The organism is Williamsoniiplasma lucivorax ATCC 49196 (genome assembly GCF_000518285.1).
Classification (GTDB): Bacteria; Bacillota_I; Bacilli_A; order Mycoplasmatales; family Mycoplasmataceae; genus Williamsoniiplasma; species Williamsoniiplasma lucivorax.
The window spans coordinates 1-48529 of sequence record NZ_KI912415.1 but is presented as its reverse complement, the minus strand read 5'-3'; the positions used below and the strand labels follow the sequence as shown (position 1 = coordinate 48529).

Annotated in this window: 39 protein-coding genes, 10 tRNA genes and 2 pseudogenes; 3 read left to right on the top strand and 48 right to left on the bottom strand. The window is 31.8% G+C overall.

Features of this window, described 5'->3' with window-relative positions:
• The 17 genes from P695_RS06320 to P695_RS05740 all read right to left on the bottom strand — a co-directional run.
• Positions 1-513, bottom strand: a 513-nt coding sequence (locus tag P695_RS06320) for a lipoprotein (protein ID WP_035026642.1), incomplete at its 3' end; no start/stop codon positions are given.
• 344 nt (positions 514-857) lie between these two features.
• Positions 858-1259: a hypothetical protein gene (locus tag P695_RS06315; RefSeq protein WP_028127116.1), complete on the bottom strand. Its 402-nt coding sequence runs from the start codon at positions 1257-1259 to the stop codon at positions 858-860.
• Positions 1260-1326: 67 nt separating this feature from the next.
• Complete coding sequence (gene tsaB / locus P695_RS0105055; protein WP_028127115.1) at positions 1327-1905, bottom strand: tRNA (adenosine(37)-N6)-threonylcarbamoyltransferase complex dimerization subunit type 1 TsaB; 579 nt, start codon at positions 1903-1905, stop codon at positions 1327-1329.
• A 1-nt stretch (position 1906) separates the two neighbouring features.
• Entirely contained in the window at positions 1907-2326 is a 420-nt protein-coding gene (gene tsaE, locus P695_RS0105050) for a tRNA (adenosine(37)-N6)-threonylcarbamoyltransferase complex ATPase subunit type 1 TsaE (RefSeq protein ID WP_028127114.1), read from the bottom strand.
• Between the two features lie 2 nt (positions 2327-2328).
• On the bottom strand, positions 2329-3180 hold the full coding sequence (locus tag P695_RS0105045; protein ID WP_146063679.1) for a Pr6Pr family membrane protein: 852 nt from the start codon (positions 3178-3180) through the stop codon (positions 2329-2331).
• A 189-nt stretch (positions 3181-3369) separates the two neighbouring features.
• On the bottom strand, positions 3370-4134 hold the full coding sequence (locus tag P695_RS05960) for a BspA family leucine-rich repeat surface protein (protein WP_051437410.1): 765 nt from the start codon (positions 4132-4134) through the stop codon (positions 3370-3372).
• 120 nt (positions 4135-4254) lie between these two features.
• A complete protein-coding gene (mgtA, locus tag P695_RS0105035) occupies positions 4255-7056 on the bottom strand; it encodes a magnesium-translocating P-type ATPase (protein ID WP_051437409.1) in 2802 nt (933 codons plus the stop codon).
• Positions 7057-7339: 283 nt separating this feature from the next.
• Positions 7340-7672 carry a hypothetical protein gene (locus P695_RS0105030; RefSeq protein ID WP_028127111.1) on the bottom strand — a complete coding sequence of 111 codons (333 nt, stop codon included), beginning with the start codon at positions 7670-7672 and terminating at the stop codon, positions 7340-7342.
• Positions 7673-7695: 23 nt separating this feature from the next.
• Positions 7696-8157, bottom strand: coding sequence for an FtsB family cell division protein (locus tag P695_RS0105025; RefSeq protein WP_028127110.1), 462 nt, complete (start codon positions 8155-8157; stop codon positions 7696-7698).
• A gap of 92 nt (positions 8158-8249) precedes the next feature.
• A complete protein-coding gene (gene gpmI / locus P695_RS0105020; protein WP_028127109.1) occupies positions 8250-9842 on the bottom strand; it encodes a 2,3-bisphosphoglycerate-independent phosphoglycerate mutase in 1593 nt (530 codons plus the stop codon).
• 9 nt (positions 9843-9851) lie between these two features.
• The gene (locus P695_RS0105015) at positions 9852-10691 is read right to left on the bottom strand and encodes an HAD-IIB family hydrolase (RefSeq protein WP_028127108.1); all 840 of its coding nucleotides are present in this window, start codon (positions 10689-10691) and stop codon (positions 9852-9854) included.
• 1 nt (position 10692) lies between these two features.
• The gene (tpiA, locus tag P695_RS0105010) at positions 10693-11439 is read right to left on the bottom strand and encodes a triose-phosphate isomerase (protein WP_028127107.1); all 747 of its coding nucleotides are present in this window, start codon (positions 11437-11439) and stop codon (positions 10693-10695) included.
• Positions 11440-11574: 135 nt separating this feature from the next.
• Complete coding sequence (locus P695_RS05750) at positions 11575-12492, bottom strand: carbohydrate kinase family protein (protein ID WP_051437408.1); 918 nt, start codon at positions 12490-12492, stop codon at positions 11575-11577.
• A gap of 86 nt (positions 12493-12578) precedes the next feature.
• Positions 12579-13652, bottom strand: coding sequence for a sugar ABC transporter substrate-binding protein (locus P695_RS0105000; RefSeq protein ID WP_028127106.1), 1074 nt, complete (start codon positions 13650-13652; stop codon positions 12579-12581).
• Positions 13653-13677: 25 nt separating this feature from the next.
• Entirely contained in the window at positions 13678-15438 is a 1761-nt protein-coding gene (locus P695_RS05955; RefSeq protein WP_051437407.1) for an ABC transporter permease, read from the bottom strand.
• Between the two features lie 15 nt (positions 15439-15453).
• Positions 15454-16962, bottom strand: a complete 1509-nt coding sequence (locus P695_RS0104990) for a sugar ABC transporter ATP-binding protein (RefSeq protein ID WP_035026640.1) — start codon at positions 16960-16962, stop codon at positions 15454-15456.
• 36 nt (positions 16963-16998) lie between these two features.
• Entirely contained in the window at positions 16999-19143 is a 2145-nt protein-coding gene (locus tag P695_RS05740) for a fructose PTS transporter subunit IIA (protein ID WP_051437406.1), read from the bottom strand.
• Positions 19144-19338: 195 nt separating this feature from the next.
• Here P695_RS05740 and P695_RS05735 point away from each other — a divergent pair, with 195 nt between their 5' ends.
• Entirely contained in the window at positions 19339-20718 is a 1380-nt protein-coding gene (locus tag P695_RS05735; protein WP_146063680.1) for an ISNCY family transposase, read from the top strand.
• Between the two features lie 228 nt (positions 20719-20946).
• Here P695_RS05735 and nagB read toward each other — a convergent pair whose 3' ends face one another.
• Positions 20947-21666, bottom strand: coding sequence for a glucosamine-6-phosphate deaminase (gene nagB, locus P695_RS0104975; RefSeq protein WP_028127104.1), 720 nt, complete (start codon positions 21664-21666; stop codon positions 20947-20949).
• A gap of 338 nt (positions 21667-22004) precedes the next feature.
• On the opposite strand from nagB, the gene P695_RS0104970 reads away from it, so the two are divergent.
• Positions 22005-23183 carry a MalY/PatB family protein gene (locus P695_RS0104970; RefSeq protein ID WP_028127103.1) on the top strand — a complete coding sequence of 393 codons (1179 nt, stop codon included), beginning with the start codon at positions 22005-22007 and terminating at the stop codon, positions 23181-23183.
• 83 nt (positions 23184-23266) lie between these two features.
• Here P695_RS0104970 and P695_RS0104965 read toward each other — a convergent pair.
• From P695_RS0104965 to P695_RS0104835, 28 genes and pseudogenes are all read right to left on the bottom strand, one after another.
• Positions 23267-23342: transfer RNA gene (locus P695_RS0104965), tRNA-Phe, on the bottom strand.
• Between the two features lie 8 nt (positions 23343-23350).
• Positions 23351-23427: transfer RNA gene (locus tag P695_RS0104960), tRNA-Asp, on the bottom strand.
• 1 nt (position 23428) lies between these two features.
• Positions 23429-23504: transfer RNA gene (locus tag P695_RS0104955), tRNA-Met, on the bottom strand.
• A 17-nt stretch (positions 23505-23521) separates the two neighbouring features.
• A tRNA-Ser gene (locus P695_RS0104950) sits at positions 23522-23614 on the bottom strand.
• A gap of 37 nt (positions 23615-23651) precedes the next feature.
• Positions 23652-23728, bottom strand: a tRNA-Ile gene (locus P695_RS0104945).
• Positions 23729-23732: 4 nt separating this feature from the next.
• Positions 23733-23809: transfer RNA gene (locus P695_RS0104940), tRNA-Met, on the bottom strand.
• A 10-nt stretch (positions 23810-23819) separates the two neighbouring features.
• A tRNA-Ala gene (locus P695_RS0104935) sits at positions 23820-23895 on the bottom strand.
• A gap of 9 nt (positions 23896-23904) precedes the next feature.
• Positions 23905-23981, bottom strand: a tRNA-Pro gene (locus tag P695_RS0104930).
• Positions 23982-24021: 40 nt separating this feature from the next.
• Positions 24022-24098 (bottom strand) — tRNA-Arg (locus P695_RS0104925).
• A gap of 86 nt (positions 24099-24184) precedes the next feature.
• Positions 24185-25333: a serine hydrolase domain-containing protein gene (locus tag P695_RS0104920; RefSeq protein ID WP_028127102.1), complete on the bottom strand. Its 1149-nt coding sequence runs from the start codon at positions 25331-25333 to the stop codon at positions 24185-24187.
• A gap of 84 nt (positions 25334-25417) precedes the next feature.
• A tRNA-Cys gene (locus P695_RS0104915) sits at positions 25418-25492 on the bottom strand.
• A 13-nt stretch (positions 25493-25505) separates the two neighbouring features.
• Entirely contained in the window at positions 25506-25931 is a 426-nt protein-coding gene (locus P695_RS0104910; RefSeq protein WP_028127101.1) for a hypothetical protein, read from the bottom strand.
• Positions 25932-26049: 118 nt separating this feature from the next.
• Positions 26050-26733, bottom strand: coding sequence for a hypothetical protein (locus tag P695_RS0104905; protein ID WP_028127100.1), 684 nt, complete (start codon positions 26731-26733; stop codon positions 26050-26052).
• Positions 26734-26864: 131 nt separating this feature from the next.
• Complete coding sequence (gene potCD / locus P695_RS0104900; protein ID WP_028127099.1) at positions 26865-29828, bottom strand: spermidine/putrescine ABC transporter permease/substrate-binding protein; 2964 nt, start codon at positions 29826-29828, stop codon at positions 26865-26867.
• Positions 29792-30793 (bottom strand): spermidine/putrescine ABC transporter permease, encoded by a 1002-nt coding sequence (potB, locus tag P695_RS0104895; protein ID WP_240005812.1) that lies wholly within the window; start codon positions 30791-30793, stop codon positions 29792-29794. Before potB ends, potCD begins: the two co-directional genes overlap by 37 nt.
• A gap of 8 nt (positions 30794-30801) precedes the next feature.
• A complete protein-coding gene (potA, locus tag P695_RS0104890) occupies positions 30802-31866 on the bottom strand; it encodes a spermidine/putrescine ABC transporter ATP-binding protein (protein WP_035026653.1) in 1065 nt (354 codons plus the stop codon).
• Positions 31867-31943: 77 nt separating this feature from the next.
• Entirely contained in the window at positions 31944-32075 is a 132-nt protein-coding gene (locus tag P695_RS06400; RefSeq protein WP_275667558.1) for a hypothetical protein, read from the bottom strand.
• A 204-nt stretch (positions 32076-32279) separates the two neighbouring features.
• The gene (locus P695_RS05950) at positions 32280-33869 is read right to left on the bottom strand and encodes a BspA family leucine-rich repeat surface protein (protein WP_051437404.1); all 1590 of its coding nucleotides are present in this window, start codon (positions 33867-33869) and stop codon (positions 32280-32282) included.
• A gap of 83 nt (positions 33870-33952) precedes the next feature.
• The gene (locus tag P695_RS05945; protein ID WP_051437403.1) at positions 33953-35689 is read right to left on the bottom strand and encodes a BspA family leucine-rich repeat surface protein; all 1737 of its coding nucleotides are present in this window, start codon (positions 35687-35689) and stop codon (positions 33953-33955) included.
• A 449-nt stretch (positions 35690-36138) separates the two neighbouring features.
• On the bottom strand, positions 36139-37323 hold the full coding sequence (locus P695_RS0104870; protein ID WP_028127095.1) for an acetate kinase: 1185 nt from the start codon (positions 37321-37323) through the stop codon (positions 36139-36141).
• Positions 37324-37357: 34 nt separating this feature from the next.
• Positions 37358-38329, bottom strand: coding sequence for a phosphate acetyltransferase (gene pta, locus P695_RS0104865; RefSeq protein ID WP_028127094.1), 972 nt, complete (start codon positions 38327-38329; stop codon positions 37358-37360).
• Position 38330: 1 nt separating this feature from the next.
• Positions 38331-39725 (bottom strand): dihydrolipoyl dehydrogenase, encoded by a 1395-nt coding sequence (gene lpdA, locus P695_RS0104860; RefSeq protein WP_425314928.1) that lies wholly within the window; start codon positions 39723-39725, stop codon positions 38331-38333.
• Between the two features lie 108 nt (positions 39726-39833).
• A pseudogene (locus P695_RS06425) lies at positions 39834-40232 on the bottom strand (biotin/lipoyl-containing protein); the annotation flags it as partial.
• A 17-nt stretch (positions 40233-40249) separates the two neighbouring features.
• On the bottom strand, positions 40250-41557 hold the full coding sequence (locus P695_RS0104855; protein WP_028127092.1) for a dihydrolipoamide acetyltransferase family protein: 1308 nt from the start codon (positions 41555-41557) through the stop codon (positions 40250-40252).
• Between the two features lie 12 nt (positions 41558-41569).
• Positions 41570-42559, bottom strand: coding sequence for an alpha-ketoacid dehydrogenase subunit beta (locus P695_RS0104850; protein WP_028127091.1), 990 nt, complete (start codon positions 42557-42559; stop codon positions 41570-41572).
• Positions 42559-43680 carry a thiamine pyrophosphate-dependent dehydrogenase E1 component subunit alpha gene (locus P695_RS0104845; protein ID WP_028127090.1) on the bottom strand — a complete coding sequence of 374 codons (1122 nt, stop codon included), beginning with the start codon at positions 43678-43680 and terminating at the stop codon, positions 42559-42561. Before P695_RS0104845 ends, P695_RS0104850 begins: the two co-directional genes overlap by 1 nt.
• 9 nt (positions 43681-43689) lie before the next feature.
• Positions 43690-44685, bottom strand: coding sequence for a lipoate--protein ligase (lplA, locus tag P695_RS0104840; RefSeq protein ID WP_035026638.1), 996 nt, complete (start codon positions 44683-44685; stop codon positions 43690-43692).
• Positions 44685-46067 (bottom strand): FAD-dependent oxidoreductase, encoded by a 1383-nt coding sequence (locus tag P695_RS0104835; protein ID WP_028127088.1) that lies wholly within the window; start codon positions 46065-46067, stop codon positions 44685-44687. Before P695_RS0104835 ends, lplA begins: the two co-directional genes overlap by 1 nt.
• A gap of 183 nt (positions 46068-46250) precedes the next feature.
• Here P695_RS0104835 and P695_RS0104830 point away from each other — a divergent pair, with 183 nt between their 5' ends.
• Positions 46251-47660: an APC family permease gene (locus P695_RS0104830; RefSeq protein WP_028127087.1), complete on the top strand. Its 1410-nt coding sequence runs from the start codon at positions 46251-46253 to the stop codon at positions 47658-47660.
• A 103-nt stretch (positions 47661-47763) separates the two neighbouring features.
• Here the strand turns inward: P695_RS0104830 and P695_RS06140 are convergent, their stop codons facing one another.
• The gene (locus tag P695_RS06140) at positions 47764-47892 is read right to left on the bottom strand and encodes a BspA family leucine-rich repeat surface protein (RefSeq protein ID WP_146063681.1); all 129 of its coding nucleotides are present in this window, start codon (positions 47890-47892) and stop codon (positions 47764-47766) included.
• A 195-nt stretch (positions 47893-48087) separates the two neighbouring features.
• Positions 48088-48529: pseudogene (locus tag P695_RS05725) on the bottom strand (hypothetical protein); the annotation flags it as partial.

Below are 48529 nucleotides of genomic sequence, written 5' to 3'. Positions count from 1 at the left end.
TTTAATTCCTTCAATTGTGTAATCGGTAGTAAGCTTAGCATCTTTTGCTAATTTAACTACTTCAGTTTGAACGGCTGTTTCAATAGCTGCTTTGTCCATTCCGACTTTAATTACAACAGCTCCAAGGTCTTTAAGATCTTTGACATTAGCTGCAACTTTAACTGAAAACTTTTTAATTTCTGTAAATTCAGTAGCGTCACCTTTTTTACCTTCGATTTTAATTTCAGTTTCACCAGCTGCTGTTGGTGTAAATTCAAGTTTTGCAGGAGTTGTTGCTGTTGCTAGAATTATTTTAATGTCACCCAACATTGGTGTTTTTTCTTTAGCAACTACTTCAGTAGCTTTAGGTTCTTTATAATCTTTAAGAAGATCTTTTGGAAGATCAAATGATTTTTTTTCTCCCACTTTTCCTTCAATGTCTGCTTTTGTTTCATTTTTGTTACATGCAACAACTGTTGCAGCAGTCGCGGCAACCATTCCAACACTACCAAGTAATGTTAATAATTTTTTCATTTTTAAAATTTCCTCCGATAGTTTTCTCTCTAACTCTATTATATAGGTTATTAAAAAGAAATCTTTCATTTTTTTTCTCCAAAAAGACAAATTTCTGTTTTTATTGTTGAAAAATATTCTTTTTTTCTTGCTGAAAAGTAGTACATAAACTAAGAAAATCTCTGTTTTTTTAAAAAAAAACAAAATTTTTTCTCATTTTTGATTTTATGAAGAAATTGCTTATAGCAATAAAACCACAAACCATGGAATAAGGTTTGTGGTTTAAATTCATTAAGTTTTGATCATTACATAGTTAGTTGATGACCATCAAAATCATTAAATTAGTTTTATTTATTATTTAAATTTTATTCTGGTTGATAATGTAATGTAAATGAAACAGTGACTGTACCTTCATAATCACCAACACCATGGACAATTGCTGTTCCAGACCACCCAGTGTGCTCTGCTCCTGGTGTCATATGGATATCTTGAGCATCAAGATGCCCATCTCGATTAGTAAAGTCAGCATTAGTATCAATAATTGCCTGAATAAGCACACCTGGTTCAACTTCTTGGCCTAAACCACCTTTACTTGGGACTGTTCCATCTAAGTTTGCTTTCGATTTTAAAGCTGTGATTTTAATTATTTTATTAAGTTGTGTTTTTTCTTTATGATGATCTTTTGTACAAGAAACAACCGTGATTGCAGTTGTTGTGATTGCCGTCATCATCCCGACACTACCGAGTAGTGTCAATAGTTTTTTCATGATTAGATTTTTTCCTCCAAAGATTAATCTTTGTAATAATTATAAAACTTTGAAAAAATTAAACTCTTTAAAGAAAAGATTTAATGTATTTTGGTTTAATGTCTACGACTTGTTTAATCAAACAAAATTGTTGATGGTCCATTAAATCAAGAACATGCTGAGCAAAAGCTAGATTAGTATAATCAATAACCGTTTGATAACCTTGGGCTAAGTACTCTTTAAAAACTACTCCTACTTCATCTTGGCTAATTAATTGGATAGCTTGTTCCATTTTAAAATGATTAAAAACAGCAGCATAATATTTGCCAGAACGCGCATTCAATAAGGAAATCTTTGTCCCGTCTCCTGCTTGAAACTTTAAAGTATCAATTGTCAACACATTAATTTGGGGATTTAAAACTTTTAAAGTTTTAACAAAACTAATCCCAATGCGCACCCCGGTATAACTCCCAGGTCCAGTTGTTAAATAAAAATCTTGCAAAGCATTTAATTGTAAGTGATTACGCTCTAAAAATAAGTTCAAACAATCAAAAAAGATATCACTAACTTTTTTAGTGTTATCTTGGAAAAATTGGTCCACAATTTTCCCATCCTTGACCAAAACAAAAATAAGCTTTCAATTTGTTGTATCAATAAATAATTTCATCTTAATTAACCTCAACTTCTCTCGTGTTTTCATCAATAATTTTAATTGATAAAGTTAAAGTCTTAAATTGAGATCAATCAACATTTAAATTATTTGACCATTCGACAATATTAATCGCTTGATCAAATTGTTCAAAGTACATTTCTAAATCAGTTGTGTGATTTAAACGGTAAGCATCCATATGATTAATTGTTAATTCACCAACTTGATATTGATTCATAATCACAAAAGTTGGGGAAGTGACTCTTTGTTGGACTCCTAAACTTAATAATAATTGTTTAGTAAAAGTGGTTTTACCAGCCCCTAAATCTCCCTTGAGCAAAAGGAAAAACGGTTGTTTTTCTGTTTGGATTAATTGTGCAATGTGCTTGGCATAAGCCTTGGTGTCTTGTAAAGACTTTCAGATGATGATTTCTGACATAATTACACCCGTTTTTGGCTTAAACAAGCACAATGTTGACAAGCACAATTTAAACATTGGCATTGATTAGTTGTCAAAACCAATTTACCCTTTTTTAGATTATGTTTGTAAAAGAGGTTATTCAATAAACTAAATGCTGCACAAAGGACACCCATTAAACTCGCTAAACCAAAAATTGTAACAAAATTACTTAAAGCTAAAGATGTCCCAAATAAAGGTTGATCAAAATTTAAAAATGGATAAGCATAGATGAAATAGCCTGGGCGAATACCATCAGCTTTTAAAATTTCAGCACGCACATAAGAAAAAATACAATATAAAATTGGATAAATAAAAATTGTTCAACTTCATCTTCAATAAACCCGATGATGCCCAATATTTAAAACATAATACACAATCATCAGTAGTGGTGTAAAGAGATGGGTTAAAACTGTCACCACCACGTCAGATGTGGTGTTGTTTTTAAAATCATACATTGATTGACCTAACATGTTCCCAACAATCGCTCCTCAAAATAAAAACATCGTCACAGTAATATAAACAGTGATGTTAGTTTGACTCACAATGTTTGTGAATTTACTTTTTTGTTCTTGGTTATGTTTAAACAAGGCAAACCCAAATCATAATAAAACTAAAACATTAGTTTGGACAGACCAAAAACTCATAATCACATTAATGTTATAAAGTCGAGGATAAGCTATTTTTCAACCATCTTTAACTGGATCAACATATCAATAATCGATAAAAAAGGCATAAATTAAACCAATCCCAAGAATTAAAGCACAAGCTGTAAAACTAAACAATTTAAACATAAATCTTCAGTCCTTAAGATGTTCAATTATTTTTATTTTCATGATTTCAAAACCTTTCTGTTTGTTAAGTTAATTGTTTTATCTCTTAATTATACAAATTTAATTAGACTAAGAGCAACCATTTTTTAAAGATAAACCAAATTGTGTAAGTTATCTTCAACCAGAAAAGTTCACAAAGCATTAAAAAACTTTCAAAATTTTCGATTTTTGAAAGTTTTAAGTTTTAACTAACTAAGTGATGGTTTTGAAGTGAGGGAGATATGTTGGTTCATTTTGCAAATCAGCACAATCAGCAAAATGATCATAAAACTCGACACTATCAACATGCCAACTCGAAAGATCTTGCGCAAAGTTATAAGCATCATGAAACATCCCTGACATATCAACAACTTGGCTGGTATCTCACATCGCGATGTCTTGATTAAAAAACATCGCTTGAGCAAACATTCGATCCATATAATTAACATTTGCTACATCTCAACTAGCCAAATCACTATCAAATTGACTAGCACCACAAAACATCTCACTCATGTTTCAAATATTGGTGGTGTCTCAATAAGATAGATCATCATTAAAATCAGTACAACCAGCAAACATTTCACTTAAATCTTTAATTTTTGGACTAATATAGTTTGGTACTTTGACAACATCACGTGGGGCTTGGTATGCTTTACCATCAATATCTCAACCAATATTGATTAAAACTTGGGTTGACGGGGGAGCTGAACCAGCGACAGCGACCACTTCCCTGGTTTGGTGTTCAAGATAAATTGTTTTGTTTTGCTGTTCTGGATTTAAAATATGATATAAATCAAAAACAGCTAAATCCGTTTTAAAAGTGATAATTTGCACACCGTTGTGATGATCAGTTTGAATTTTCACTGCTTCAACTTTTTGATTAGCAAAAATGTTATTGAAACTTTGCACAACTTGATTCACATCAGTAATTGTTAAACATTTTTTTTCACTTAAAATAAGATTTAAAATTCCTTCCATTTTTTAATTCCTTTCCTACATAAAAATCGTACTTCTTTTTGAGAATGAAAAAATTAGTAATAAAAAAATTCCATTTTTTAGCTTAAAAAAATGGAATTTGTAAATTAAATCTTGTGCTAACTATAGCCAACGCTTAAAGATTTTAATATAAAGCATTTTGACAAGTTGGGCTAAGAAGAGATAAGCGGTGACTAACCCAACCATAATCGCAATAAATGGTAATTCGGGAGATTTCATTTGTAATAATGAGTTAACTGGAGAGAAGACAACTGTGAATGTTACCCCAATCACTAAGCACATTGATAAATAAACAATTCATGGTGAACGTGATTGGATGAACGGAATTTTCTCAGTACGTAGCACTTGCATCACCACAGATTGAGTAATCACTCCGACTAAGAACCAACTAGCATTGAATTGAGCAACAATGGCACTTTGTTCAGCAGGAGTAGCTGGTTGGAGGAAAGCTGGCACTAAACCATAACCAAACCCAACAATCACAAACGTTAAAATGTCAAAAATCGAACTAACAGGTCCATTCATCAGCACAAATGGATATAAGTTATTGGCATGCCAACGTTGCGGTTTCGCCACAAAGTGTTCATCAACATTATCTAAGGCCATAGCAAATTGTGACATATCATAAATTAAATTTTGAAATAAAATTTGCACAGGCAACATTGGTAGGAACGGCAGAATAATACTTGCCACAATCATTGATAAAACATTTCCAAAATTTGATGAAGTAGTAACTTTAATATATTTTAAAATGTTGCAAAAAATAGTACGTCCTTGAATGATTCCTTTTTCTAAAACTAATAATGATTTTTCTAACAAAATAATGTCAGAAGCATCTTTGGCAATATCTGAAGCGTTATTGACTGAAATCGCCACATCACTTTGACGAAGCACAGGAGCATCATTAATCCCATCACCCATAAAACCAACAACATGATCATTTTGTTTTAAAACTTGAATTACTTTAACTTTTTGTAAAGGATTTAACTTGACAAAAATATTGGCGTGTTCAACCATTAACTTCATTTCTTGTTCACTAGCAGCATCCATTTGCTCACCGGTGACTAAACCTTTAATCTCAAGATTCACCATTTTACAAATCGCACGGGTGACTTGTTCATTATCACCAGTTAAAATTTTTAATTCCACACCATATTTTTGTAAAAGTTTAATCATTTTTTTAGTTGATGGTTTTGGTGTATCTAAAAAGGTTGCAAAACCAAAAAAGATTAAATCGCTTTCATCATGAGGAGAAAAACGGTCTTGGTTTTGTGCCACTGGTTTGTAAGCAACCCCGATGACACGTTTCCCTTGATTATTAATTTTTGAAAAGTAAGCTTCGATTTGGGCTTTAATACTTGGGGTTAATTTTTGGACTTTACCTTGGTAATAAACTTGCGTTGAAACACTTAGAATTTCTTCCATACTTCCTTTAGTGACTAAAATTCTTCCCTCAGCTTCACTATCAAAAATGACAGTTAATTTACGGCGATCAAAATCAAAAGGAATTTCATCAATCTTTTGTTGTTGATGTAAATCAAAATTTAAACGATGAGTTGAAACATAATCAATAATTGCTTTGTCCATCGGGTTTTTAATTCCAGTTTGGTAATAACTATTTAAATAAAGATATTTTAATAAGCGGGGATCTTTTTGTTTATCAACAGTTAAGAAATCGGTTAAAACAATTTTATCGTTTGTTAAAGTTCCGGTTTTATCAGTCGCTAAAATATCAATTGCCCCCAATGATTGAATCGCATCTAATTTTTTCACAACAACTTTGCCTTTCGCCATTCGTCCGGCTCCATTTGCCAGATTCGTTGTCACAATCATTGGGAGCATTTCTGGGGTTAGTCCAACAGCAATGGCCACTGCAAAAAAGATTGCTTTAAATCATGGATTTTCAGCAAAGCCACCAGCTCCATCTCAACCAGAATAACCAACTCCAGCATTAATTAGATAAACCATTGGCACCATCACTAACATTAAAATTAATAAAACTCTCGTCACTTTTTTGACACCAGTTGAAAAACTCCCTTGTGGTCTTTTTTCCATAATAGTTTTACTAATGGTTGCAAAATAAGTATCATTTCCAGTAGTAATCACAATCGCAATTCCGCTACCAGAAACCACACTGGTCCCAGTGTAACAAATGTTTTCAAACTCTAAAATATTATTTGTATCTTTGGCATTGGCAGCATGTTTTTCAACAGGTAGTGATTCCCCAGTTAAAGATGATTGGTTAATAAATAAATCTTTAGAATATAAGATTCTGACATCGGCCGGGATCATATCTCCACTTGATAAAAAAACCAAATCTCCAGGCACAAGTTCTTTAACATCCAACTCTTCACCTAATTTAATTAAATCTAATTGATTTGATGCATCAATGTGCATAAAATCTACTAAATTTTCATTATTTTTATGGCGAATAATATCAGTTGTACTTTTGACGATATTACCAATTTTTTTACTAATAAAATAACTTCTTAAAGCTTGCACAAAAGTCATTGTTCCACTGGCAAAAATCATAAACATAATGACAATTGCCCCAGTCACATCAAAAATACTACGTGATTCTTCAGTTCAAAACTGAAAAGTGGCATATGATAAAAAATAATATGTGGCAATTGTCAGCAATATTAAATTGAAAGGATTCAAATAAGCTTTAATAATCTCTAAAAATAAATTAAAGCGATGTTTTTTTAGCTCATTAGTTCCGTATTCTTCTTCTCTGTCTCGATATTCATCATTAGTCAAACCAAAATGCTTCAAATCTAGAATGTTCTTCACTTCTTCTTGATCAGCACTTGCTATTTTTTTGATTAATTTTTCATTTTCAAATGTTGGCTTTTGTTTGTCTTTGATTTTAGAAACGAGAGAAATTGTTTTTAAATTAATCATTTCTTTCCTCCTATACGATAGGATTAAATAATTTTACAAATTAGTCACAAAAAAGTGGTTGACTTATAACATTATTTAATCATTTAAAACTTTCGGACTCAGGGCCTTCACCTGATACCACATTAACTAATGTCATAAATACTCACCACTCTTTCTTACTTTTACATTATAACCAATTAATCTATTTTTTGACGAAATAAAATTTTTTTAAGAATAAATCTAAATGATTTTTTATGTGACTAAATAAAAATTGCCATCAATGATGGCAATTTTTAAATATGACTTAGACTTGTTCGTATTTTGATAATCTAACTTTTAATTGAACAATTTCTGCTTTCAATTGGGCATTTTCTGCTCTTAATTGCATGTTTTCAAGTTCCAAGCGATCTAATCGAGCTTGTATTTCTGCAAATCGATCTTTTTTTGGTTTCTTAGTTTTTGGTAAAACCGGCTTTGGTTGAATTGGTGTTAATCCGCTTTGAATCATTTTGACCGCCTTTGTGATAATGTTTATCATTGCTTCAGCATAGAATGCTTTATCTTCATTTGTATAGTTGATTATATCATCACCAATCGCAAAAAGTTGTTCTTCAATACTATTAAAAATTGCCATCATTGATGGCAATTTTTAAATGCGACTTAGACTTGTTCGTATTTTGATAATCTAACTTTTAATTGAACAATTTCTGCTTTCAATTGGGCATTTTCTGCTTTTAATTGAGCATTTTCTGCTCTTAATTCAACAATTTCTGCTTTTAATTGCATGTTTTCAAGTTCCAAGCGATCTAATCGAGCTTGTATTTCTGCAAATCGATCTTTTTTTGGTTTCTTAATTTTTGGTAAAACCGGTTTTGGTTGAATTGGTGTTAATCCGCTTTGAATCATTTTGACCGCCTTTGTGATAATGTTTATCATTGCTTCAGCATAGAATGCTTTATCTTCATTTGTATAGTTGATTATATCATCACCAATCGCAAAAAGTTGTTCTTCAATTTCTTTTAAGTTTGATTTAACAACTAATTCGTTACGATGAATAAAAATTTGTAAATCAATATAATGCTCAGATTCAAGTTTTGAATCAAAACTATTTTTAGATTTCATGTTTGCTACCCCTTATTAGATTAGGGATTTTTTTGCAATTTTTAGTGTTTATTTGAAAAACTTGTTTTGAACAAATCAAAAAGGTCAATTGCTTATTTAATAATTAATGATTTTTCAGTCATTTCTGGAGGAATACCAAGTTCCATTAAATCAAGAATAGTTGGTGCAACATTGGCAATTCCAATATCATTGCTTGCTAATTGCACATCTTTAGTAATAATGATCGGAACTAAGCTAGTTGTGTGTTTTTTATTTGCTTGACCAGTTTCATCAATCATAATTTCAGCATTCCCATGATCTGCTGTGATGACCATCACTCCATTGTGTTTGACAACAAAACTATCATAAATTCTTTTTAATTGTGCATCTAAAACTTGAACAGCCGCAATGGCAGCTTCTTCGATGCCTGTATGTCCAACCATATCAGCATTGGCAAAATTTAAAACAATAAAATCAAATTCATTTTTAGCAATTTCAATTAATAATTGGTCAGTAATTTCTCTGGCTGACATTTCTGGTTTTAAATCATAAGTTGCTACTTTTGGTGAAGCAATTAAATCTAAACTAGCTCCCGGTAAAGTAATTTCATTTGGTTTAGCTAAACCATTTTTAAAGTAATCATTACCTCCGTCAAAAAAGAAAGTCACATGCGCAATTTTTTCAGTTTCAGCAATACGTAATTGTTTATACCCTTGAGCTGATAAAAATTGTCCTAGGGTATTTGTTAAAGGGGTTGGCGGGTAAGCGATGAATGGGGAAGTCACTGAATCAGCATATTTCATCATTGATACAAAGTGAATTTTATCCCCGATAAAATTCAAATCTTGAAATGCAGCATCATTTCAAGCAGGATATTGATGATTAGTCATAATTGAAGCAATTTGAATCGCACGATCAGGTCTAAAGTTAGTAAAAATAACTGCATCATCATGAGTTATCCCACCAAAAGAATTATTTACATTAAAAGCTGGCATAATCATTTCATCATCTTTACCAAGTGCATATTGTTCTTCAATGTAAGCAGTTGGATCAGTAAATGAAGCAACACTTGTTCTTGAGACCATTGCTTGGTAAGCTTGCGCACTACGTTCAAAACGTTTATCACGATCCATGGCAAAATAACGTCCACTAATTGAGCCAAGCACACCAATATTGTTATTTTGTTTAATTAAAGTTAATAAAGTGTTCAGATAATTAATCACCACTTTTGGTTGGGTATCACGTCCATCAGTAAATAAATCAAAGACAATTTTAGTTAACCCAAAATCAACAGCAGCTTGATAAATTGCTAGCATATGATCCATATGTGAATGCACCCCACCATCAGAAAACATTCCCATTAAGTGTAATACTGAATCATGTTCTTTGACAAAATTGAAGGCTGCAACAATTTCTTGATTAGTTGCAATTTGTTTGGTTCTCACTTCTTTATTTAATTTTGCTAAAGATTCAAAATTAATTCTTCCCGCACCTAAATGGATATGGCCAACTTCAGAATTACCCATTTGACCATCAGGCAAGCCAACTCATTCCCCGGAAGCGTGCGCTTTAACTCATGGATATCTACTTTCTAATTGTTTGACAAAAGTCATGTTAGCTTGGGCTACAGCATTGCCTGGATTGTGTTCATCACTAATTCCTCATCCATCAAGAATCGCTAATAAAACTGGTTGTTTAACTTTCATATTTTCTCCTTATTTTTTTAAAACATATTGTTCAATAATATGTGCCACCGCACCTTCAACATTTGTTAAAGGAATATGTAATTTGGCAACACTTTTCACTGCTTCAACTGAGTTGGCAATTGACACACCACACCCAACAAATTTAATCATGGCGATATCATTATTGCCATCACCAACTGCCATTGTGTGTGCTTGATCAATTTTTAATTGATCAAGCAATCATTTCAAAGCATGTGCTTTGTTAATTCCAGGAGCATTCACCTCTGATGTTGTGCGCCCATCTAAAGCCACTTCAAAACCTAGATCTGCTAAAGCTTGAATAAATCCTGGGCGGGCAGCAAAAGCAATCATTTTAAAACAATCATTGTTAAAAGTTGGTGTGATCTCTTTTCATTCCGCAAAGTTACCATCAAAAAATTTCATTTCATCAAGATATTCATTTGGTTTATTAGCCACATGACTTGGTTGAGCGACATTCGTCACCACAGTTTGTAAATCATCAACATAAGCTCATAAAATTGAACCAGCAAATTCAGGTTGTTCAGCTAAAGCGAAAGCCTTGCGCACCAAATCAGCTTTAATTGGATCTTTTTTAATAATCTTTTTTTGAGCAATATTATAAATTGCTCCTCCATTATAACCAATAATGATTGCTTGATCGTCTTTAGCAAAACCATTTTCAATGATTTGGTTGGGACGGGAATGGACCGGTCGTCCAGTCACAAAAACCACTTCCACGCCTTGCTTTAAAGCGGTTTGAATTGGTTTAATGTTTTCTTCAATGACATACCCCATGCGATGATATGCAGTTCCATCCATATCAAGTGCTAATAATTTAATTTTTTGCATCTTAGTTATTATAGTTAATTAAAGCGATGTAATCTTCAGCGACTAAACTCGCTCCACCAACTAATGCTCCATCAATATCTTGTTGTTCCATTAATTCTTTAATGTTGGCTGGTTTGACTGAACCACCATATTGAATAATCATTTGTTCAGCTGTTGGTTTGTCATAAATTTTAGCTAAATTCTGACGAATTGCTTTACATACATCTTGAGCATCTTGAGCAGTGGCTGTTTTACCAGTTCCAATAGCTCAAATTGGTTCATAAGCAATAATTGTTTTCACAGCATCTTCTTTACTAATTGTTTTGTAAGCTGCTTTAATTTGAGCATTAACAAATTTAACTGTATTGCCAGCTTCTTTTGTTGCTAATGTTTCTCCACAACAAATAATTGGGGTCATGTTGTTTGCTAATAAAGCAATTGCTTTAGCATTAACACTTTGATCAGTTTCATTGAACATCTCTCTTCTTTCAGAATGTCCAATAATCACATATCCCACACCAATTTCTTGTAACATGGCGATTGAAACTTCACCTGTATATGCACCATTTTGATGAAAATGGACATTTTCAGCAGCAATTTTCACGTTTTTTGCTTTCTTAACTCCGGTTTGTAAAGCTGTGAATGGTAATCCTAATCCAGCTACAACATCAGTGTTTTTTACCTTTTTATCAACTAATTTTAAAAAGGCTTTCACCTCTGTGTTTGTTCCGTTCATTTTTCAATTTCCGAAAATTATTTTTTTTCTCATATTATCATTCCTTTTCATACTTTTAAATTATAAACCCTTTTGTTTTTGAACCAAACTAAAATAAAATAAAATTATTTTCGTGAGTCAAAATAAGGTATTTGGTTTGGTTCCAAAACAACAAACACACAAATAATACTAAATATAATTCAAGAATGTTAGTGCTCCCAAGTACTCAACATTTTTGCTTGCAAATTCATTGCCTAATTTAATAATTTTTAAAATTTCTTTGGCGCTACTTTTTGATGAAAAATTGTACTTTAATAAGTAATGTATAACTCCACTAACAAAAGCATCTCCAGCTCCTGTTGTATCAATAACATTTGCTATTTTTTTAATTGGAACATAGTAAGTTTTTGCCTTTCAATAAAATAAGGTGTCTTCCTTGCCTTGAGTAATGCAAATTAAAGCAGATGGATTAAGATTTCCAAAAAATAACAAACTATTTTCAATATTGTTTAAACCAGAAAGAAGGTAAGCTTCTTCTGTTGAAAACTTTATAAAAGTAGCATTTTTTATAAAAATTAGGCATTTCTTTTTATATTCTTCAAGTATTTTAGAATTATTAATTAAGTTATCTCGATAATTTGGATCAAAAGAATAGGGTATGTTATTTTTTAAGGCATAATCTAACAATTTAAAATATGAAATTTCCAATTTTCCATTCAAAAAAGCTGTTGCACTACCAAAATGAATAAAATCAATTTTTTTATCAATTAAATTTAAGTCCAAATCAAAATTTTGATCAGCACCTTTAGTAAAAATAAAATTGCGATCATTATTTTTATCTAAAATGACCTTTGCAATTGTTGAGTGATTGTTTACATTTTTTAAATATTTGGTGTTTAATTCATATGAAGCAAATGTTTCTAACATTTTTTGAGCATATTCATCGTTTCCAATTGCACCGAAAAATAAAATCTCATTTCCTAATGTTTTTAACGAAACAGCTACATTAAATGAAGCTCCACCTATTTCAAATTTTTCTTCACCGTTTATGTTGTAAGCATCAATCAAAATTTCACCAATGCTACAAATAGTTTTTTTATTTTTCATAAATTTCCATCCTTTTTTAATGCAATAAAATTTCATCTCAATTTGGAAATTTAGATGAAATTTAAATTATAAATTTAAGTTATTTTTTATTTTTTTGTCCCTTCACCAGGTGCAAACATTAAACTTGCAGGAACTTTTGTTGATTCAGTAAAGTTTTTAGGTGCTGGGTCTTTTGATTTAATCAATTCAATTGCTTTATCAATTGCTGCTGCAACAATATTTTTATATTCCTGTTTTACAGTGATATAAATATGGTTTCTTTCTGTTTCTTTTCATTTACCAAGATCTGAAGCAACATCTTCTGAACCATCGAATCCAGAAATAAATCCTTTTCGTAGATTTGTTCCATCCTCTTGTGCACTAAATCATGTTTTCATTGAAGGTGATAAATCAATTGCTTTTTTCATCCCTAAAGCCATTGGATCATTTCCTGCTCAAATAACATGTGCATTTTTAGCAGAGTTGTCTCCGTTTCATTCATTAGTTAAAGTATCTCCTGCTCCATCTCCTGTATTTTGGTTTTCTTTAGCAACACTTCCTTGGTGGTAACCAGTACCTGGTCGATTTACAAGTTGAATTCAATCTGCGTTGTCCAAGACAAATCCTTTAAATCTTTTTTGTTCTGCATCATTATCTTGGTTAGATCACATTGCATAAACTTTAACTTTCTTGCTTTTGTTGGTTTCACTTGGAGCTTCACCATATATTTTTTTATAAATAGCATCAAACATTTGATTACTTGCTTCTGTTTGTTCTGAAACAAATGCTGCCGCTCCTCTTTCTCCAACTGCTGAATCATATTCAGTATCAATATTAATAACCGGAATGTTCGCCTTTAGTGCTGGAGTAATGGCCTTGTTTTGTTTAACATTGGCTGGGTTGATAATAATTGCTTTATCCCCTTTAGTCATTGAAGCTTGCACATTTTCAACATCAAGTGAACCATCAACAGTTCCTTTTGAATCATAAGTATTTAATGTGTAACCTTTTTCTTTTGCATATTCTTTTCCGGCTTTCATCATATTTTGGAAATAAGCATTATTATAATTTGAGATTAACAATCCAATTGAATCTCCCCCACCTTTGTTACATGCAACTACGGCAGAAGCTGATGTTGCAATTAGACTAGCACTAGCTAGTAAACTTAATATTTTTTTCATTTTAAATCTTTCCACCAACTTTAATTTATAAAAATAATTTAAGTTGGTTATATTGTTTAATAAATCATAATTTGATTTTTTTGACTATTTTATATTCTGTATTTGTTAGAACAGCAACCATAATAATTAACCCTTTTAAGATTAATTGAATGTCACTTGAAAGACCCACTAAATTTAAAGCATTTTTAAGTACACTCATTGTGAATCAACCGAGCATTGTTAGAACTATTCCACCCTTTCCTCCGGTTAATAAAGTTCCGCCGAGAACAACACAAGCAATAGCATCCAATTCCCAAGCATTACCGGCTGAAGGTGCGGCTGTTTGAATTCTTGCATTATAAATAATTGAGCCAATCCCCACACAAAAACCAGCCAAAACATACACGGAAGCTAAAACAGTTTTGGTTTTTATTCCTGAAAGTTGAGCACTACGATAATTTCCTCCAATAGCATAAACATGGCGTCCATAAACTGTAAATTTCAAGATTATGAACGTTACGATTGCTAATGCAAACATGATCCAAACTACAGCACTTAATCCCAAGAATTCTGTTTGGATTAATTGAGTTAAAAAACTACTGTCAAATGCTTGCGAAACGTTACCTAATAAAAATTGTGTTGAACCACGTCAAATCATCATTAAAATTAATGTGATAATAAACGGCGGAAATCTCAAGATACTTACAAAGATTCCGGAGATTAATCCAGAAGCTGCACAAAATGCAACTACGGCAAGTAAGACAATGCCAATATCAAGACCGCCTAAGATCAACTTAGCCGTCATGGCTGTGGCAAACGCCATTGTAGAACCGATAGATAAATCAATTCCTCCAGTTAAAATAATAATTGTGACACCAATGGCCATACAACCAATATCTGCATTTAAATAAAAGATGTTTTTTCAATTATTAGTTGAAAAGAAGCCTGGTTCTACAATTCCGACAGCTATAGCAAAAATCATAATTATAAAAATTAACTTAATCGCATTAACTGTATCTAAACCTTTTTTTACGATTTTTGATTTGTTACTAAAAGCAAATAGAAAATCTTTTTGAATGATAGATGAATATCTTTTTGAATATTTGGTTTCATTTATTGAATTAGATTTATCTATCAAGTCATCAATTTTATTATTGTACTCTTCTCTTAATTCTTCAAATCGAAGCGGACCAATTGCTTTATTTTGCGCAAGTTGATCTAATTCTTTTTTCTTAATGACAATTTTTGAATTTTGTATTCTATTTTCTCTATATTTTAAATCTTCTTCATCCATTTCTTGTAGTTTTTGAATGCTATTTTCTAGATCTAAATTGATTTTTTGACTTTTTTTATCGATTTTATGTAATTCAAGTTCTTGTTTTGTATTGAACTTTGATATCTTAGTTTTGTTTTGCAACGTTTTTTTAGAAATTAATTTATTCCATTTGATTTCTTTGGCTTCAATTTTTTTATTTATTTTAGAAATTTTCTCATTAAAATTTGCAAATTCACCATTTTCAATTAATGCCTTTTTAATCTTAAATTCATTTTCAAAAATTTCTAAATTTTTGAATTTATATTCTAAATCAGTTAAAGCTTTTTCTTTTTCTTTTTCTAAATCAACGATTTTATTTCTTAAATCAGCTAAACAATTATCTCTATAAGTTGCCAAGAGAAAGATATAATCTTGTTTCTTTTCAATTTTATTTTGATAGAATTTTTTGATTACAAATTTTTCAGAATTCACCCGAGATTCAATCTGGCCCAAGATAATTTTTTTATTGTTTTTCTTTAATATTTGTTTCATATCTATTCCCTCTTTCTATATTGCATATTTAATTACTTCTTCAGGGGTTAGATTAACACCTTCAATTTCTTTTGAAATTTCTCCATGTTTCATAACAATGACTCTATTGCACAATCCAACCACTTCTGGTAAATCACTTGAAATAACAATTACTCCAATGCCATTTCTTTTCGCTTCATAAATTAAGTCATAGATCTCTCTTCTACTCCCGACATCCACACCTCTAGTAGGTTCATCAAAAATCATTATTTTAGGTTTGGCTGCAAATGCTTTGGCTAATAATACTTTTTGTTGATTACCCCCACTCAAACTTCTAACTAGATTTTCTAAATTACTAGTTTTAATGGACATTTTTTCTTTGTATTGATTAGTGATATTTTTTTCCTTTTTTAAATTAATAAAATTCAAAAAAGAAATTTTTTTCAAGGAAGACAGCGATATGTTTCGTTTTATAGTTTCATCTAATAATAAGCCATCATTTTTTCTATCTTCTGTCACATAATAGATACCTTTTTTAATGGCAGAACTAACACCATGTAATGCAATGTTTTCATCTTCTAGAAAAAATCTACCCGTATCTTTTGGGTAATACCCAATTAGCGATTTGAATAATTCGGTTCGCCGAGCTCCAACTAATCCAGAAAATCCAAGAATTTCATTTTTATACAAAACAAAATTAATATTTTTAACAAAATCATTAGATAAATCTTCGACTTTAAAAAGAATATCTTTTTTTATTAATTGATCTTTTTTGGGATATTTTTCTAAAATTTCTCTCCCAACCATTTTTGCAATAATTTGATCTTCGGTTAATTCATTAACTAAGTATTCACCAATGTAATTACCATCACGAATGATAGTGATAAAATCACAAACAATTGGAATTTCTTCTAGTTTATGAGAAATATAGCAAATTGCCATTTTTTCATTTTTTAGTTTTAAAATAATTTTAAAAAGGTTTTCTGCATCAACTCGACTTAATGACGATGTTGGTTCATCAAAGATAATTAACTTACTTTGTCTTAACATCGCTTTTGCAATCTCAACCATTTGTTGTTCAGCAATTGTTAGTTTTGACATTTGTTCATTAAAGCTAATATCTAATTTCAATAAATTAAATATTTTAGTTGCCGCACTTTTTTGTTTTTTATAATTAATAAGCCCAAAGTTGTTAATTTCATGTCCGGCAAAGATGTTATCAATTACCGTCATATCATTAAAACAAGTAATTTCTTGATGAATAATAGATATTCCTAAATGTTCAGCTTCTTTAATATTTCTAAAATGATCATGTTGTATGCCATTTCAAATTAAATGACCAGAAGTTGCTGGAAAAACTCCACTTAAAATATTCATTAATGTAGATTTACCTGCCCCATTTTCTCCTAAAATTCCCATCGCTTTTCCTGAAAAAGCTCTTAAATAAACACCTTTTAACGCAAGGGTGCTATCAAAACTTTTTTTAATATCGTTTAGAACTAGTAGTGGTTTCTCTAATATTTTTTGATTAAATATTTTTTCCATAGATTTGATCCTTTCATTTTCTTGCTTTGTTGGAATTTAATTTAAATAATTTTTTATCTTTTTGTTTTTTATAAACACTAGTTTATTTGTAGATTTATCATTATCTTTAATTTTTACCAAAGTTCTAAATATGATGATTTGAACACCAACTCCAATTGCAATAGCTAAGAGATATCAAAGAATTCCAATATAACTCATGCCTCAAGTTGTTACCCCACCAAATAAAGCAATAATTGGTCCACCTCAAGCACCTACTCATCCAGAAACTTGGAAGATTCCAGCAAACATCCCGGCAATTCCTGACCCAATAATATTGGCAGCAATTGCTGCTCAGGTATATTTCAATGCAAATGGAATAGCCCCTTCTGAAGCACCCATAAATCCTAAAATTATTGCATTTTTACCTAAATCTTTATCATCTTTAAATTTTTTTTTAAAAATCATGGTTGCAATCCCGGATCCAAGAGGTGCAATTGCAAATGATGCAGCCACAACCCCCATTGCCTTTCCACCATCTGTAAATAATAGTGCTGTTGCTCCAAATGATGCAATTTTATTGATGGGGCCACCCATATCAACTCCAGCAAGCATTCCTAAAAGTAAACCTAATCCAGCCATTCCGATTTTATTTTCTTCTAAAAGTTTTAAGCCTTGAGTAAATTTACTCATTACATATCCAAATGCATTACCAGCAATTAGTATTAGAAAGAAACCAAAAAATAATGAGACAAAAACCGGGATTATAATAATCGGCATGATTGGTTTAATGTGTTTATGGATTTTCCATTTTGTATTTATTCATCTGACTGTATAACCAATTACAAACCCTAAAATTATTGCCATAAAAATTCCTGAACCACTTTTTGGAAATTGATCAATTATATCATCATTAGCAAAAGGTCCTCACTTTAATCACATAGTAGGATTTGTTCCAGCTCAGGTTAAAACAAAGGCTGGAGTAATTGCACTTCTTCCGGCAATAGAGTTGGCAATATAAGCACCCAGAATTGGAGATATAACCATAAAACCAATGCCTGCAAAATTATTTAAATAATATATAATTGCAATTCCCCATCCATTAATCACAGCAGTATAAGTTCCCTGACCATCTGGAGTTAACCAATGATTAGGTTCTACACCTTGTGGTAAACTTATTCCGATTTTAGTGAATGTCATTGTGGTTTGTTCTCAATTACCATTAAAATCTAATCAAACACCATAACTGCCTTTTGCAATTCCATTTGTTATTGCGAAGACAATTCCTGCAAAGACAAGAAATGGAATCATGAATGAAAAGCCACTCATTAGATGTTGTGTTCAAATTTTACGATTTTTAACTTTAAATCCATCACTATTTTCGGTTTCTTGAGAAGATAAAATTTGACCTTTATCTAAAGCAATTTCTATTATCTTTTTAGGATCATGGACAACTGCTTTGGTACCTATTTTATAATATTTTTTTCCAATAAAACGTTCTAAATCAATCGTAATATCAACTGCCAAAATAACCACATCAGCATTTTGGATTTCTAATTCTGTCAATGGAAATTCCGGACCTTTTTGCCCTTGAGTTTCAACACGAACATCTCAATTCATTTCTTTTCCAGCTTTTAACAAAGCTTCGCGAGCCATATATGTATGAACAACACCCGTTGCACAAGCTGTTATACCAACGATTTTTTTTATGGAAATTGAATTTGATGTTTCATTTATTTTTATATCAACTTGATCAATTACTTTATTTTCAGATGTTAATAAGTTAACAATCTCTTTCTTAGAGTTGGAACTTTTCAATTGATTTCTGAATTCTGGTTTCATAAGTTTTTGTGCAATATTTGCAAGAATATCAAGATAATTACCTTGAGTTTCTGGAATAAATAGCATAATTACTGTATTAACATTAGAATTATCAAAAGTTTCTCAAATAATGTTTTCTTTTAATCGAATAAAGAAAATGGTTGGTTGATTAATAGCAGCAACTCTAGCATGCGGAATGGCAATGCCATCCTCCAAACCAGTAGAAGAAAGAGATTCTCTTGATTTGAAAGCGTCAACTAAAACATTTTTGCTATTAGCAATATTATTGTTAAATGCTATTTCAGAAAATTTATCAAATAAATCATCAATATCTTTCACATCAACATTTAAGAAAATGTATTTTTCTTTGAAAAGTTTTTCCATTTAACATAACCCTTATATAAATAAAAATTTATGCTCATATTAAATATTTTCATTATGATGTTCTTACAAAAAAAAAAAAAAAGCAAGACTAACATTGAATTATTTGAATTTTTTGTAGATTCGGCAATGATATTGTCTCAGTAGTTCGGTAAATAGAAATGTCCCAAGCCTCATAATTATTAATGAGGTGAGTTTATGAGACAAGAGGTAAATTATATGGAAAGAAATGCTGCAGAAATTATTCAAGGAGTTGTTAACGAAAATATTACAAAGCAAAAAGCGAGTGTAACTCTAGAATGTTCAATAAGAACGATTAATCGTAAAATTCAAAGATTTAAAAACGAAGGTGTTAATGGTTTTATTCACAAAAATTGCAATAGACCATCAAATCAATCACTTTCAGAAATGCTGAAACAAAAAATTATAAAATTAAGAAAAGAAAAATATTATGATTTTAGTTACCAACATTTTTGAGAAAAACTTGAAAAAGAGGAGCAAATTAAAATTACTTACAAGACTTTAGTTCGCCTATTAGAAGAACATTTTTTAGTTTCACCTTACATCAAAAAAGCGACCAAGAAAAAACTAAAACTAAAACTTGAAGAAAGAAAAAAACAAAATCCATGTGAATTAGAAAAATTATTAATTGAAGAAATTTTAGATAATAAAACCGCTCATCCTTCACAACCAAGAAAAGAATTTTTTGGTGAATGTGTGCAAACAGATGCTTCGATTCACAATTGAATTTCTGATGAAAAATGAGCACTGCATGCATTTATTGATGAAGCAACGGGCATGGTGCTGAGTGCTTATTTTGATAAACAAGAAACACTTTATGCCTATTATATGGCCTCAAAACAAATGTTTTTAACCTATGGAACCCCTGTTGAAATCCTAACTGATAAAAGAACAGTTTTTTATTCTACTGCAAAAATCGGTGATCCTAGTCAAAGTAAAACCCAATATGGTTTTATGTGTAATCAATTAGGAATTGCTTTGACCACAACTTCGGTTGCACAAACAAAGGGCAAAATTGAAAGATTATGACAAAGCTTTCAACGTAGACTCCCACAAGAATTCAGAATCAATAATATCCAAACAATTGAACAAGCAAATGAATACATTAAAAATTTCATTGAAAAATACAATCGAATTCATGCAATTAAATTAGATGAAGCAAAGAATAAATTCATTGAGTGAAGTAGTCATAATTTAAACATAGATTTTGCTCTATCAATGCACTACACAAGACTATCTGCAAATGGAGCAACTATAAAATTTGAAAATAAACACTACGCTACTTATGATCGTGCTGGTAACAGAATTAACTTGGCTCGCAAACAAGAAATTATGGTTATTAGAACTTTTGATGGGAATTTATATGCAAATTTTTACGAAAATTTTTATGTCTTAGTTGAAGTTGATAAAAAAGCTTTTTCACAAGAAAACATAATGTCAAAAGCAAAAAATTTAGAACAAACAAAAACAAATAATAATAGGTGAAAAAATTCTAATTGAATTTATTTCAAAAAAAAGCAAAATGAAACATCTCCAAAACATAAATTTAGCATTTAATTTTTGGGACATTTCTATTTACCTATTGACAGACTAACATTGAATTATTTGAATTTTTAAATAATTAAAGACATTTTAAGCGCGATCTCACAAGATATTTAAATACGTATTAAAATGATGCAAGTTTGGCATTATTGTGAAATCTTTCAAGATATGTTTAATAATTAAAAAACTTAGTCTCGCTTCAAATAATCATTGAAACGAGACTAAGTTTTTGGTGCATTATTTTTATTTCAACATTGACCCAGCTTCTTGGTCAATAATCACAATCACATCGGGATGGGTTTGGAGAATTGTACAAGGTCAAGCTGGACTCACTTCACCATTGACTAAATGGGCAACTGCTTCAGCTTTATTAGCACCAGTCGCTAATAAGAGAATTTGCTTGGATTGCATAATTGTTTTTAATCCCATAGATACTGCTTTAGTTGGGACTAAATCAACAGAAGCAAAGAAACGCGCATTCATTTGAATAGTTGATGGAGTTAAATCAACAACACTCGTTAAAGAATCAAAACTAGTACCTGGTTCATTAAATCCAATATGGCCATTGACCCCAATGCCTAAAAGTTGTAAATCAATCCCACCAGCTTGTTGGATTAACTCATCATAGACAGCAGGATTTTTAGTATCAGTTCCACTTGGAACATGGGTATTTTCGATTTTAATATCAATATGATTGAATAGTTTGCCATTCATAAAATAACGATATGATTCCGGATGAGTGCCTAATAAACCTTGGTATTCATCCAAATTGTAGGTGATCACATCCTTAAAACTAACTTTTTGATTTTGATAATCTTTAATTAAGTGTTGATAAGTACTAATTGGGGTTGAACCTGTTGCTAATCCCAACACACATTGGGGATTTGTTTGAATTTTTTGTTCAATAATTTGGGCAGCCACCACTCCTGCTTCTTCATTGTTTTTAACTTTAATAATTTTCATAATTAACTCCTATTAGAATAATTATATAAAAATCCTTTTTAAAAATATTTCTTAATCTTACTTAAAATGAAAGATTTTCTGCTTTTCAAACAAAGGAAGGCATTTTTATTAGTAAAATAAAAGTGTTGAATAAAGACTATTTGACAATTAATTGTTTGATTAATTAATCAAACAGTTCGCTAAAAAGCAATGATTATTTTTGAGTATCCAATGATCAAGAATAAGCATTTTTAAAAAATCGGCATCCAATGATCAACCACACATTTTTGTGTTTTTAAAAAGCACCATTGTCAAATAATTACTTTAAATTAACTCAACAATTCAAAGAAAGGTTCACTATGAAAAATATATTTGATAAAAAAATTAATCGTCAAGAGAATAAAGAAATGAAATGGTCTCCTGATTATCTCGCCAAAGAATTTAAATTAGATACTTCCCAAGAAATTTTTAATTTAGGAATTGGAGATTTGGATTTTGAAACACCAAAACCGATTGTTGATGCACTTAAAAAACGTGCTAGTCAAAAAACATATAGCTATAGTTACATCCAAGACGAAGCGATTGAAGCGATTGTTTTTTGATATCAAAAAGTCCATCATCTGGCTTTAAATCCAAAACTGGTGCAAATTGTTGATGGGGTGTTGGATTCAATGATCCAAATTATTAAAACTTATACTAAACACGGAGAAAGTGTCCTAATCCAAACTCCTGTTTATAAACCTTTTCAAGAAATGGTTGAAGATACCAAGAGAAAAATTATCACCAACAAATTAATTTACCAAGATGGCGAATACCATGTTGATTTTAAGGATTTTGAACAACAAATTATCGCTAATAATGTCAAACTTTTTATTTGATGTAATCCCCATAACCCAGGTGGTAAAATTTGAAAAGATGCTGAAATCAACAAGATGCTAAAAATTTGTAAAAAACATCATGTTTTCATTCTTGCTGATGAAATTCATGGGGATTTAGCCTTTAACATCCCCCATAACTCCATTTTAAGATTTAGCAAGCAATTTCAAGATTTTGCGATTGTTAGTTCGGCTGATAAAAGTTTTAACATTGCTGGGTTAAATGGTTCATACATTATTTTTGCTAATCAAGAAGTGTTAGCAAAAATAATGACAAGATACAAACAAAATCGTTCTGTTTTAGCAACAACATTTTTTCAACCAGCTTTGATTACGGGCTTTACCAATCCAGAAGTTTATGCTTGGTATCTCGAATTAAAAACATATCTTTACGACAATTTTATCCTTGTGAAAAAAGAATTGGGTGAACTGGATTGCTTAGAGATTATGAATCTTGATGCCTCACATTTAGTTTGAATTAAAATTAACACTCATTATGACTGAACAGAATTAGAAAAAACATTTTTAAAAAATGGTGTGATTGTCGTTTTTTCAAAAGAATTTGCTGATGCTGAACCAGGATGATTTAGATTAAATTTTGGTTTACCAAGACCTGAATTGATTAAAGCGATGAAAAAAATCAAAGCAATTTTTGAATTATAATTGTCTAAGTCTTGATCAAAAAAATCATGATTTTTTCAAATAAAAAATAACACCAAGCTTGGTGTTATTTATTTTCGTCTTGATGGTGGTCGTAGACGGAATTGAACCGCCGACACGCAGAGCTTCAATCTGCTGCTCTACCGACTGAGCTACACGACCAATAATAATGGCGACTCCAACGGGACTCGAACCCGTGATCTCCTCCGTGACAGGGAGGCGCGATAACCAACTTCGCTATGGAGCCATGGTTGCGGGGGCAGGACTCGAACCTGCGACCTTCGGGTTATGAGCCCGACGAGCTGCCAACTGCTCCACCCCGCGTTTGGGTTTTAAATAAATGGCGGAAGATGAGGGATTCGAACCCCCGCTCGGGTTTCCCCGACTCTCGGTTTTCAAGACCGATCCCTTCAGCCGGACTTGGGTAATCTTCCGTATTTCCTCATGATCTACCAAATGTTGAAATCATAATGGTGGATCTTATTGGACTTGAACCAATGACCGTCCGGTTATGAGCCGGATGCTCTAACCAGCTGAGCTAAAGATCCTTAATGGTAGCGGGAGAGAGACTTGAACTCTCGACCTTTCGGGTATGAACCGAACGCTCTAACCAACTGAGCTACCCCGCCAAGAAAAAAATGGTGGACCCTATCGGGATCGAACCGACGACCCCCTGCGTGCAAGGCAGGTGCTCTCCCAGCTGAGCTAAGGGCCCATATAATAATGGTCGGGAAAACAGGATTCGAACCTGCGACCCTTCGGTCCCAAACCGAATGCTCTACCAAACTGAGCCATTTCCCGGGTAACAAGATATCGGATAGATATCTTTTGTTTTTTTTCTTGGTGCGCCCGGAGGGACTCGAACCCCCAACCTTTTGATCCGTAGTCAAACGATCTATCCAATTGATCTACGGGCGCATAAATGCTTTCACTTAGAAAGACTTTTAAATTATAACAAAACTATTTTAAAAAATTAAGTATTTTTATAATTTTCTCAAGTAGTACTAGGCAAAGTGTTTTAAATCTTCGTAAAAAGCATCAAAAAACTTAGTTTGTACCACTTCATTTTTAGCATAAGCTGTTGATAACATCAAGACCATAGCCACTTTTTTTTCAGGATCAACAAGTAATGTCGACCCTAAAAAGCCATCTCAACCCATTTCCCCAATGTTGGTGATTGGGTATAAATCATTTTTAATCCGTACTCTCATCCCAAAAGAATAAGTGTAATTACTATTAAAAGACATTAACTTAACACCAGTCAAATGCTGAATTTGGTCAGTTTGTAACATCTCGACACTCTTGGGAGATAAAATGCGTACCCCATTGCCCCCAACTCCATCAATCAAAACGTTAGCTAACTTAATATAATCACCACTTGTAGTGTATAACCCATTACCCCCTAACGCGCAATTAGGTTCAACATATCTTTGTTTAGGCATTAATAATCCAAAATGTGGAACTTTAACTAATTCGTTAGCAGTACGAACTTTAAAAACATTAGCTTCTCTTGTTTTATCAGTAATATAAAAACGTGTGTCTGGCATCTCTAATTTATCGAAAATTTCATCTTTTAAAAATTGAGCAAAAGTTTTTTTGGCAGTAACTTCAATGATGGCTCCAAAAACATCTAAATCCATGCCATAAAGCCAATCACTACCTGGTTCAAACTTCACAGGAACTTGAGCTAGATTTTTAACAAATTCACGCAATGTTCAATTGTTTTCAACCATTTGAGCAACACATTTACGAGTTTGTTCTTCAACCTCACTGCGACCCCAAATTAAACTCATCCCCCCAGTCATAGTGAGTAGATGACGAATTGTTAAAACGTTTTGTGCTTGGGGATGATTTGAATTTAAAACTTGCAAAGTTTTAAATTCAGGCAGATATTGTGCAACAGGGTCATCTAGTTGAAATAATCCTTGCTCAAGACCAATCATTGCCCCGATTGCGGTTGCTATTTTAGTTAGTGAGTAACCCATAAAAATCATGTTTGCTTGCATTGGGGTTTGTTTTTCCAGATCATTCAAACCATAAGCTTGGTGATGAATCACTTTTTTATTTTCTGTAATAGTTAAAACTGCCCCAGTAAATAATTGGTCATTAAAAAATCCATCTAAACACTTTTCACTATTTTTAAATCGACTCATAACTACCTCTTTAATCACTATATCTATTTTACTCTTAATTTAAAAAAAATAACCATGTTCTCACATGGTTATTATGTTTCTAATTGGAGGTACCAGTCGGATTTGAACCGACGATCAGGGTGTTGCAGACCCATGCCTTAGCCACTTGGCCATGGTACCAAATAAAAAATAATTATTTAACAATAATTATTTTACTTTGTTGAAGTTGATTTGCCAACAATTCATTTTGATTTTTAATCGTTTTTTTAATTATATCATCAAAACAATCATCACCATAATCTTGATTTTTAACTTTGATTTTTATCACAAGATAACCGATAAAAATCGAAAGAATTGCAATTAATAAACAAACCCCAATCACAATGATGGTTAGGATAGATAGAAATCCTACCAGTAATCAAACACCAAATAAAGAAGGGATAACTGCAATCATAGTTAGAATAAAAGCAAAAGCAATAAAAACCATAAAAACAATCATTGCGGGTTTCATCAATGCTCTGAATTTATTTTTACATCCTAAATGTTTTTGATAACGATTTCCACCAATAAATAAATGTCATTGTTGAATGCTTTTTTTACACAAAGAACAGGTTCTCATATTAACTCCTTTCAAACATATAATACATTTATATAAAAATATTAACATATTGTTAAAGTTATCAAAAAAAATAAAAGTCAAAATAAAAGTCAAAATAAACTAATTTTTAACTTGACATTTAAAATTTTAAGTGTTTTTTGATGATTTTAAAAGCTTGATTAATGTCATCTATTTTGGTTGTATCAAAATCATTTTCTTCATTTGGGAGGTACAATTCTTGCAGTTTTTTGTATTTGTTATTTAACGCTGCTTTGCTCACTTTTTCAGTCACACCCATTTCTTTTAATGCTCATAAAAAATCGTCATTAGTTGATTCACTAGTTAATTGGGTTTTAGATTGCCCACCATTTAATTGATCAACTTGGTGTTGCAAAATTTGATCTTGTCGTTCGATTCTTTTCTTCACTTCTAAATCAAGATATTCATTTTGATGATTACCGCTTTGTGCAACATTTTTAGCATAAAAATGGTAACCAAAGACAAAAAGGGAAGCTAATGCACAGATAACGAGTCCGAACGCTACCGTTGTTGGGAAAGTGCTAATATTAGTATTAGATAGCGCACCCCCTATAATCAACCCCGCACCTAAAATTAATAATAAAACAAGAATAATTCAACCAGGAATCATTTTAGCATTATACTTTTTGTGGCATCCTAAATGAGCAGTATGATTAGAGCCACGAAAACCACCAAAACCAATTGGAGAATTACCAGGAGAAGCCACAATAGCACCCCCTGACATAAAACTTTTAATTATGCGCCATGGTTTAATTTGTTTTTTACATATTCAACAATTTTGCATCTCAATTCTCCTTATTAACAATTATATTTTAAAAATTAAAAAATGTTTTGCTGTTATCTTTAAAATGGCTTAAAAAAACTTGTATTTGCATCACTATTTAGCATTTAAATATAAAAAAACTAACCAATTGGCTAGTTAATTTTTCCGGTAATTAATTCATTAAATTTATCCATTAAATAATCATCAAGAGTGCGATTGTATTTAAAGGCTTCTCCATTTTTGCTTGGAATATATAAGTCTTTATATTTTTCATATGCGCCTTCTGGTCCAATTAAGGCATCAATAGCACTTGTCCCGGGTGCTGTTGGTCCTTGACTAGCACTAATATCTTGATATTTTTCAATAATGAAATTCATAAATTGAATCGCTAAAAATTTATTTTTAGATGTTTTTGAAACAACCATATTATCTGATCAAATATTAGACCCTTCAACTTTACCTGGGCCATGTTGCTTAGCAGGACTACCAAAAATGAAGTGTGTTTTTCCATCTTCTGAAACTTGCTCAGTTTCAGCTTCAGAATCTTCACCATTATAAATTTTATTTCCAGCTAGTGCATCACCATTATAAATCATTGAAAAGTCAAAGTTTCCTGTACCAACTTTGTTAATGATTTCATCGCTATTTAAACTGACATTTGATTTATATAATAATTTTTCTAATAATTTATAGTTAGCATCAACATCTTCGACACTTTCTACATTAGCTTTTTGATTACGTACTTCTTCAGCCATCATAAATAAGTTTTTGGCATCAAAGTTTAAAACTAGACGTTTGTCAGCTTCAACTGCTTCTCAAAAAATGTGTCAAGATAATTGCTCGGGGTTAGTAATTTGTCCAGTTGCTGGATTATATTCGATACCACGATCAGCTAAGAATTTTTTATTACTTTCAGTTGGATTAACCAACATAATCACTTCACCTCAAAAATAAGGCACAGCATAATCAGTAATATTTTGTTTTTGGCCTTGCACTTCAATTGGAGATTTTTTCATAACATCAATTAAAGTCTGGCTAATTGTTTCTTTTGTTATGTGGTCTTGAGGACTAAAGTAATTTTCCAGATTGATTTGCTCTGCCCATTCTTTGTCAGACAATTTTAGAAGTCTATTTTCACTGACTAATTTTTGGACCATGTAATCTGAAGGCACCATCACATCATAATCAAAAGTATAAAGTTTATTGTATAAAGTTTCGTTTGAATCAAATTCTTGATAATTCACTTTAACATCATAGCGTTTTTCAAAATCTGTTATTAAACTACGATCAATATAATCACCTCAATTAGCAACAACTAAGTCGTAAATATTGTTCATTACATAAGCAACAGTTAAGCCAGTAAAACTGGCAATACCAAGAATTGAAACTAAACCAATTTTTCATGTTCTAGCAAAAAAACCTTTAGTATGTTTGACATCTTCATCATAATCTGGGGCCAACTTGGTTTTTTCTTTTTGAATCTTAGACATGACCCCAACTATTTTCAAATCAACTTTACTTAATTTTTTAGTTAAGAAAAGATTGTAATCATTTAAAAGCTGAGTTTTTTTAGCTTTTAAATGTTCTAGCTGTTCTGCATTAGTTTCTGCTAAAATTTGTTCGTCAATTTTAGCAGCAACCGCACTTTCAAGAAAGACTAGTTTTTTCAACACGTGCATGCGTTCAGTTAAGAGACGAATACTTTCATACTTACGCTCACTAATTTCTTTTAAATGTTCTAAAATCATACGAAGTTTATATTTATTTTTACCTTCTTCAATTTCAATTTTTCACTCTTCAAGATATTTAATTTTCTTATGATATCAAGCGATAATTTTTTTCGAAGGTTTGTCTTCATTTTTTAGATCATCTTTTAGTTTTTGAATTTTTAAAGCAATTTCTTGTGCTTTTTCCAATTGCGCTTGATCACGAGATTCAATTCATTCAATCTCTTCTTTTAAAATTTCGATTTTTTCATTTAGTTTATCAATTTGAATAGTTAATTTGGCAGCACGTTTAACATCGGTTGTTTGTGCTAATTGTTTATTCAATTTTTGTGCTTTTTTAGTGGCACTTTTTAAACGTGAATAGTAACGTTGTTCACGACTAATTTCAGATTTAAGTTTGTTACGCTTTCATTCTAAACGCGTAATTTTTTTATCATAGTTTCAACTCGAAACAATGCTAATATGCATTTTTAAAATGAAATATTTAATTCATAAATTAAGTTTTTTTGTTTTTGTTAAAACTAAATTGTTATTAATTAACATTTGTAAATGCGCTTGTTCTTTTTGTAATTTTGATAATTGTTTAGTTTTGTAAATACCTTTTTTTAATTGCTCAATTTTTTGTAATTTTTGTTCTTTAGTAATTGAAAAAGCATTTCATCCAACAATTGTTATGACAATCACACCAACTAAAATTGTTCCAAAGGCAAAAACCACTGGTTTCATTTTTTTAAGTGTATAAATAAAAGTTGAAACATTAGTTTGATCTCCACCAGTGAAATAAGAAATGATGAAATCATCAAAACTCATTGCAAAAGCAATTGCGGCAGCTGTAATAATTGCTGGTTTTAAAATTGGTAAAATAATTTTAAATAAAACTTGACTTGGTTTTGCCCCCAAATCTCTTCCGGCTTCTAATAAAGCGGGGTCGATTTTTCTTAAACGTGGCATGACAGTGATTAAGACATAAGGCACGTTAAATGACACGTGCGCCATAATCAAAGTAAAAATCCCAAATTGAATTCCTGAAATCAGGAAAACAACCATTAATGAAACAGCTGTCACAACATCAGCATTAATCAAAGGGATGTTGGCAACTCCGAATCATTTACGTTGGGTGATTTTTTTAGTTCTCCCCAATCCAATTGCTGCACTAACCCCAATTAATAAGGAAAGCACAGTTGAGATGACTGCCACAAATAATGATGTGATAATCGATTTTAAAAATGTTGAATCTTGAAAAAAATCACTATATCATTTTGCACTAAAACCGTTTCACACCATTGTAGTGTCCCCGTCATTGAATGAAAAAATAATCATAATAATCACGGGAACATAAATGAAAGCCATGACTATTGCGAAATAGCTACTCTTGAAGAATTTCTTCATTTTTTCTTCCCTCCTTTAAATTCAAAGCGATTGGAAATTACTCTTCCGATCACAATAACTAAGAAAATAAGAACAGTTAAGACTGCACTAATGGCAGCACCAAATCCAAAATTATTTCCTTTAAAGAAATATGATTCAATCACACTTGCAATCAAGTTAATTTTTCCGTCCCCTAAATAGTGGACAACAATTAGTGATGTTGCTGCTTGCACGATTACTAAAGTAAATCCAGTAATCACACCAGGAATTGAACCTCTAAAGGTGATTGATCAGAATGTTTTGTGAGAGCTCATTCCTAAATCTTTAGCTGCTTCTTCTAAATCTAAAGTTCTAGATTCTAAAGCATTGTAAATTGGGGTGATCGCAAATGGAAGAAACATATAAACCATTCCCACAATAATTGCAATTGGTGTCCCAATAGTGGTGGGTGATACCAAATAAAAGAATGATTGTAATCCCAAGACTTTTAAAAGCATCGAAATTCAAATTGGCATTGTGACTAAAACTCACATATTTCTAGTCAAAATTTTTGAGCGTGTGTTAGCCATCATTAAAGCAATCGGATAACCAACAACCACACAAATAATTGATGAGACAACTGCATAAGCAATTGAGAGCATCATCGCGACAAAAATGTTTGAAGTTGTAAAAAATTTAATAAAATTTTCTAAACTAATTTTAAACATAATTGAATTCCCTGTTGGCTGAACAATAGCATAAACAACAATCGAAATTAGTGGAAGAATGATCAAAACAATCATCACCACAAAAAATGGTAAGAGAATTGGCCAAACTTTACCTTTGGTAAAGTTGAACAATTTGGTTTCACTGAAACTTTTCTTTAATTCAGAAATGCGTAAACGTTTTTTTGAACTTTCAGTTTGTTCAAGTTGTTGATCAATTGCTTGATCTAATTCTTTAGCATCAAATTGATTAACTACTTCAAGGTCTTTATTTTTTTTCATCATAACCTCTAATTCTCAATTTGTTTTCACATTACATGAATAAATGATGGTGAGTTTCACTTAATCGCTACTTTTTCACCAATTTCTTTTTCCAATGTTGATTGGACTAATCAAGTTCTTTTTTTAGTCTCAACTAAATATTCAAAATACACACCTTTAAAAGTTGCTTGAATAATTTCGCCATTAAAATAACCAGTATTTGGTTTACGAAATTCTAAATCTTCAGGGCGAATAATAATATCAATATTTTCTTCATTAATCCCAAAGTTAGTATCTAAACATTCGAATTTTTTACCATCAATTTGCACTTCGTGATCTTTGATAAATTTACCATCATCAATTAGATTTGATGTCCCAACAAAATGTGCCACCCAAGCATTTTCCGGAACATTATAAATTTCTTGTGGTGTCCCGATTTGTTGGATTGCGCCTTCGTTCATGACAACCACACGATCGCTCATTGTTAAAGCTTCTTCTTGGTCGTGAGTAACCATAATAAAAGTAATCCCAATTTCTTGTTGCAAGCGTTTTAGTTCTTCTTGCATTTGACGTCTTAATTTGACATCTAGAGCTGCCATTGGTTCATCAAGTAAAAGGACACGCGGTTTCATAACTAAAGCTCTAGCAATCGCCACACGTTGTTTTTGCCCTCCACTTAATTCGTTAATTTTTTTAGTTTCATGACCTTCTAATCCTACTAAACGAATTTGTTTCATCACTTCACGTTCAATGATTTCAGGTTTGGTTCTTTTGTTTTTTAAACCAAAGGCAATATTATCAAACACATTTAAATGTGGAAATAATGCATATGATTGAAAAATAGTATTGATTGGTCTTTTATTGATTTGAATTGGTGTTAAATCTTTACCTTCGAAAAACACTTCACCAGAGTTTTGTTTTTCAAAACCAGCAATGATTCTTAAAGTTGTGGTTTTACCACATCCAGATGGACCTAATAAAGTGATAAATTCACTTTCATGAATATTAAAACTAATTCCTTTCAGAATTACTTGTCCATCATATTCTTTGGTCACGTTTCTCATCTCAATAATGTTATTTGTTTCTTTACTCATCATGATGTCTCCTTTATTATTTTTAAACAAATAAGATTTAAAAACTTAACCAATAGCATATTGGCTTAAGTTTTTAACTACAGGGAGAGAGATTCAGTTTCAAGAACAATTTCTTGTGCTTGCGTTTGGAAAAACGCAACAGCTAATCATTCTAAAATTAAATACTGTTCTGAGTTTGAAAGTGTTTGTGTTTTTACTAAATTTTTCATAGCGTTTATCCTCCTTTTTTATAACTTATGTTATTGTACAATAAAAATTAAATACATATAATATTAAAATGTTTTTTTCAAATATCAGCTTTTGATAAAACTAGTTTTACCGCCATTATTTCTCTACAAAAGAGATCATAAAAAAAGACAAAATATGTGGTCATATTTTGTCATTTAAATTCATAAAGTTGGCTTTGTCATTGATTATAATTGTCTAAATTTAGGCGGTTGATGGCTTGGAATGAGTTTAGATGCAAATGCAAAAAAGTTAAAGCTTACAATCCCTTCAACATTTCATCGAGAAATATCTTGATTAAATGTTTGTGCTTGATAAAACATCATTGCCATATGTTTGACATTAGCAGTATTTCATTTGGAAAGATCGGTATTAAATAATTCTGCTCTTTGAAACATGCCAGACATATTCTTGACTTTGGCAATATTTCAATCTGAAAGATCTTGATTAAATGCTTTTGTTGATGTAAACATTTGACTCATACTTTCCACATTAGCAGTATTTCATTTGGAAAGATCTTGGTTAAATGCTCGTGTATCACAAAACATGCCAGACATGTCTTGTACTTTTGATGTGTCTCACTTTGAGAGATCTTGGTTAAATGCTCATGCACTAAAAAACATGTTTTCCATTGTAATTACATTGGCAGTATTTCAAGTAGAAATATCACCATTAAATCTTGTTGCCCCTCGAAACACACCTTGCATATTAGTGATATTTCTCGTATTTCAATTGGCAAGGTTTTGATTAAAAACTATTCGTTGATCAACTTTTTCTTTTGAATCGAACAAATTTTCTAAACTTGTTATGAGAGGACTAATATAATTAGGAATTTTTTGAATTTCAATTGGCATTGCGTGTGCTATAAAATGAGAATCTCAACCAATATTTAATATTTCTGTTGTTTCATCTGGGGCACTTTGCTCTGTAGATCTAATTTTACCTGTTAATTTTTCGATATAGATTGTTTTATTTTGACAAGCTTTATTTAAAACTTGATATAACGCAATGTTTCCAGTAAATCTCGATGTACTGGATGCACTCATGACAAATTTTTTGATATCAAGTCTTTCTTCGTTGAGTAGTGGGTCTATTGTTACTTCTGAAACCGTAATTCCATCCATAACATCAATCCCTTCTTGATTGAGAGCATCACATAAAGCATTAACATTTCAATGTTCTTCGATCTCATAAAAATTTTTTTCTAGCTCATATTGAACTATTTGTAAATCAATTTTTGGTGTTAAAACACCTTTATATGTATTGATTGCGTGATTTAAAAAAGCAACTGCATAATCAATTTTTGCTTGTTGTTCTCGTTCTAAAAGATTTATTATTTGGGCTCTGGCAATTTCCAAGCCCAAATTATCTATAGCTGTTTTTGTGTGTCCGACACGATCCATTCTTAGTGTTGCTTTTCCTAATTCAATTAGTTTTAAAAGTTCGGCATTGTTGGTTAAATGTTGGTTTGGATTGTAAAATGCTTGAATCGCATTTTCCAAATTAATCCAAGCTTTATCAATCTTTGCTTGTTCGAGAAATATTGAGTTTTTGGATAGGCTTTCGGCCTCTGCAATCGCTTCTTGAAGTTGAACAAATGCTGGCCTAGTTCTAGTTCCTAATTTCACTCCTTTTGCTTTAGAGACCAAAAGCTTAAAAGTATTGTAATTAACTATTGGTTCAACTTGTGATTTGACGCTTTTCTGACAAGCAACAATAGATGACACACTCGCCCCTAATGTCGAAATTGTTCCTAATGACATTATTATTTTTTTCATAATTTTCCTTCTAGTTTTATTGATTTAATGAATTTAATTTTAATTTTGTTTTATCAGTTAGTGAAAAAAATAAAAAATAAAAATTATCTAAATTTGGGTGGTTGATGGGTTGGGATTAATTTAGATTCTGATGCAAAGTCACGAAAATCTAGAACTGCTTCAACATTTCATTTAGAAATATCTTGATTAAATGCTCTTGATTCACTGAACATTTCATTCATATTTGTGACTTTTGCTGTATCTCAAGTGGAAAGATCTTGATTAAATACTCAAGATTCAGCAAACATTCTTCTCATATCTGTTGTTTGAGATGTATCTCAACTTGAAAGTTTTTGATTAAATGCTCGTGCACGATAAAACATATAAGACATATTTTTTACATTAGTTGTTTTTCAATTAGAAATGTCAACATTAAATAAATATGAGCCATAAAACATTGAATACATATTTCCCACTTTTGACGTATCTCAATCTGAAATGTCACCATTAAACGCTCTTGTTCCGGCAAACATTGTGCTCATATTCTCTACATTGGCAGTGTTTCAAGCTGACAGGTCTTGATTAAATGCTCTTGCTTCTCAAAACATACTAGACATATTTGTTACGTTTGAAGTGTTTCAATTTGTAATATCACCATTAAATTCAAGGGCATTAGAAAACATAAAACTCATTGCTGTTACTTTGGAAGTATCTCAAGTGGAAATGTCACCATTAAATTTTGCTGCATTATGAAAGACATAATTCATATGAGTTATGTTTGAAGTATTTCAATTGGATAGATTTTGATTAAAAGTTGTAAATTCATCAATATGACTTCTTCCAAAAAGACCGTCCAAATTTGTTATTAGTGGGCTGATATAATTAGGAACATTTTGAACTCCAATCGGCATGGTGTCTGCTTTAAACTTGATATCTCAACCAATATTTAATATTTTTGTTGTTCTATCTGGGGCGCTTATTGTCGCAGACTTAATTTTATTGGTCACTTCTTCAATGTAAATAGTTTTATTTTGATTAGCTTTATTCAAAACTTGATACAGTTCAACTTCTCCACTAAAGCTTGACTTATTTAATGCAGTAAACTTAAATTTTTTTACATTAAGTTGTTCTGGATTTAATGATGCATCTATTCCCATTTCTGAAATAGTTATTCCACCAATAACATCAATGCATTGTTCGTTAATTGCTTGAATTAAATCATTAATATTTCAATATTCTTCTTTTGCATAGAATACTTGCTCAAGGTAATGTTGAAATGCTTTTAAATCTCTTTTTTGAGTTGCAACACCTTGAAATGCATTTAATGCATGTTGTAAAAAAGCAGTTGCTTGATCAATATTGGTTTGTTTTTTTAAATCTCTAAAAAACGAAACCCTCTCAGCTCTATGTATTTCCCTTCTAAGAGCTTCTTTATCTTCTGGGGAGTGTTGCACATCATCTCGACTAGTCATTTCTTGTCCCAATTTAACTAGTCTTAAAAGCTCAGCATTGCTAGCTAAACGTCTGCCAGAATTATTAAATGTTTGAATGGCATTTTCTAAAGTACTTAAAGTATCATCAATCTTTTTTTGATCTTCGCTTTTTAAAGATTGTGATAAGCTTTCAGCAGTTTTAATAGCTTCTTTAAGTTCATTGAATGCCTCGAAAGTTTTTGATTTTAATTTAATTTTTTTGGCATTAGCGATCAAAAGCTTTAAAGCATCATAATTGGCTGGTGAAGTTTGTGATGTTGATTTTTTTGTCTTGTTACAAGCAACAACAGCAGAAACATTCAGCCCTATTGTGGCAGTGATTCCTATGAAGATTAATGTTTTTTTCATAATTTTTATTTTGTTTTATTCTTTCTAGTTGATTATTTTTATTTTTGTCTTTGCAACTAAGTGTAAATCTAATTTTTTAGATGAGCATCTAGTTATTGATCTTATTCATATTCATTGTATTATCGCTTTTGAATATTAGTTAACGAGCCTTTTTCAATCCAAAAAAGCACGATTGTGTCATATTATTTATTTAATTTTTAATTATGTTTCCTTTTAATTTAATATGTAAATTTTTGACTTAATTTTACACCCATAGAATAAAATCTCTTTTTTATCTTGTTTTGTCAATTGTTTTTGTTAAAAACAGAAAAAAAATTTCAAATTATTAAAAACTAACAATTTATCCAAGCAAATCTTCATTGATTCATAAAAAAAGCAAAACCTCCATTCAAAAGTGGGGGTTTTGCTTTTTTAATCATTATTTTTAAGATTTAATAGTTTGTTTAATTTTATTGAACTAGTTTTAAGGTATGATGACAAATCATTAACTCTTCATTAGTGCGCACACAATAAATTGGATATGCTGATTGGGCAGTTGAGATTAACTGATAATCATCATATTTGGCTTCGTTAGCAGTTTCATCAATTGTTAAATTTAACAATTTAACATGCTTGATGATTTCTTTTCTTGTTGATTTAGAATTCTCCCCAACTCCAGCTGTAAAAATGATCGCATCAATTTTGCCAGCAAGTTGATTAGCATAATCTACAAGATAACGAGCTACCACACGACAATATTTATGTCAGGCTAAGGTTGGTAATTCTTCTTGACGACGGACAGCATCAGTCACATCACGCATATCACTCATCCCAGCCATTCCTAATAAACCGGCTTGCTTATTTAAAATATCAGTAATTTGAAAGGCATCTAAGCCAGTTTCTTTGACCATGTATTGAACAATTGAAGCATCAATATCACCACTTCTAGTGCCCATCATTAATCCAGCTAATGGGGTGAACCCCATTGATGTATCTAATGATTGACCATTTTTAATCGCAGTAATACTTGCCCCACTCCCTAAATGACAAACAATTAAATTTAATTTGTCTTGGGGAATGTTTAACACTTGACTCATGTGGGTTGTGATATATTCATAACTAATCCCATGAAAACCATATTTACGTACTTTATTTTCTTTGTATCATGTGTATGGGACAGGATAAAGATAATTAACTGGGTCAAGAGTTTGGTGGAAAGCTGTATCAAAAACAGCAACCATTGGCAAATGAAATTGTTTTTCAAAAGCATTAATTGCAACAAGTGCTGGAGGGTTATGTAAAGGGGCTAATTTAAAATTATCTTCAATCCCTTTTTTAACTTGTTCATCAATGATAATTGGGTGGACCAGTTTGTCTCCGCCATGCACCACTCGAAAACCAATTCCTTGAATTTCTTTTTTATCTTTGATTACTTGCAATTCCAACATGTGAGCATTGATTTCACTAACAGCTGTTAGATGATCGGGCATCATCACTTTTCATTGATGTTTTTGCCCTTGAAATTTCATCACTAAATTGCCATCGACCCCAATTCTTTCAGCTATTCCTTCTAGAATAGAAATTGGTTGAGCGTGGTTAGTTTCGAATAATTGAAACTTAATGGAACTTGATCCGGGATTTACGACTAAAATCATTTTTTACCTCTGTTTTTCTAATTGTGATAATACATTAATTTTGTGAGTTTAATGCTTGAAACGCTGTATAAATTGCAGTTTCATAAATGTCTTCCAGTGTTGCTCCACGACTTAAATCATTAATTGGTTTATTTAAACCTAAAATAAATGGTCCAACAGCATCAAAACCACCTAAACGTTGGGCAATTTTATAGCCAATATTTCCTGATTGTAATTCTGGAAAGACAAAAACATCAGGGGTTGCTTTTGTTAGTTTACTATTTGGTGCTTTTTTCATTCTCACTTCTTGCACAAAAGCAGCATCAAATTGAAATTCTCCGTCATAAGCAAAATCTGGTTTGATGGCATCAAGTTCTTTGATCGCTTGAGCCACTTTATCAACAGCCTCACCAGCCCCAGATCCTTTAGTTGAATAACTTAGAAAAACTGTTTCAGGATTAGTGACATTCATTGTTTTAGCAAACTCAGTCGCCATGATCCCAATTTGGGCTAATTGTTTGGCATCAGGGTTAACATTTAAAGCACAATCAGTAAAAATAAATGCTTGTTCACCTTTTTTCATAATGAAAGCTGATGAAGCAATTGCCATCCCTTTTTTAACTTTCACAACTTGAAGTGCTGGACGTAAAGTATCAGCTGTTGTGAAAGTTAAACCACAAACCATTGCATCAGCTTTTTGTTCTAAAATCATCATTGTTCCAATGTATGTTCTTAGTTGCATTAATTTAGTAGCTTGTTCTAAATTCGTTTTATCACCACGAATTTCCATAAATTTTGCAATATATGGAGCGACATCTATTTGATCAACTGACATAACTTTGATTTGTGTATTTAAACCAGTTGGAATATCTGTTTTTTTGTTGAATAACAAAATCACATCAACTAGTTGTTCTTCAACAAGCATTGTTGCTGTTTGTTGGATTTTCGCTTCATCCCCTTCTGGGAAAATGATTGTTTGGGTTGCAGAAGTTTTTAAAACTTCTTTTAAATCTTTTAATGAGTACATATTATAAGTTCAAAGTCTTTCCAGTTAACAATGCTTCAGCAGCTTCACCAATCGCCTCACTCATTGTTGGGTGAGGGTGAATAGCATGAGCAATCTCAGCAATTGTGGCTTCTGATTCCATTGCCACAGCGATTTCAGAAATCATTTCTGTTGCACGGTTTCCAATAATGTGCGCTCCAATCACTGTTTGATATTTGTTTTCGATAATTAATTTCACAAAACCATGAGTATCTCCATCAGCTAAAGCTTTACCAATGGCTGAGAATGGAAATTTAAATGCTTTGTAGTCAATGTTTTCTTTTTGACATTGTTCTTCAGTTTTACCAATTGAGGCAATTTCTGGAGAAGCATAAATACAACTTGGCACACATTCAAATTCCATTTTAGTATGTCCGGCATGTTTCACACCTTTTTTAGTAGCGATGTGGTTAACAGCAATCACACCTTCGTGACTCGCCACATGGGCTAACATTAATTTTCCATTAACATCTCCAATTGCATAAACGTTATCAATGTTTGTTTGACAATAGTCATTGGCCATTTCGATATAACCATTAGCAGTTTTTTGCAGACCAATGTTATCAAAACCAGTTGTGACTGCTTGTCTTCCGACAGATTGTAAACAGTAATCAGCTTCTAATTTCACTTCTTTACCATCAACTTCATAAACAACTTTGTTTTTTTCAATACCTTTGATCATCGCATTAGTTACAATAGTAATGTTATTTTTTGCACTTAAAATTTTAGTCATTTCTTTAGATAAATCACCATCAAGCATTTCTAAAATAGTTGGTAAACCTTGTAATAAAGTCACTTGGCTACCATAACTAGCAAACATTGAAGCAAATTCAACCCCAATTACTCCCCCACCAATAATGACAACTTTTTTAGGTAATTTTGGTAATGATAAAGCATCAGTTGAGTTTAGTAAAAAACCAGCTTTTTGCGCTTGTTCAAAGCCAGGTAAGTTTAATCCACGTGGAGTTGAACCAGTTGCAATAATTAAATCATCAGCTGTGTATGTTTCACCATTAACTTTAATGGTGTGGTTATCAAGAGCAAGAGCTTCGCCTTCAAGATGCTTAATTTTATTTTTATTCATTAAGTAAAGCACACCACTACTTAGTTTTTTGATGATGTCTTCCTTACGTTCCATGACTTTAGTTCAGTTAACAGTAATTTTAGCATCTTTGGAAATTTCAATTCCAAAAGCAGCTGCTTTTTGAGTTGTTTGTTCAAAAACTTTTCCAGATTTTAATAAAGTTTTAGTTGGAATACATCCAATGTTTAGACATACCCCTCCATAAGCACCTTTTTCAATAATTAAAGTTTTTAAACCTAAATTAGCAGCTTTGATTGCTGCAACATAACCACCAACTCCTGCTCCGACAACAATAATATCAAAGTGTTTTTCAGGGTTTGGTGCTTTAAATGGTTGACTAGTAGTCCTGTTTGTACTATGAGTACCTCGTGCAGGAATTTGTGTATCACAATCTGTTAAGGCGGGTGCACAATCAGCAGAAGCGCTTTTAGTTTGTACAGGTGCTGCTTGTTTTGGTAAACCACGGGTAATTAATTTATTTGAAACTGGTGTTGCACCAACAACACTTGCATTTTCTTCAGCTGGTTCTTCAGTTTTGACAACTGGTGGAGTTTCAACTGTTGATGAACCATCATCAATTTCCATAACCACTTCTCCAACAACAATATCTTGATCGGGTTTGATCAAGATATTGGCGATTTTTCCAGCCACTGGGGCAGGAATTTCTGAGTTTACTTTATCAGTTTCAACAAAGAAAAGTGGGTCTCCAGCTTTCACTGTTTGACCTAACTTTACTAAAACTTCAGCAACTTTTCCTTCAGTTAAACCTTCCCCAATATCGGCAAATTTTACTTTAAACATATTCTCTTATCCTTTTTCTATCCAACTAATAAAAGTATTGGGTTTTGTAAGTATTCTTCCACTTTCATCAAGAATCTTCCAGCATCAGCACCATCAATAATACGGTGGTCAACTGTTGCGATAAACGGCATCACATCTCTTGGTTTGAATTCACCATTAATGTAAACTGGTTGTTTGCTCATTGCTCCAACCCCCATAATCGCTGCTTCGGGTGGGTTAATAATTGCAGTTGCATAAGTTAAGCCGACTGAACCGAAGTTGGTAATTGTGAAAGTTGCTTCTGTCATTTCTTTAATTGTTAATTTTTTATGACGTGCTTTATCAGCTAAATCAGTAATTGCTTGGGCAATTTGGAATAATGATAATTTGTCAGCACTTTTAATGACTGGCACCATTAATCCATCTGGTGTATCAACAGCAATTCCAATATTGATATTATTCATATAACGAATTGCATTGTTTTCTTCATCAATGCGAACATTAATGTTCGGGAAATCTTTTAAAGCACGCGCAGCTGCTTTAACAATAAATGCTAAATAAGTTAATTTAATACCTTGTTTGGCAGCTACATCTTTTAATTGATTACGAGTTTCAACTAAATTAGTGATATCCATGTCTTTGAATCCAGTAAAAGCAGCATTTTGCGTATGCGAAATTTTCATCGCTTTGACAGTTGCCTTACGAATTGGATTCATTGGTTTTGTTTCGAATGTTAAAGCATCATCGAATGCTGGAAGTGGGGGTGGTGTTGGTTGATCCACTGATTTACCCACTTGTTGAACTGGTTGCACAATTGCTGCTTGACTAGCTTGATTTGGTTGAGCAGCAGCTCTTTTTAAATCTTCAGAAAGAATTTTTCCACCAGGTCCTGTTGGAGTTACTGTTGCTAAATCAATTCCTAAATCTAAAGCCATACGACGCACTAACGGTGTTGCTTTAATTTCTTCATTTTTTGTTTGGGTTGGCATATTAACACCTCCACGAGTGATTAATTTGTTTGAAACTGGTGTTGCACCAACAACACTAGCATTTTCTTCTTCTTTAACAGGAGCTGCTTCAACTTTAGCAGTTGGGGTTGGGGTTGTTGATGAACCATCATCAATTTCCATAACCACTTCTCCAACAACAATCTCTTGATCTGGCTTGATTAAGATATTGGCGATTTTCCCATCCACTGGGGCAGGAATTTCTGAGTTTACTTTATCAGTTTCAACAAAGAAAAGTGGGTCTCCAGCTTTCACTGTTTGACCTAACTTTACTAAAACTTCAGCAACTTTTCCTTCCGTTAAACCTTCTCCTATATCTGCAAATTTTACTTTAAACATTCTTTCTCCTTCTTAAAATTGGTAATCCAATACTTCTTTCATTTTAACAAGTACTTTAATTGGATTAACTTGGTGATATCCTTCTCCACGGTCAAATGGAATGGCGATATCGTATCCTGTACATCTTGATAATGGTGCTTTTAAATATTCAAAGCATGCTTCATTAACTGAGGCAATAATTTCTGATGAAACTGAGAATGATCTGACAGCTTCATGAACAACTAACAATCTTCCTGTTTTTTTCACTGATTCGAAAACCATTTGACGATCTCAAGGTTGGATTGTACGTAAATCAATTAATTCAATACTTGCATTTGGACGTTCTTGTAATAACATCTCGATCGCTTTTTCACAATCAACAGTTTGTGCTCCATAAGTCACAATTGTTAAATCATTTCCTTCCTGGATTTTATAAGCTTCTCCAATTGGTACTGTGTAAAATCCATCTGGTACTTCTTGTTTGAAAGCACGGTATAACTTAGTTGGTTCAAAGACAACGACTGGATCTGGTGATTCAATTGCTGCTAATAATAACCCTTTTGTGTCATATGGTGTTGAAGGAATTACAACTTTAATTCCTGGACAGTGAGCATACATTGCTTCCATTGCTTCTGAATGGTGTTCCAACGCACGGATTCCTCCACCCATTGGCATACGAATCACAAGTGGCACTGAATAAGAACCACGGCTACGATTTCTAACTTTGGCAATTTGGGTGAAAATATTTTGTAATGAAGCTCATCCCAATCCTTCAAATTGAAATTCAATAACTGGTTTCATTCCAGCAACAGCCATTCCATAACCAGCTCCAGCAAAGAGCGCTTCTGAAATTGGCATACTGAAACAACGGTTTTCTCCATATTTATCATATAGACCCATTGTGGCACGGAATACTCCCCCATCTTGTCCTACATCTTCTCCGAAAGCGACAACTTCTTTTCATTTGTCCATCGCTACATCTAAAGCATTTGTTACTGCTTGTACGTTATTTAAAACTGGCATTAGTGGTGTCCTCCATCTTTTGATTCTGGGTATTTGTTGAAGAATTCTTTAGCTTCAGCATATTGTTCTTTTAGAATTGGTGTCATTTCTGAATACATGTATTCAAAGACATCTTCTAAAGGATAATCTTTGCTTGCCATTGCTTCTTCAAAAGCTTTTTCAACAAAAGCTTGATTTTTTTCATCTAGTTCTGCTTGTTTTTTATCATCTCAAAGTTTTTTCTCAACAAGGTATTTTTTCATTCTGATAATTGGACAGAATTTTTCTTGTTCTTCAAATTCACCTTTTGGACGGTAAACATCTGGATTATCTGATGATGAGTGAGCTCCTAAACGGTAAGTGTTTAGTTCAATTAAAATTGGACCATTGCCTTTTCTCACATAATCAAAAGCTTCTTCAAAAACTCCTCATGAGGCTAAGAAATCATTACCATCAACTTTAAGTCCAGGTGTTCCTGATGCTAATCCTTTAACAGCGAAGTTCAATGCTGCTGTGGCATTAGATGAAGGGTTTGAGATCGCTCATTTGTTATCTTCAATAACAAAAATAACTGGTAATTTTTTTAATTGAGCGAAGTTTAATGATTCATAAACTTCCCCTTGACTTGATCCACCATCTCCAGTAGTTGTTAAAACCACATTGTCTGATTTGTTGTTAAATTTTTCTGCAAAAGCAATTCCAGCAGCGTGTGAATATTGTGAACCAATCACGATGTTAATTGGTAAGTTTTTTACTCCAGCTGGTGGGATGTTTGCACGTTCATTTCCCATTCAATACATCATAATGTTTTTCATTGGGATACCAGTGGCTAATCATGCAGCATTGTTTCTGTATGCTGGTAAAAATCAATCTTTACCTTGTCTAACATGCATTGCATAAGCAATTTCTCCAGCTTCTTGTCCAGTTGAAGACAAGAATGATAAGATTTTTCCTAAACGTTGTTGTTTATTTTGGTAGTAATCTTGTGTTCTTGATAAACACATTAATTTATATGCTTCAACTAATTTTTCATCATTAATTTTAGGCATCAAATCTTTGTTGATAATCTTTCCGTTTTCATCCATTATACGAACTTGTTCGTTTTTTAATGGATCAAATTTTCCTATATATTTGTAGGCCATAACTCTCCTTTATTTTAAAATTAAATTCAATAATGTATCGATTGCAATTTCTGCACCAAAAATTTCATTAAGATTTTTAATTTTTTGTAATTCTATTTTGATAGTTTCTCTATCATATTTTTTATTCTTTAATTTTTGGGTAATTTCATAAGTCCCAATCGTTCCTAAAAAATCCCCAAAAATATCAATTGTTTTAATAATTCCTTTTTCAACATTCATCCCCACTTCAATTAAACCAATACTTGGTAAGTATTCAGTTTTGATGGAATTGAATGTTTCGTTGTGACCAAAATTTCAATCTCAAGATTTAAATTTTTCATTTGTTAATTTTTCAATGGCTTTTAAATCATCTTGATCTAAAACCAACTCTTCAACATCAGCTTGCATATATTGTTTAGCAATCATTTTGATAAAATCTTCAATTGAAATCGTTTCTTTTAATAGTGGTTTAATGTTTGTCACTCGTGCTTTCACAGAACTAATTTTTTTAGATTCCATTTTCACCGGATTTACATTAAGATATTTGTTGATTTTCGCTAAATCAACATCAAATAATAATGTTCCATGAGAAAGAATTTTATGACTATTTTTCATTTGGGCATTGCCAGAAATTTTAGCTCCGTCAATTTCCAAATCATTTCTGCCTTTAAAATTAGCATTTAAACCTAAATTACGTAATAAGTCTAAAATTGGTTGTAATGATTTTTCAAAAACTTCCACTGAACTTTCATTGTTATTACTAATTAAAAGGGAAAAACATAAATTTCCTAAATCTTGATAAACCGTTCCACCACCAGTGTTTCTTCTCACGATATTAACGTCATCTTGTTGGGCGTTAATTAAATTGATTTCAGCGAATGTATTCTGGTTTTTACCAACAACAATCGTATTTTGATTTTGCCACAAAAAGATGATTGGAGGTCGGTATTTATTCGAATTAAACAAATATTCTTCTGTTGCTAAATTAGCATAAGGACTATTTGTTTTGGTAAATAAGATTTTCATTATTTTTTCTTTTTAGAATCATTTTTTTTGAAATAATTCAATCCTAAAACTTCTAAACCAGCTAAGGTAATAAAGTTATAAGGTTTGTTGAAGTGTGGTAAGAAGAAAATATCAATTAGTGGTAATTCATCAATTGTTAACCCTTTTTGGATTCCTAAAGCAAACATGTACATAGTTTCTGTATGGTTAACTTCTGAACCCACCTGAGCTCCAATAATTTTACGTGATTTTTTCTCTCATACTACTTTTAATCAGACAGGTGATTTTGATGACATAAATTCTGGACGGTCATTATCAGTGAAGAAAACTTCTTCAGCTTCAACTCCCATTCTTTTGGCTGATGTCGCAGTAAATCCAACACTAGCCATTTTGAATCCAAAAACATCAATTCCGTTTGCCCCAGCAAATCCCGGAGTTTTCATAGTGTTGTTTTGTAAACAGTTAACTGCTGCAATAATTCCAGTTCTAACAGCTGTTGTTGCTAATTGCACTGGCATTTGTTGATTTAAAGCAATATTATGTACTTCAGCACAATCCCCAATTGCAAAAATATCTTTGTTTGATGTTTGCATATGATCGTTAGTTTTAATTGCTCCAATTGGCGAAAGATCAACAACCCCATCCAATTGTTTGGTTTGTGGTCTTACTCCAACTGAGAAGATAACATAATCAGCTTTGATTTTACCTTTGTCAGTGACAACGCTGCTGATTTTGCCGTCTTTACCAGCTTTAAATTCCACAACTTTTTCACCAAGAGCCATTTTAACTCCAGCTTTTTTCATGCCTGCTTCAACAATTGATGTAAATTCACTGTCATAGTAGTTTGGCATAATGCGATCAGCTACATCAATTAGAGTAACTTTTTTACCAGCCGCAACAAAAGCATCAACCAATTCCACACCGATATATCCAGCTCCGACAACAGCCACATTTTTAATGTCTGGGTTTAGGTTTGCTTTTTGGATAATTTTAGCATGGTCATAGTTTTTACAAATTTGCACACCTGGTAAATCAATACCTGGAATTGGTGGAACGATTGGTCATGAACCTGTGGCGATAATTAATTTGTCATAGTTATCGTCAAATTCTTTGCCTGTTTTTAAATCTTTGATTCTCACAGTTTTTTTCTTAGCGTCAATTGAAACTCATTCATGTTCCATTTTTACTTTAATGCCTTCTTCTTCAAGCATTTTTGGGTTAGCATAAAATAATCCTTTAGGATCTTTAAACTCACCCTTAACCCACAAAGCAATTCCACATCCTAAGAAGGAAATGTTGTCATTTCTATCATAAGTAACAACTTCTGCTTTCGGGTCTAATCTTTTAATGGTTCTAACCGCCGTGGTTCCGGCGTGGTTTGTTCCAATAACAATAATTTTCATTTTAACCTCTTTAATTTAATGATTTTCTCTAAAAAATAATACCAAAATTAAATTTTTTTTTGGAAATTATTCTTTATTTTATTTTATTCCTAAGAAGCGAATTTTTCAAGGTTAATTATTATTTTGTATTGTACAATCAACAATGAAAACTACTAAAAGTTAAAAAAGTAAGAAGGTTGGCTAATGAATAAATTAAAACGTAAATATGGCTTTTGAAGCATTTTCATGATGGCGATTTCAGCCACCATTGGTTCTTCGATTTTAATTACTTTTGGTTCTGTTGGACACCAAGTTCAACAGAACCCGATTTTAATGATTATTGTTTGAATTATTGGTGGTTTACTCGTCTTGCCAGAAATGCTGTTATTAGCTGAAACTTCAACATCTTATCCTGAAAATGGGACTAGTTATTATTGGTTGCGCAAAGCCAATTGAAATGCTGTTTCATTTTGGTTTGGTTGAGTAATGGTCTTTTTTGTCTCAGCAACAGCGATTGCCACTGCTGTTGTTTCACTTGGGGCTGTGGCTGTCACAATCTTCAATATTCAAGGCAGTGAGGAAGCCTTAGCCTGATATGGTCGTGGAATTGGTGTGGGGGTTTTACTTTTACTAGTTGTCTTACAAATCTTTATCCCGAAAGGGAGTGGGCGCGGACAAATTGTCTTTACAATGATTAAAATGCTTCCCATTGGTTTTGTGTTAATTTTAGCAATGATTAAAGGTAATGTGACGAATTCTTTTAATGCCGAAGTTATTAACCAAAATTTAGGAAATATTTATATGTCAAGTTTTATGTTGCTCCCAGCGATTGCTTTAACTTCGTTTGCTTATTCAGGAATGGAAGCAATTACTTATGTGAGTGGGGAAGTAATTAATCCGCAGAAAAACATTCCCCGTGCTTTAATTTGGTCAACAATTGCGATTATTTTAATCTATGTTTTTTTAGCGATTGGTTTATTAACTTTAGCTAACCCTAAAGATTGACAAGGTCCGGGGAATGTTTGAACGAATGCAATTATTAATGGTGGCTTACCAAAATGAGTGGCCAATACTTTTAATGTCTTAACCACCTTTATTTTTATTGGTTCTTTAAATGCTTATTTGGTGTACCATTCCCGTTTAGTTTTTAAAATGAGCGAAGAAAAAGATTTCTTTGAAATCTTTCAATTAACTTACCAAAAAACTAATATGCCTTGATTAGCAATGTTATTCCTAGTTATTGTTTCCACTTTTTATGTGATTTTTCCATCATTAATGGAAGTTGTTTCTTACTTAACTTTAGCTTTAGCAGTTTTAAAATTCATTACCCAAATTGTGATTATTTACTTACGGTTAAAAGATCCTCATTATGTTAAACATTACAATAATTTTATCTTTTGACTCTTAGCTTTAGTTTCCACAACAATTGCGATTTTAATGTTTGTTGGCACAATCATCTTAATGTGAAACTTCAAAACCAGCATTACTGGTTTCTGATGAAACATTGGTGTTGTTGGTCTTCTTTTCCTTGGTTGACCAATTGGGATAGTTAAGGTTTATTTACAAAAGAAGTGAGCAAGTACAAAACAAAATAAGAAACTTGAGATTGAATAATCTTCTTCACATAAAAATTCCAGAAGTAAACACCAACTTACTTCTGGAATTTATAAACTTTGAATTTTAAGGACTATTAATAGTGGTCATTTTAATCATCGCTTTAGGTTTGCATTGATTTTTTGGCCATTTGAAACATTAATTGCATATCAGTTACTTTTGAAGTGACTCATCCAGAAATATCACCATTAAATGTGGTTGCGTCGCTAAACATTTGTCGCATACTTTTCACTGGGTCTGTATTTCAAAAAATCTCTTGCTTTTAAATTTTGTTTTTAGATTGTTTATATTTATTTGATATTTACATTTAAACAAATTGAATTAACTTACTTACTAATTTTTAAATAATTAATATTCTCTTCTCTTTGGTTTAAATCAAATAAAGTACAAATTCTATCTTGTCTATCCTTTATGAATATTCCGTTTTTTATTCCATTCTTCAATTAGGAACGTGTTGATCTAACTTAGACTCTAATTTACCAATATAAACTCTTAATTCAGCATTTTCTGCTCTTAATTCAGCATTTTCTGCTCTTAATTCAGCGATTTCTGCTCGTAATTGAGCATTTTCCGCTCTTAATTCAGCATTTTCCGCTCTTAATTGTTTATTTTCCTCGATTAAGTGTCCAACCATAAGTTTTAATTCAGCAACTTCATTTTGTAAGTCTTTGATTAGTTGGTCTTTTTTTGAGATTTTCTTTGGTCCAATTGGTCCAATTGGTAATGCCCCTTTGTTTGGAACTAGCAACATATTTTTGATAACTTGCACTTCTTTACTCCCTTGTTCAATCAAAGCTCTTAATTGTTTAACTTCTTGCTTTGTGTATTTAATTTTACCATCATTTACATCAGCACTTATCCTAAATGCT